The 57,671-nt window shown below is 53.1% G+C and carries 51 protein-coding genes, 1 tRNA gene and 1 pseudogene (1 of these 53 only partly in view); 14 read left to right on the top strand and 39 right to left on the bottom strand.

The features are described from left to right. Positions 1-857, top strand: partial view of a bifunctional protein-serine/threonine kinase/phosphatase gene (locus METMA_RS0117825; protein ID WP_020160471.1) — the final stretch only. The gene continues 877 nt to the left of window position 1, outside the view; only the last 857 of its 1,734 coding nucleotides appear in the window; the start codon falls outside the window, past its left edge; it ends in the stop codon at positions 855-857. Positions 858-1,020: 163 nt separating this feature from the next. On the opposite strand, the gene METMA_RS28140 is transcribed toward METMA_RS0117825, so the two are convergent. After that, positions 1,021-1,092: a DUF6868 family protein gene (locus METMA_RS28140; RefSeq protein WP_332248889.1), complete on the bottom strand. Its 72-nt coding sequence runs from the start codon at positions 1,090-1,092 to the stop codon at positions 1,021-1,023. Between METMA_RS28140 and METMA_RS0117820 the strand changes: the two genes are divergently transcribed. Continuing rightward, the gene (locus tag METMA_RS0117820; RefSeq protein ID WP_020160470.1) at positions 1,091-1,348 is read left to right on the top strand and encodes a class I SAM-dependent methyltransferase; all 258 of its coding nucleotides are present in this window, start codon (positions 1,091-1,093) and stop codon (positions 1,346-1,348) included. The genes METMA_RS28140 and METMA_RS0117820 overlap by 2 nt on opposite strands. A 226-nt stretch (positions 1,349-1,574) precedes the next feature. Here the strand turns inward: METMA_RS0117820 and METMA_RS0117815 are convergent, their stop codons facing one another. From METMA_RS0117815 to METMA_RS0117800, 4 genes are all read right to left on the bottom strand, one after another. Next, positions 1,575-2,570, bottom strand: coding sequence for a hypothetical protein (locus METMA_RS0117815; RefSeq protein ID WP_020160469.1), 996 nt, complete (start codon positions 2,568-2,570; stop codon positions 1,575-1,577). An 89-nt stretch (positions 2,571-2,659) separates the two neighbouring features. Continuing rightward, positions 2,660-3,286 carry a hypothetical protein gene (locus tag METMA_RS0117810; RefSeq protein WP_040590660.1) on the bottom strand — a complete coding sequence of 209 codons (627 nt, stop codon included), beginning with the start codon at positions 3,284-3,286 and terminating at the stop codon, positions 2,660-2,662. 556 nt (positions 3,287-3,842) lie between these two features. After that, complete coding sequence (locus tag METMA_RS0117805; protein WP_020160466.1) at positions 3,843-4,049, bottom strand: DUF3565 domain-containing protein; 207 nt, start codon at positions 4,047-4,049, stop codon at positions 3,843-3,845. Between the two features lie 63 nt (positions 4,050-4,112). After that, positions 4,113-4,556, bottom strand: coding sequence for a CopD family protein (locus tag METMA_RS0117800; RefSeq protein WP_020160465.1), 444 nt, complete (start codon positions 4,554-4,556; stop codon positions 4,113-4,115). A gap of 233 nt (positions 4,557-4,789) precedes the next feature. Between METMA_RS0117800 and METMA_RS0117795 the strand changes: the two genes are divergently transcribed. Both METMA_RS0117795 and METMA_RS0117790 read left to right on the top strand, forming a co-directional pair. Then, a complete protein-coding gene (locus tag METMA_RS0117795) occupies positions 4,790-5,599 on the top strand; it encodes a L,D-transpeptidase family protein (protein ID WP_232216381.1) in 810 nt (269 codons plus the stop codon). Between the two features lie 235 nt (positions 5,600-5,834). Next, the gene (locus METMA_RS0117790; RefSeq protein ID WP_020160463.1) at positions 5,835-6,164 is read left to right on the top strand and encodes a hypothetical protein; all 330 of its coding nucleotides are present in this window, start codon (positions 5,835-5,837) and stop codon (positions 6,162-6,164) included. 293 nt (positions 6,165-6,457) lie between these two features. On the opposite strand, the gene METMA_RS0117785 is transcribed toward METMA_RS0117790, so the two are convergent. The 4 genes from METMA_RS0117785 to METMA_RS0117770 form a co-directional block, all read right to left on the bottom strand. Then, entirely contained in the window at positions 6,458-6,673 is a 216-nt protein-coding gene (locus METMA_RS0117785; protein WP_020160462.1) for a helix-turn-helix domain-containing protein, read from the bottom strand. A 101-nt stretch (positions 6,674-6,774) separates the two neighbouring features. After that, the gene (locus METMA_RS0117780; protein WP_020160461.1) at positions 6,775-7,278 is read right to left on the bottom strand and encodes a siphovirus Gp157 family protein; all 504 of its coding nucleotides are present in this window, start codon (positions 7,276-7,278) and stop codon (positions 6,775-6,777) included. Continuing rightward, complete coding sequence (locus METMA_RS0117775) at positions 7,275-8,102, bottom strand: hypothetical protein (RefSeq protein ID WP_020160460.1); 828 nt, start codon at positions 8,100-8,102, stop codon at positions 7,275-7,277. Before METMA_RS0117775 ends, METMA_RS0117780 begins: the two co-directional genes overlap by 4 nt. A 377-nt stretch (positions 8,103-8,479) precedes the next feature. Beyond that, positions 8,480-8,785 (bottom strand): hypothetical protein, encoded by a 306-nt coding sequence (locus METMA_RS0117770; protein WP_020160459.1) that lies wholly within the window; start codon positions 8,783-8,785, stop codon positions 8,480-8,482. 708 nt (positions 8,786-9,493) lie between these two features. Between METMA_RS0117770 and METMA_RS0117765 the strand changes: the two genes are divergently transcribed. The 7 genes from METMA_RS0117765 (at position 9,494) to METMA_RS0117735 (ending at position 16,631) form a co-directional block, all read left to right on the top strand. Beyond that, the gene (locus tag METMA_RS0117765) at positions 9,494-9,880 is read left to right on the top strand and encodes a VOC family protein (RefSeq protein ID WP_020160458.1); all 387 of its coding nucleotides are present in this window, start codon (positions 9,494-9,496) and stop codon (positions 9,878-9,880) included. A 63-nt stretch (positions 9,881-9,943) separates the two neighbouring features. Then, on the top strand, positions 9,944-11,044 hold the full coding sequence (locus tag METMA_RS0117760; protein WP_020160457.1) for an alpha/beta fold hydrolase: 1,101 nt from the start codon (positions 9,944-9,946) through the stop codon (positions 11,042-11,044). 300 nt (positions 11,045-11,344) lie between these two features. Further along, positions 11,345-12,283 carry an amidoligase family protein gene (locus METMA_RS0117755; RefSeq protein WP_020160456.1) on the top strand — a complete coding sequence of 313 codons (939 nt, stop codon included), beginning with the start codon at positions 11,345-11,347 and terminating at the stop codon, positions 12,281-12,283. Continuing rightward, on the top strand, positions 12,256-12,939 hold the full coding sequence (locus tag METMA_RS0117750) for a gamma-glutamyl-gamma-aminobutyrate hydrolase family protein (RefSeq protein ID WP_020160455.1): 684 nt from the start codon (positions 12,256-12,258) through the stop codon (positions 12,937-12,939). The genes METMA_RS0117755 and METMA_RS0117750 overlap by 28 nt, the downstream gene beginning before the upstream one ends. Positions 12,940-12,970: 31 nt before the next feature. Beyond that, a complete protein-coding gene (locus METMA_RS0117745) occupies positions 12,971-13,369 on the top strand; it encodes a YqaA family protein (protein WP_232216380.1) in 399 nt (132 codons plus the stop codon). Between the two features lie 135 nt (positions 13,370-13,504). Continuing rightward, positions 13,505-15,445 carry an aconitate hydratase gene (locus tag METMA_RS0117740; protein ID WP_020160453.1) on the top strand — a complete coding sequence of 647 codons (1,941 nt, stop codon included), beginning with the start codon at positions 13,505-13,507 and terminating at the stop codon, positions 15,443-15,445. Positions 15,446-15,506: 61 nt separating this feature from the next. Further along, the gene (locus METMA_RS0117735) at positions 15,507-16,631 is read left to right on the top strand and encodes an AI-2E family transporter (RefSeq protein WP_020160452.1); all 1,125 of its coding nucleotides are present in this window, start codon (positions 15,507-15,509) and stop codon (positions 16,629-16,631) included. Positions 16,632-16,905: 274 nt separating this feature from the next. Here METMA_RS0117735 and hemN read toward each other — a convergent pair whose 3' ends face one another. From hemN to rnr, 13 genes are all read right to left on the bottom strand, one after another. Then, entirely contained in the window at positions 16,906-18,285 is a 1,380-nt protein-coding gene (gene hemN / locus METMA_RS0117730) for an oxygen-independent coproporphyrinogen III oxidase (RefSeq protein WP_027147435.1), read from the bottom strand. Continuing rightward, the gene (ccmI, locus tag METMA_RS0117725) at positions 18,285-19,487 is read right to left on the bottom strand and encodes a c-type cytochrome biogenesis protein CcmI (RefSeq protein WP_020160450.1); all 1,203 of its coding nucleotides are present in this window, start codon (positions 19,485-19,487) and stop codon (positions 18,285-18,287) included. Before ccmI ends, hemN begins: the two co-directional genes overlap by 1 nt. Then, a complete protein-coding gene (locus METMA_RS0117720; protein WP_020160449.1) occupies positions 19,484-19,942 on the bottom strand; it encodes a cytochrome c-type biogenesis protein in 459 nt (152 codons plus the stop codon). The genes ccmI and METMA_RS0117720 overlap by 4 nt, the downstream gene beginning before the upstream one ends. Further along, on the bottom strand, positions 19,939-20,472 hold the full coding sequence (locus METMA_RS0117715) for a DsbE family thiol:disulfide interchange protein (RefSeq protein WP_020160448.1): 534 nt from the start codon (positions 20,470-20,472) through the stop codon (positions 19,939-19,941). Before METMA_RS0117715 ends, METMA_RS0117720 begins: the two co-directional genes overlap by 4 nt. 35 nt (positions 20,473-20,507) lie before the next feature. Next, on the bottom strand, positions 20,508-22,451 hold the full coding sequence (locus METMA_RS0117710) for a heme lyase CcmF/NrfE family subunit (RefSeq protein WP_020160447.1): 1,944 nt from the start codon (positions 22,449-22,451) through the stop codon (positions 20,508-20,510). After that, entirely contained in the window at positions 22,451-22,897 is a 447-nt protein-coding gene (gene ccmE / locus METMA_RS0117705) for a cytochrome c maturation protein CcmE (RefSeq protein WP_020160446.1), read from the bottom strand. The genes METMA_RS0117710 and ccmE overlap by 1 nt, the downstream gene beginning before the upstream one ends. Further along, positions 22,894-23,061 carry a heme exporter protein CcmD gene (gene ccmD, locus METMA_RS0117700; protein WP_020160445.1) on the bottom strand — a complete coding sequence of 56 codons (168 nt, stop codon included), beginning with the start codon at positions 23,059-23,061 and terminating at the stop codon, positions 22,894-22,896. The genes ccmE and ccmD overlap by 4 nt, the downstream gene beginning before the upstream one ends. Beyond that, positions 23,058-23,825, bottom strand: a complete 768-nt coding sequence (locus METMA_RS0117695; RefSeq protein ID WP_027147434.1) for a heme ABC transporter permease — start codon at positions 23,823-23,825, stop codon at positions 23,058-23,060. The genes ccmD and METMA_RS0117695 overlap by 4 nt, the downstream gene beginning before the upstream one ends. An 83-nt stretch (positions 23,826-23,908) precedes the next feature. Then, positions 23,909-24,802, bottom strand: a complete 894-nt coding sequence (locus METMA_RS0117690; protein ID WP_027147433.1) for a hypothetical protein — start codon at positions 24,800-24,802, stop codon at positions 23,909-23,911. Between the two features lie 52 nt (positions 24,803-24,854). Continuing rightward, positions 24,855-25,529 (bottom strand): heme exporter protein CcmB, encoded by a 675-nt coding sequence (gene ccmB / locus METMA_RS0117685; protein ID WP_020160442.1) that lies wholly within the window; start codon positions 25,527-25,529, stop codon positions 24,855-24,857. Further along, positions 25,529-26,152 carry a cytochrome c biogenesis heme-transporting ATPase CcmA gene (gene ccmA / locus METMA_RS0117680; RefSeq protein ID WP_027147432.1) on the bottom strand — a complete coding sequence of 208 codons (624 nt, stop codon included), beginning with the start codon at positions 26,150-26,152 and terminating at the stop codon, positions 25,529-25,531. The genes ccmB and ccmA overlap by 1 nt, the downstream gene beginning before the upstream one ends. A 5-nt stretch (positions 26,153-26,157) precedes the next feature. Further along, positions 26,158-26,898 (bottom strand): 23S rRNA (guanosine(2251)-2'-O)-methyltransferase RlmB, encoded by a 741-nt coding sequence (rlmB, locus tag METMA_RS0117675; protein ID WP_020160440.1) that lies wholly within the window; start codon positions 26,896-26,898, stop codon positions 26,158-26,160. Beyond that, a complete protein-coding gene (rnr, locus tag METMA_RS0117670) occupies positions 26,895-29,138 on the bottom strand; it encodes a ribonuclease R (RefSeq protein ID WP_027147431.1) in 2,244 nt (747 codons plus the stop codon). Before rnr ends, rlmB begins: the two co-directional genes overlap by 4 nt. Positions 29,139-29,651: 513 nt before the next feature. Here rnr and METMA_RS0117665 point away from each other — a divergent pair. The 3 genes from METMA_RS0117665 (at position 29,652) to METMA_RS0117660 (ending at position 31,262) form a co-directional block, all read left to right on the top strand. Then, positions 29,652-30,800, top strand: coding sequence for an IS701 family transposase (locus METMA_RS0117665; RefSeq protein WP_040591051.1), 1,149 nt, complete (start codon positions 29,652-29,654; stop codon positions 30,798-30,800). After that, the gene (locus METMA_RS26620) at positions 30,757-31,002 is read left to right on the top strand and encodes a hypothetical protein (protein ID WP_036251846.1); all 246 of its coding nucleotides are present in this window, start codon (positions 30,757-30,759) and stop codon (positions 31,000-31,002) included. The genes METMA_RS0117665 and METMA_RS26620 overlap by 44 nt, the downstream gene beginning before the upstream one ends. A gap of 173 nt (positions 31,003-31,175) precedes the next feature. Beyond that, a tRNA-Leu gene (locus tag METMA_RS0117660) sits at positions 31,176-31,262 on the top strand. A 424-nt stretch (positions 31,263-31,686) separates the two neighbouring features. Here the strand turns inward: METMA_RS0117660 and METMA_RS0117655 are convergent. The 17 genes and pseudogenes from METMA_RS0117655 to METMA_RS27585 form a co-directional block, all read right to left on the bottom strand. Beyond that, positions 31,687-32,979 carry an adenylosuccinate synthase gene (locus METMA_RS0117655; protein WP_020160438.1) on the bottom strand — a complete coding sequence of 431 codons (1,293 nt, stop codon included), beginning with the start codon at positions 32,977-32,979 and terminating at the stop codon, positions 31,687-31,689. 13 nt (positions 32,980-32,992) lie between these two features. After that, entirely contained in the window at positions 32,993-34,183 is a 1,191-nt protein-coding gene (locus tag METMA_RS0117650) for an ATP phosphoribosyltransferase regulatory subunit (protein ID WP_020160437.1), read from the bottom strand. Between the two features lie 101 nt (positions 34,184-34,284). Then, a complete protein-coding gene (hflC, locus tag METMA_RS0117645; protein ID WP_020160436.1) occupies positions 34,285-35,142 on the bottom strand; it encodes a protease modulator HflC in 858 nt (285 codons plus the stop codon). Continuing rightward, the gene (hflK, locus tag METMA_RS0117640) at positions 35,142-36,335 is read right to left on the bottom strand and encodes an FtsH protease activity modulator HflK (protein WP_027147430.1); all 1,194 of its coding nucleotides are present in this window, start codon (positions 36,333-36,335) and stop codon (positions 35,142-35,144) included. The genes hflC and hflK overlap by 1 nt, the downstream gene beginning before the upstream one ends. 180 nt (positions 36,336-36,515) lie before the next feature. Next, on the bottom strand, positions 36,516-37,781 hold the full coding sequence (gene hflX / locus METMA_RS0117635) for a ribosome rescue GTPase HflX (RefSeq protein WP_020160433.1): 1,266 nt from the start codon (positions 37,779-37,781) through the stop codon (positions 36,516-36,518). Positions 37,782-37,871: 90 nt separating this feature from the next. After that, entirely contained in the window at positions 37,872-38,111 is a 240-nt protein-coding gene (gene hfq, locus METMA_RS0117630; protein WP_020160432.1) for an RNA chaperone Hfq, read from the bottom strand. Positions 38,112-38,493: 382 nt separating this feature from the next. Further along, positions 38,494-38,661: a hypothetical protein gene (locus METMA_RS27130; RefSeq protein ID WP_156830541.1), complete on the bottom strand. Its 168-nt coding sequence runs from the start codon at positions 38,659-38,661 to the stop codon at positions 38,494-38,496. Between the two features lie 365 nt (positions 38,662-39,026). Next, complete coding sequence (locus METMA_RS0117625; RefSeq protein ID WP_020160431.1) at positions 39,027-39,800, bottom strand: alpha/beta fold hydrolase; 774 nt, start codon at positions 39,798-39,800, stop codon at positions 39,027-39,029. Further along, on the bottom strand, positions 39,800-40,522 hold the full coding sequence (locus METMA_RS0117620) for a hypothetical protein (RefSeq protein WP_020160430.1): 723 nt from the start codon (positions 40,520-40,522) through the stop codon (positions 39,800-39,802). The genes METMA_RS0117625 and METMA_RS0117620 overlap by 1 nt, the downstream gene beginning before the upstream one ends. Positions 40,523-41,063: 541 nt before the next feature. Beyond that, a pseudogene (locus METMA_RS28320) lies at positions 41,064-41,158 on the bottom strand (IS982 family transposase); the annotation flags it as partial. Between the two features lie 453 nt (positions 41,159-41,611). Continuing rightward, positions 41,612-42,988, bottom strand: a complete 1,377-nt coding sequence (locus tag METMA_RS0117615) for a TolC family outer membrane protein (protein ID WP_020160429.1) — start codon at positions 42,986-42,988, stop codon at positions 41,612-41,614. A 202-nt stretch (positions 42,989-43,190) separates the two neighbouring features. Continuing rightward, positions 43,191-44,300, bottom strand: coding sequence for an efflux RND transporter periplasmic adaptor subunit (locus METMA_RS24985; RefSeq protein ID WP_020160428.1), 1,110 nt, complete (start codon positions 44,298-44,300; stop codon positions 43,191-43,193). Further along, on the bottom strand, positions 44,293-45,519 hold the full coding sequence (locus tag METMA_RS0117605; protein WP_020160427.1) for an ABC transporter permease: 1,227 nt from the start codon (positions 45,517-45,519) through the stop codon (positions 44,293-44,295). The genes METMA_RS24985 and METMA_RS0117605 overlap by 8 nt, the downstream gene beginning before the upstream one ends. An 18-nt stretch (positions 45,520-45,537) precedes the next feature. Further along, positions 45,538-46,314 carry an ABC transporter ATP-binding protein gene (locus METMA_RS0117600; RefSeq protein WP_020160426.1) on the bottom strand — a complete coding sequence of 259 codons (777 nt, stop codon included), beginning with the start codon at positions 46,312-46,314 and terminating at the stop codon, positions 45,538-45,540. Beyond that, positions 46,304-47,731 (bottom strand): diaminobutyrate--2-oxoglutarate transaminase family protein, encoded by a 1,428-nt coding sequence (locus tag METMA_RS0117595; RefSeq protein ID WP_232216379.1) that lies wholly within the window; start codon positions 47,729-47,731, stop codon positions 46,304-46,306. The genes METMA_RS0117600 and METMA_RS0117595 overlap by 11 nt, the downstream gene beginning before the upstream one ends. Continuing rightward, positions 47,706-49,070: an MFS transporter gene (locus METMA_RS24980; protein WP_020160424.1), complete on the bottom strand. Its 1,365-nt coding sequence runs from the start codon at positions 49,068-49,070 to the stop codon at positions 47,706-47,708. The genes METMA_RS0117595 and METMA_RS24980 overlap by 26 nt, the downstream gene beginning before the upstream one ends. A 136-nt stretch (positions 49,071-49,206) precedes the next feature. Then, complete coding sequence (locus METMA_RS27585; protein WP_232216378.1) at positions 49,207-57,660, bottom strand: non-ribosomal peptide synthetase; 8,454 nt, start codon at positions 57,658-57,660, stop codon at positions 49,207-49,209. Between the last annotated feature and the right edge of the window lie 11 nt (positions 57,661-57,671).

Raw genomic sequence — 57,671 nt, 5'->3', positions numbered from 1 at the left:
GCACGCGGGTCGTGCTCAAAACCCCGTCCATTCTTTATGACGACGACACTCGCTACATAGAACACTTTCTGCACGAGGAATGGGCGGGCAAACGGATCAATAACGACCATGTCCTGAAAACCCTTGGCAGCGACCGCGAAAAAAGCGGCATTTACTACGTGACCGAATACCTCGAAGGCCCGACGCTCAGGCAGTGGATGGATGCCCATCCGAAAGCCGACATCAAGGAGACGCGCACTGTCATAGAACAGATCGCCAAAGGGCTGCGCGCCTTTCACCGCATGGAAATGCTGCACCAGGACCTGAAACCCGAAAACATCATGTTCGATAAAAACGGCACCGCCAGGATCATCGACTTCGGCTCCGTCAAAATCGCCGGCATCGAGGAAATGACGCCGCTGGAACATGCCGATCCTGCCGATGTGCAGGGCACTCTGAATTACACCGCGCCCGAATACCACCTGGGCCTGCGCGGCAGCGTCAAGTCCGATTTGTACTCGCTGGGCGTCATCGCCTATGAAATGCTGAACGGCGCCCTGCCCTACGGCCCGGACATGCCGGAACACCCGGACCCGCCGAGCCTGGCGAAACTGGACTATGTGCCCAGCATTTATCACAACATTATGGTGCCGGCCTGGATAGACGGCGCCCTGAAAAAAGCCACGGCCATCAACCCGCAAATGCGCTATGACGACCTGTCGGAATTCCTGTTCGACCTGTCTCTGCCCAACCCGAAATTCCTGAAGCCGGAAGAGCGGCTGCCGCTCATGCAGCGCAATCCGGTCTCGTTCTGGAAAGGCCTGGCGGCGCTGTTGCTGTTTGCCAATCTGACTTTGTTGTATTTACTGGCGGGTTAACGAACGGTATTAGAGCGTTTATTCATTAGTCGGAAACATTACCTTCAATCATGCGTCGCCATGAAAAATCAGCAGCTGTACGCATCCACACACTAAGCCCGAACCGGCGGCGCCATTCATGGACAGGGCGGGCTTGTAAAGCCGTCCCGCTTGAGCCGCGGGCTTATCCGACGATATGCAATGCAACATAGGGAACGAGATTGAAAACCAGGATGGCGATTTTATAAACCGCCATGCCCCAAGCGCAAGACAGAACCCGGGATAAGGCCGCCAGGCTGAATTTCCAGTGCGCCGACCTGATTCGGGACGATCTGCCCGGCGACGGCTACGATGTCATTCTGGCCATCGATTCGATTTACTTCATGGGTGACTACAACAAGACGCTGGCCAAGCTCAACACCAAGCTGCGGCCCGGCGGCCGTAGAACAGAAGGGTCAGGTCTATGTAGAACAGAAGGGTCAGGTCTAGATTCACAGCTTTTTTGGAAATGAGAAATAAATGAGCCGGGTTTATTTTATAATTCAACCCGCTCCTTTTTTTCAAAGCGAAGAGTTTTGAAACGCCCAGCACGGTAATTCCGCACGCCGGGATTTGTCAGGGGGGGACTGGCTGTTCAACCTTGATGATTAGTAAACAACACTACTAATCTAGACCTGACCCCACTAGCCCCCTAATCTAGACCTGACCCCACTAGCCCCTCCGTTCTGTCGTGCGCTATTACAAAAAATAGTGGCCACCTTTCTTGATAAGCGAGTCAATGAATAAAGGAAAACTTTGCAAGTAATTTATGTTATTCAATCCATTATCAGAGCAAAATGAAAGGTATAAGTCGTTATATAGATTAAATGATTTTTTAAACACGAATCCAATCATGTCTTCAGCAGAAAATTTGTGATTTTGATGTAACTGCAATCCTAACGAAAAGCTGTTTCTATACTGCCAAGGATTTATGTATGGGCTGAACTTTTCTCGGTGGCAACTTTTGTGCAAGTGCCCTAGGTTGTTAACGACGACTGCATCAATAATCTTGAAATCATTTACATCTAAATTTCCGTCGTTGTTTTCTCTAAAAGATTCATTCTTACCAAAAGAGATACCAAAGTCGCCTGCTATGCAAGTTATTACATCTATGTAATCATATATATTGTAACAACTAATCATTAATACATTGTATTCGCCATTTTCTTGCTCTATAAATTTATCTTTTGCGCTTTGAAAAAAGTCGCGAATATTTAGAAGTCTGCTACGTTCTAGTTTTAAGTCTTGATTATTGGCGGCAATCCGTTGATAGACACTCGCATTTAGTTGCGGTAAAAGCAGCGTTACAGTAGGATTTTCATTCGGAAGTTCCTTATAGTTAAAGCATTTTATTTCAACATTAAATCTAATGTTTTCGGTCACGAAAGAAAAATCTACATCTTTGTTCTTGCTCTGCTTTCGTTCGTATAGATAGCTCTGGGGAAATTCAGCATAAATACTTGATGCTGCGCTTATCTCACAAGCACTTTGGAGAAATTGATTTTCGTTAAAAATCGGTTGGTTAATTTTAAATTTGCCATCCAATAGGTCACGAAATTCTTGCTCATTTAATGCAGACTTGAACTGTTCGATACACGCAACCGCGTCTTGCTTATACTGTTCATTGCTTATATTAAAATAGTGGTTTTCCGATACGGCAGAAAACATTTTAGGATGAGTAAATTTGATTGGCATAGTTCTGATTCACCTTGAAGCTCGTAGGATGCGCTGAACGCAGTGATGCGCATCGATCGCGAACGATGCGGTTCGTACCTCACCGCATCCTACCGCGCTGAATTTGCCTTGTTAGTGCTTTGAAGGACACCCTTTTTGCCTTTGTAGTTAACTCTTGACTCATATTGCTTGACGTAGGTTACAGATTGCCGTGCTGACTTTATTAATTGAATTAATTCATTAACAGATACATCTTGGTAATCGGTATTCCATTTGTAATGGACAAAGGCATTTCTTTCAGATGCAACTTTTAAAATAATATCGGAATGCTTCTTATTAAATGGCGGTAAATTTAGCACCTCCAACAACCAAGTGTATTTTCCGGAATTATCCACGTTTCTTAATACTGCTACCTTCGTTTTTTTACATAATTCATTCCTTGTTAAGGCCGCATCAATAATCGAGTTAATTGCATGCTCAAAATATAATGCATAAAACATAATTGCTAATTCATATTCTTTTGCCTCAAACTTTATCTTTGCTTCCGAAATTAACGAATCCCGATGATCAACGACAACCTTGTAATCAATGCTTCTCGCAAGCGTAATTAGTCGATTGAATAATTTTTCTCTATCCTCAATGTCATCCTCTGTAATTAATCCAGATTCAAACATGCTATTGGTAAAAGACTTAGCCAGTTCCCTATACGCTTTTCTATTTCTACTAGGCTTTTTCAATCGGACTCCATTATTTCTTGGCGCTAACGGGTCTAATAAGGAGCGCGTAAGCGTCTGTCTTGATTCGATTGATGGCGATGAGTTAATAGTAATATTGAGTTTATCAATCTGTACGCTCCTTATTCGACCCGATGGCTCCGCGAAGCGGAGCCATCAAGTTAATATCCAGGTCGGTATATTTACGCCGAAACTGAGTCATACGCAAGCACAAGCTTAAAAAATAGCTTGAAACGCTTAAACACTAGGCGGGATAGCGCTTTTTTTGACGCGATAAACAGATCGGGATAATTTCAAAAGCCACATATCGAATGACCGAAATATTAGCCTGAATGGACATTTGAAAGACACAATGCATAGACCGGTTTGGGTCGAACCAAGACAATCAAGCAGTGCCATTTTCGCCGTTGCCAAAGAGGCTATCTTTCGGCACATTTAACTTAATGGCACTTGCGGACGCTCAACGTATGAGTTCAATTCGCGCCCAGTCAAAGCCGTCGCACCTGTAGTGAATTGTCGGGCCCTGCAACGACAGGACCGACAGCCGAAGTATGACGAACTATTGATGATCCGGCGGCGCTCCGGCATCGCACTTCTTGCACTGAAGCTTATCGCCAATGACTGACGCACGGCCTTCCGGCGTAATGACCCAAGGGCGATTAACCCAGGGCGGATCGTGGCGTGTGTGCTGAAAGTGCCCGCACTCAAGCTCAGCCACCCAGTGATTTTCCGCGTCCTGGTGGAAGCCGACGATGCTACGCTTCATAAGCGCCCAATGTTCCCTTCGCCAGTCTGTTCTCGAGGTTTAAACTCGCGCTATGGGCATGAATCATGCGAGGAGTCCCCCTCGAAATGAAACTCCAACAATGACGAACGCCACTGAGGCAATGGTGACCAGAACGATTCTGCGCGCCATTGCGGGAAGGGTTGACGCGCTGAGGTTCGGAATGAGGCGAAACCGTGCTTCTAGCGCGGTGAGGACGGTAACTGCCAGCAATATGAGCTTAAGCATGATGAGCTTGCCCTGAAGCGTGTTCGCGGAAAGCCAGGTGGAGAAGTCGGGCGCCAACAGGTGAGCCATCCAAAGACCGGAGACCACTTGAATGGCCAAGGCTGGCATGCCGATGCGTTCGAACCCTGATTCGAACTCGATCAATATCCTGGGATCTTGCGCTGCCAGCGCGCGAGGAAGAACGGTAGAAGCCAGCACTAAATGCCCGCCGGTCCATACGGTCGCGGCCAGGACGTGACCCAAGAATACGTAGCTGTACATGTGTGCGGCCTAACAAATCAGTTATTTAAACCGGTCCAACATACGTCTTTTCCAGTTTAGCTGTCAAGAACGTAACTCACCGCCAAATTTTCTAAACGGATGCTTTGCACATGCCGCCAGGATGTCTTGCAAGGCCGGCTGTTTTACTCCCGCTTCGATGGGCAAATCCTGAGCTTGCGGACAGATTGAGGGTTGCCTACACTATGCCGATCGCCACTTCATTTCCAGCGCTTATGATGAAATCAACCGCCAAAATCATGGCCGGCCTGACCGTGGCAGGAGCCCTCGGCGCCTGCTCCGGCCACAAGCCCTCCGCCCCTCCCGCCAGCGCCATGGCCGCCAAACCGCAGGTCCAGGCAGGTGCGCGGAAAACCCATGGCATCCCGCCCGGCAAACTGCCCGGCGAACGGACCGTGGAGGATGTCCTGCAAATGTATGGCCCCTACGCAACGAGCAAAGTCAAATCCTATTTCGACAAGGCGAAGGTGGGTTATCCTCCCCGGGAAGTCACCTTCGTCGCCTTGAAACAGGAAATGAAGCTGGAGCTCTGGGCCAGGGACAGCGGCGAGTTCCGCTTCATCCGCGATTATCGCATCCGTGCCGCCAGCGGCGTGTCCGGCCCCAAATTGCGTGAAGGCGACATGCAGGTGCCGGAAGGCGTTTACCGGATCGCGGGACTGAATCCGAACAGCCATTTCCACTTGTCGATGAAATTAAATTACCCCAACGAATTCGATCTCTTCCATGCGTGGCGGGAGGGGCGCGCCGATCCGGGGACGGATATTTTTATCCATGGCAAGGCCAAATCCCTCGGCTGTCTGGCCATGGACGATGAAACGATTGAGGAACTTTTCGTCCTGGCCGCACACGCGGGCGCCGAAAATGTGAAAGTTGTGATTGCCCCGCACGATCCCAGAACTTTCCCTCTGAAAGCTGACATCGAAGGGCTCCCGGCATGGACCTCGGAGCTTTATTCGCGGATCTCCCGCGAAATAAAGGCCTTGTCGCCCGGGTCGAAGCCGGTGGCTGCCGCGGGGCTATGATCGCCTGGCTTGGCGTCGCAAGTCGCGATGTAGGCATCGCTCCCACAAGTGCCGCCCGGATTTGAAACTGATTGTCGAGTCGCCCCTACAGCGTCTGTCTCTTCCACTCCTAAAGCACCCCGACGAACGGTTCACTCGCCGCGGCAATCCGGATAAATACCGCCCGTGCGTAATATCAGCTAATAAGCGAATATAATGCCCCTTCCATATTGATAATCGATAATTAAGGAATGAAATGAATAATACATTTTTGATGGTTATAGCGTCTTTATGCATCGTCCTAACCGCGTGCAGTAACGGGAAAAGTGATGAAGACAAGATCAAGTCGGCTTTCCTCGATAGCTGCACAAAACAGCAGAGTTCCACACGCCCGGCGGAACAGGCTAAATCCTACTGTAATTGCGTGGCCGATTCGGTTTTTAGCAACAGTGATATTTCCAATGAAACCCAAAAGCTGATGACCACGATGAGTGACAAGGACAGTAAACTGTATCAACAAAGTGATGCCAAATTGGTCAGGGGCGCGCTTATGTCTTGCTATACTGCTAAATTTTACAAAAAATAAAAATTAACATCATCTAATCCGCTAAATACCTCGTTAGATTCATGACGCCCTTCGACTTGACAGTGATGAGCCTAGTACTCAGTCAACCTTGTTCTGACGAGTAAAATTTGCGGAGTATCCATAGCATGCGAATAGTGCGAATACCCTGAAGGGCACAAGTGAATTCGCACCTACAGTTTATCCGCCATAATTAAATTGACTGAGTACTAGGATAAATCGGGGCATTGCAGGTACGGATATCCACGGTAGATGCTCCAGGCGCGGCGCCTGCTGTGGGTATCCGCACCGGGGAATCAGCTTCCCTTCTTGTCAGTATCGGGAAGCAAGTCGATCAGCGGGCAGTTTAAGGCTTTGGCCAGTCTCCTGAGCACATCGATGGAGACATTTTCGGCGCTGCCGCCTTCCACTTTGCTGATCATCGACTGGGTCACGCCTGAGCGATTTTCAAGTTCTTTTTGGACCAAGCCGCGTTCAAGCCGCTTGCGTTTTATTCTGTCGCCTATTTGCATCGGAGATCCTGCCCTGAGTGAAACGCGGCATTATATGAATTTATTCATAATCAAGGCAAAAAAAAGCCGCCGAAGCGGCTCTGATGCTGACCGGACCCGGATTATTTGATGGCCAGGCGGGTGCCGTTGACCAGCTCGGCGCCGGGCACCTCCTTGCCCGCCTTGATCGCCTCCTTGATCGCGGTCTTGTCGATTCTCCAGGTGACGACCTGTTCCTTGAACTGATCCGGAATCGCTTCTTCATCCACAATGTGAATAGCGGCCGGGTTATCCTGGATGGAAAGCTTGAAATACGGACATTCAATGGTGCTGATACCGGTATGTTCCATATTGTTTTTCAGGTAGCTTTTCAGCCATGTAACCCGGTTTTCCAGGGTTTTCCGGCGTTTACTCATGCCCGCTTCGGCGTTTTTGATCGCTTCGGCGGCCGCTTCCATGTTGCGCAGGAACTTGGCTACATTGATCGCCTTGTCTTCCAGTTCGCCGCTCAACGCCTCGAGCGTGCCGTTGATTGCTTCCATCGGCAGATCGGCCTCCGGATCGGTCAAGACGTCCAGCGCTTCAAGGTAGTTGGCGCTCAATTGGTAGAGCGTTAGATGCTTCATTCCGTCACCCTTGCGAACTGGTCAAGCTTGCGGTAAAGAATCTGGTAGAAGTCCGTATCCAGTTCCGCAAAGCTGTTAAAACGGTTCTTTGACGCCTTGGTCATCCAGTTCTTAACCCGGTCCGGATCCAGGCCAAGTTCTTCAATCCGGGCTTCAAGCTGCTGAAGCTGGGTTTCGTTAATGCGATGAGGATCGCTGTCTGGCTCGGCTTCGACCGGCTGGGCGCTTTCGATGTCCCGACGCTGTACCATGTCCTCGAGATCCTGGGTGAAGACTTCGGAAAGCCCCGCCATTCTCAGCGTGGCGTCGATGTGAGCGGATTTTTCAGCCATTTTCAAGGCTTTGTTAATGTCGCCGTTATCCTGAGACAACAAGCGCGCCCCTACCCCGTCGGCTACCGTCCGGCCGGATGCGTCCACGATCTCGCAGCGGATAATGATCTGGCTCAGCTTTGCGCCGGTGAGCGCCGCCTGTTCATAATCCGGCAAGGTCGGGTAACGCACCGTCAGGCCCAGCATGCCGCAAATTTTCTCGGCGCCGGGCTTGAACAGGCTGGGTTTGCTGAAGTGGGCCGGGTTTCTGCAATCCTTTCCGGCGTGACACTTGCTCCGGTGGACGATATGCACCCTGCCGTAATCGATACCTTCCACCAGGGCGTCGCGCACCCAGGCCATGAGCACGGCACGGTTGGTCTTGCGGCGGTCCAGACCCTCTTTGAATGTGGTTGCGGGAAGATCCAGCGGATTCGCGGAAATCACCGGCAATTGGGTATTTTGGTTGTCGGCCGGTTTTCCCCGGTCAATTATCTGTGTTGATGAATACATAAATACAATACCTGAATTGTGCGAATGAAATACAAGGTGGGACAGGCGGCTACCGGCCCCGCCAGTTTGCTTAATACTCTCCGGCAAGAAGAGAAAGGTTGTCGTCTACCGGCCGGTTTCGGCATTCTCCCGAAACCGTACCGCCTCTGTTGCCTGTCAGGTTGAAAAAATATTCGCTCATCCGGCAAAAGTCTGGCCGTTGATTTGCCTGTCCTCTGCGCCCGGACCGCCCCGATGGCGGCCCGTGACATCTAAAGCAAAACGCGGCTTAACTTGATTTCTCGGTTGGGTTGTCATAATCTTTTTAGCGCCTAATGTGCGAATTTAGGAAAACGTGAGCCAGGGCGGCTACCCTGACCCACATAGGAAACACCTGGTTAGAACGGCGCTGATTCGCACACCTGCGGTTTAGCGCCGTTCGCCCTGCCCTTGATTGAATCGATCATATTTTTTACAGCCTCCACAATGGTTTTACCTGTTACAAAATACGGTTCGACATCCACCCCAGTCGGGGCGGAAACGAACACGCCAACATTGGCGTTATCGCCGCTATAGCAGCTATAGCCAAACGCCCATTTATCGACACTCACGCAGACCGAACGCCCGCTGATGCCAACACCCAGCAAAGCGGTTTCCACGACGCTGACCGCCCGCCGTTGTTTATCCGCTAATTCAACCGGCATGAAACTCTCCAGAAAAATTTAGACACTTTAATTCATGAATATATTCATATTCTGAACCGGTTTCTTGTCTGTCCGTCGATCTTAGTTTGTCTCCAAATATCGCTCCCGTTTTTCGCCATTTTTCAGCTCCCCGGCGACAGTGGAATATAAGCTTATAGTTATACTCATCTATATGAATATATTCATATTTTAACAGAAAAACGTTCTCGCTTTAATCATCAATTATCGAAATAGTTCTGTTGGTTTCCTGCCTTAAAGCGATCTGTTCATGCCCGGAAACGATCCGAATGACGTGCCCCCGAAATGCTGATACAGACTTCACAGGAATGCCTTGATTGCAGCCGCTGCCGGGCGCTCCAGCGCCGGTTGCCGGCGGAGCGGTAAAGCGTGCATGTCCTGCAAAAAACACTTGTCCTGAATATTAATGCAGTGCTAGAGTCCATTCCCGTTTCCGTATCGTCATCAATGCAATGCATGACGCCTTGTCAGGCCGCTAATGATGATCACCAGGGACTTACAATGCTTCGCCTCGATACGTCCGGGAAAGGGACGAGGCATTACCCATCGCTAGTGCCGAAGAAGTTAAAGATACTTGTTGTGCCGGGAAAAAGTAGCTGGACATGACTATCAACTTAACGGCGCGACAGTCGCCGCTGAACTTTAACACTATGCCTACAATTGAATGACATGACACAACGCGCATCTCTCATGAAAATCGACAGCCTTGATCATCTGGTTCTGACCGTCAAAAACATTGAAACGACCTGCGCTTTCTATTCGAAAGCATTGGGCATGGAGGTCATTACCTTCGGCGGCGGGCGCAAGGCCTTGTCATTCGGTTCGCAGAAAATCAACCTGCACGTTCATGGCAGCGAATTTGAGCCCAAAGCCCAATGGCCAACTCCGGGTTCCGCCGACTTATGCTTGATCACTTCGGTGCCGCTGCATGACGTGATCAGCCATCTCGATTCATGCGCGGTGACGATCATGGAAGGCCCGGTGCCGCGCACAGGCGCTACGGGACCGATTCTGTCGATTTATTTTCGGGATCCGGACATGAATCTGATTGAAGTGTCTAATCCTGTATCCACCTGACAGAGACCAGCCCTTCCTGGGCGACCGTTTCCCGCTGACTTTGCCTATTGGACGGCTCATGCCATGACTCATCATCACGAAAGCGGTCATCGAAAGCTGGCTGGCGTTACCTTGCTCTGCCGCGTTACGGTCCTGACGCTGCTCCTTCTGAGTACCGGCTGCATACATACCGCCCCGTTCAAGGACGCGGCAGGCCGGGTTATCCCCGGCAGCATTGCGGCCATGGAAACGGTGTCCATCGGCGGCGTTCCTCAGAGTATCTGGTTTCGCGGCGTCTCCCGGCACAATCCGGCACTGATTCTCCTGCATGGAGGGCCCGGCGCCAGCGAATCGGCGCTGTTCCGCCATTACAATGCCGACCTCGAACAACATTTTCTGGTCGTGTATTGGGAGCAACGTGGCGCCGGGCGCTCGTTCCAAGCCGATATTCTGCCCGAATCCATGACCATCGACCAGTTCGTGCAAGACCTCGATGAAGTGGTGGACCTGGTCAGACGGCGTTTCGGCAAGGACAAGGTCGTGCTGCTGGGCCAGTCCTGGGGCACGGTGCTGGGGACGCTGTACGCCTCCCGCCATCCGGAAAAGGTGGCGGCTTACGTGGGCGTGGCGCAAATGGCCGACACAGCCCAGGCGCGCCGTTTGTCCTATGCGTTCGCGCTTTCCGAAGCCCAAAAGCGCGAAAATGCCAAAGCCCTCTCGGAATTGCAGGAGATCGGCCCGCCGCCCTATGCCTCGGTCGACGACATGCTGACCGTCGGCACCTGGGTCGAGCGGTTCGGCGGCATGTTCCATGGCAATCTTTCCACGGGCAAACTGATCTGGGCGGCGCTCGGCACCGATGAGGCAAATCTGGTCGACCTCGTCAAATTCGGCCAAGGCAACCGCTTTTCCCTGGAACAGCTTGAAGACGAGATTTCACAGCTCAATCTGAGCAAGTGTTGCCGGACCTTCGAGGTGCCGCTATTTTTTCTGCTCGGACGCTACGACCGGCATGTGCCCGCCATCCTGGCCGAGCGCTATTTCAAGACGATTCGGGCGCCCTGTAAACGGCTGGTCTGGTTTGAACATTCGGCGCATAACCCGCCTTTTGAAGAGCCCGAAGCATTTAACCGGTTGTTGATTGAAACGGTACGGCCTTTGGCTACCGGAACCTACAGCGAATGAGCCTGGAATAAACCGGAAAATAAATTCGCACCGCACGGAAAAAACGGCACATGCGTAACCTCCATTAAGTATTTTGACTTATTGATCTTTATCGACCCGACGGGATAATGAAGAAAAACACTTACGGCAACAGTTCGGATTTATCGGTTTGTATTCTCGATAACGATTAGTGCATCCTGACCAGGCGCCATACCGGTTCCGGCTCCGCCGCACCGCCATAAACGACAGGCTTTTATGCATCAGGCCCCCATACTTCCTCTTCCCCCTAACTGTGCCACGGCATCGGGAGCAATGAGGCGAGTGGGCGTAGAGCTGGAATTCGCGGGCTTATCCCTGGAACACATCGCCCGGCTGATCCACCAACAGTTCGGCGGCACCATACAGGTCAATAGCGCTTATGAGAACACCATCGCCGACACCTGTCTGGGCGATTTCAAAGTCGAGCTGGATTTTCAATACCTGAAGAAAAAAGGCCGCTACAAGATAGATCCCGAGGATCCTTTCGCCCTGCTCGACGAATGGTCCGAACAGATCGTGCGCCTGGCGGCCGAACAGATCGTGCCTTTTGAAGTCATTTCACCGCCGATTCCGATGGACCGTCTAGGCGAGTTGGCGCTTTTGATCCCGATTCTGCGAGCCTCGGGCGCCCAAGGCACGGACAGCGGCACGCTGAATGCTTTCGGCCTGCATTTCAACCCGGAACTGCCCAGCCTGGAACCGGAAACCATCGTTGCTTACCTCAAGGCTTTCCTTTGCCTGTATGACTGGCTGGTTTACCGCAGCGAGATCGATCTGACCCGATCCATGACCGGTTACATCGCCCCTTTTCCCACCGACTATATCCGACAGGTCATCGACCTGGGTTACCACCCCGACCAGAACGACTTGATCGACGATTACCTGTTGGCCAACCCTACCCGCAACCGGGCGCTTGATATGCTGCCGCTGTTCGCTTATCTGGACAAAGCGCGGGCGCTGTCGGTCATTGAAGACGATCGCATTCATCCCCGCCCCACACTGCACTACCGGCTGCCCAACTGCCGGATCGACCAGCCGGACTGGAGCATAGACGGAGATTGGCGTAACTGGCTGGTGGTCGAAAACCTGGCCTGCGATGCCGGCCATCTGAATAGCCTGTGCCAAACTTATTCGCGTTTTTTGGACAGGCCCTTGGCCGATCTGTTCAAGGACTGGAAAGATACTGTCGAGATATGGCTGCATCGTTCATACACCCTGTAATTGGCGTAACAGGGCCCAGCAAGGGCGGGGATCGCGCCTGGCACTTCACGCGTTATGCCATTCTCGCCGCCGGCGGCAAGCCCCTGAGGCTCACTCCCCGTCGTTCGCATCTGCATGAGGTGCTGGACGGCATTGTGATCGGCGGCGGCGATGATATTTATCCCACGCTTTACGAATCGGAGGAACTGCCCAATACCCGTTATGACAAGGAGCGGGATCTGTTCGAATTGATGTATATCGAAAAATCCCTGCGGCAGCATATTCCCATGTTGGCCATCTGCCGCGGAGAGCAGTTGCTCAACACCTACCTGGGCGGCAATCTGCATCAGAACCTGCGCGAACTGCGCCGCCATACGCGCAATCGTTTCACGGTACTGCCGCTGAAAACCCTGCTGGTGGAACCGGACAGCCGGATGCAGGAACTGCTGGGAACAACGCGCTGTCGGATTAATAGTCTTCATACGCAGGCCATTAACGAGTTGGGCAGCGGTCTGAGAGTCGCCGGCCGTGATTTGGATAATATCGTGCAAGCCGTGGAAGACCCGTCGAAACCATTTTTATTGGGGGTTCAATGGCATCCCGAATACCTGATCTACCTCTCGCGCCAGCGTAATCTGTTTCGCGCGCTGGTTACCACTGCCCGACAACAACTATAAAAGTATGACCGCCTATTTCAGTTTATTTGGAGTGAGTTTTTTGGCCGCCACGCTGATTCCGTTTTATTCGGAAGTGGCGCTGGTCGGCCTGCTGGCTACCGGCCACGATCCCTGGCTGCTGTGGCTGTTTGCCTCGTCTGGCAACACGCTGGGCGCGGTCGTAAACTGGCTTTTAGGCCGTTATCTGCTGCATTTCGAATACAAACGCTGGTTTCCGTTCAAGATTTCGCAATTGCACCGCTACCAGCACTGGTACCAGCGTTTCGGCGTCTGGTCCTTATTGTTGTCCTGGCTGCCGGCCGGCGGCGATGCCTTGACGTTTATCGCCGGCATCATGCGGGTGCGCCTTTGGGTATTCCTGATTCTGGTCGGATTGGGCAAAAGCTTGCGTTACGCGTTGATTATCGCCTTGTCGGAGCAAATCCTGTAATGTCCCATGAAGGCATTGAATCGACGACATCGGATTGCATGGAATTCGCTTAACCAGAGACGGATACACTGGAAAAACCGCAGGCGCGGCAACCGGCGCTGGCGTTCCTACTACTCCATCCGCAGGAGAAAACCCATGCCTAAAAATGTGACGCAAAAATTGATTGAAAGCCATCTGCTCGAAGGCGACATGACGCCGGGGCAAGAAATTGCCCTGAAAATAGACCAGACCCTGACCCAGGATGCGACCGGCACGATGGTGATGCTGGAGCTTGAGGCCATGGAACTGGACCGTGCCCAAACCGAAGTCTCGGTCCAGTATGTCGACCACAATCTGCTGGAGACCGACTTCAAGAATGCCGACGATCACCTGTTTCTGCAGAGCGCCTGCCGTAGATTCGGCCTCTGGTTCAGCCGTCCCGGCAACGGCGTCAGCCATCCGGTGCATATGGAGCGCTTCGGCAAGCCGGGCAAGACGTTGCTCGGTTCCGACAGCCATACCTGCGCCGCCGGCTCCATGGGCATGCTGGCGATCGGCGCCGGCGGCCTCGAGGTCGCCTTGACGATAGCCGGCCAGCCGTTTCATGTGAAGATGCCGAAAGTCGTCGGCGTCAAGCTGACCGGCCAACTGCCGGACTGGGTCAGCGCCAAGGATATCATCCTGGAACTGCTGCGCCGTCTCGACGTGCCGGGCGGCATCGGCAAGATCATGGAATATTACGGACCGGGCCTGGACCAGCTCAGCGCGATGGACAGGCACGTGATCGCCAACATGGGCGCCGAACTCGGCGCGACGACCAGCGTGTTCCCATCGGACCAGGCCGTGAAAAGCTTTCTGGACTCGCAGGCGCGCGCCGGCGACTGGATCGAACTGCTGGCCGATCCGGGCGCGGCCTACGATGAGCATATCGAGGTCAACCTCTCGGAGCTCGTGCCCCTGATCGCCTGCCCCAGCAGCCCCGGCAACGTCGTGCCGGTCAGCGAAGTCGCGGGGCGAAAAGTCTATCAGTGCATGATCGGTTCATCGGCAAATCCGGGGCTTCGGGATTTCGCGATCGTGGCGATGATCCTGAAGGATCACCCGGTGCATGAAGACGTATCGCTCGATGTCAATCCGACCTCGCGGCAGATCCTTGAAAACATGACCCGGCTGGGCTATCTCGGCACCTTGATTCATCAGGGCGCGCGCATCCATCAGGCCGGCTGCGACGGCTGCATCGGCATGGGCCAGGCGCCGGCCACTCACCGGATCAGCCTCAGAACCGTGCCGCGCAACTTCCCCGGACGTTCGGGCACGAAGGAAGATCTGGTCTATCTTTGCAGCCCCGAGACGGCCGCCGCCTCCGCCATTACCGGCGTTATCACCGATCCGCGTAACTTGTCCATGCCCTATCCGAAATTTGAGGAGCCGAAGACCTATATCCTCAATACCGAGGCGCTGACGCCGCCGCCCGAGGACGGCTCGACCGTGGAACTGGTGAAGGGACCGAACATCGCCTCGCTGCCGGCATTTGAGCCTCTGCCGCAAAGCCTGGCAGGGCCGGTGCTGATGAAAGTGGGCGACAATGTCTCGACCGATGAGATCATGCCGGCCGGCGCCAAGGTGCTGCCGTATCGCAGCAATATTCCCGAGATCAGCAAATTTACCTTTTCCCAGCTCGACGAGTCGTACTACGACCGGGCCATGCCGTATCAGCTGACCGGCTCGTTGATCGTCGGCGGCATCAACTACGGCCAGGGTTCAAGCCGCGAGCATGCGGCATTGGCGCCGCGCCATCTCGGCGTCAGGGCCGTCATCGCCAAAAGCTTTGCCCGCATTCACTGGCAGAATCTGTGCAATTTCGGCATCCTGCCGCTGGTCTTCGCCGACGAGGCCGATTACGACATAATCGATCTGAACGATAGCCTTGAACTGCCCAATGCCAAGGAAGAGATTCAGCAGGGCAATACCGTCACGGTCGTCAACAAAACCCGGAACGCAACTTTTTTCACCCGGCACACGATGACGCCGCGGCAGGTCCGGATGGTCCTGGCAGGCAGCGTGATTAATTTGTATAAAACCGGCGGTTCACGGTAAAACAGGCATGACAAAATAGGATACCCGGCTATCCATTTGAGCAGATGACTTTTTCAGGTTTATGAATGATTTTTTAAGCAAGCCCTTTTACCGGGACATCATTCCCGGCATTCTTTTGGTCAGTCTCCTGTTATTAAGTTATATGGTGCTGCGCGAATTCCTGCTGTCGCTGATCTGGGCCTTCATCATCGCCTATGTCACCTGGCCGGCCTATCGATGGCTGCGCCGCCGGCTTAAAGGCAAAAAATCATTTAGCGCGCTGCTCATGACGCTGATTATTGCCACGTTCCTCTTTCTGGTGATTTTTTGGCTGCTCGCGTTGCTGCAGGAAGAATTAAAAGCGGCCTATCAAACCTTGAGCATTCATCTCGCTGAAGATACCCTTCGGCTACCGGGTTTCATCGAGCACATACCGGGACTGGGCGATTATCTGCAGGACGGCATCACGCGCTTCAACACCGACAGGGCCAGCATTACCGAACAATTCGCCAGCACGGCGCAACACTGGCTGGGAGACGTTACCGCGTTTCTGGGCAATCTCGGCAACAACCTCATGAAACTGGCCATTGTTCTGGTCACCTTGTTTTTCTGTTTCCGCGATGGCGAGGAAGCGGTCCGGCAGTTGCATCAAGGACTGATCCGTTTTCTGGGCAAACACCAGCATATCTATCTACAGGCGGCTGGACATACCACGAAAGCGGTCGTATTCGGCATGGTGCTCGCCGCACTCGGCCAAGGTCTTCTGTCCGGCCTTGCTTTTGCGGTGGCCGGCGTACAGGCGCCGGTATTGTTTGGCGTGCTTGCCGCCCTGTTCTCCCTGATGCCCCTGGGCGCGTCACTGGTGTGGCTGCCCATCGCCATCGCGCTCATTTTCATGGATGAGTTATTGGCCGGCATAGGGCTGATAATCTGGGGGGTTCTGGTCGTCAGCACGGTGGACAATGTGATCCGGCCGTTGGCGATCAGCGGCGCCAGTCAAGTGCCTTTCCTGATCGTCTTGTTTGGCGTTCTGGGAGGACTGACGGCTTTCGGCGTGGTGGGCATTTTTCTGGGGCCGGTCATACTGGCCGTATTGCAGGCCGTCTGGCAGGAATGGCTGGAACAGCAGAAAGAGGAGGAATCCCTGCTGGTTGGCGATGTATCCATCAAGCCGCCCTTGCCTGAGCAAGATCAGACTACAGATTGACGGCTTCGGAAACAGGATAATGGTATCTGATGTTACGCATTGGTTGAATTGAGACAGGTTTGACAAAGTGCCTCCAGTGTGAATAGTGCGAATGAATTCGCACCTACGCGTGCATGACCATTCAGGCGATGAGGTCACTGTCAGTTGAATAAAGATCGGTTTAACAACCTATCGCCAGCGCGGCAAGCAGGATAAAAAACGGCCCATGCGTAACATCAGATGGTATGCGATGCATACCCTACAAACTGACGTTTTGTAATTTGCATAAAATCAGTTAAATCACTTTCGAAAACTGCTGCTGTTTTTGCGCGAGGTAGCGGTCGAATACCATGCAGATATTGCGGATCAATAACCGGCCCGCCGGCAATACATGGATGGCCTGTTCCGAGACGGTCAGCAGGCCGTCGTCCTGCATCGGCGCCAGGGCTTTCAGTTCATCGGCGAAGTAATCATGAAAACCGACGTCGAATGCCTGCTCGATCGCTGCAAACGTCAGGTCGAAATGGCAGATCAGCTGCGTGATGACGGCGCGGCGCAGCTTGTCGTCATCGTTGAGCTCAACCCCTTTAAAAACCGGCAGCCGGCCCTGGCCGATCAGCTTATCGTATTCGGCCAGTTCTTTGGCATTCTGGACATAGGCATCCCCTACCCGGCCGATGGAGGTAATGCCTAGCCCCACCAGGTCACAGTCGGAATGCGTCGAATAGCCCTGGAAATTCCGGTACAGCTTGCCTTCGCGCTGCGCGATGGCGAGTTCATCATCGGGCTTGGCGAAATGGTCCATGCCGATATAGACATAACCCGCTTCCGTCAGCCGCTGCCCGACCATTTGCAGAATGTCGAGCTTGACGTCGGCTGTCGGCAGGTCGGCATCGTTGATCTGGCGCTGTGTTTTAAAGCGCGCCGGCATGTGAGCGTAATTGAAGATCGAAAACCGGTCCGGCACGGCGGCCAGTATCTTGTCCAGCGTTCTGGAAAATGTGGCGACCGTCTGCAATGGCAGGCCGTAAATCAGGTCGATATTGGTCGAGCGGAACCCCGCGGCCCGGGCCGCGGCCAGAACCGCGAAGGTCTGCTCCTCGCTTTGCAGGCGATTGACGGCCTTTTGCACGGCCGGATCAAAATCCTGAACCCCCAGGCTGATGCGGTTGAATCCCAGTTCGCGCAACTGATGAATGGTGCGATCGTCAGTCTCGCGCGGATCGATTTCGATCGAGTATTCGCCCTGATCGTCGTCCCTTAGCGAGAAATGCGCGCGCGTCACCTGCATCAGCTTTTGCATTTGCTCGAAACTCAGGAAAGTCGGCGTGCCGCCGCCCCAGTGCAGCTGGTTGACGACCCGGTTGCGGTCGAACAAATCGCCCTGCATGGCGATTTCCTTATACAGGTTGTCCAGGTACGGCTGCGCATGGTTGCGGTTTTTCGTGACGATTTTGTTGCAGGCACAGTAAAAACAGACCGTATCGCAAAACGGAATATGGAAATACAACGATAAAGGTCCGCCCGCCGCATTGGACTTGGCAATATGTTCGCGGTAGGCCTCGTCGCCGAAGCCTTCATGCAGTTCCAGAGCGGTCGGGTAAGAGGTATAACGCGGACCGGCCTTGTCATAACGATTAATCAGGGCCAGATCGAATTTTATAGATTGATCCATCATTTTACTTCGCTATCAATCCTGATTTTATTGACGCTGCGGTCGGCCAGGGCCACGGGCTCGATCACTCCGATCAGATCGCCGGGCTCTTGCGTCGCTTTGCCGGATTTTGAAATCCGCGCGATCAGTTTAACCTGCTCGAAGCGCGATAATTTCATCGCCGGCATCATGGCCATGCTGTCGTTCAGATTCACGGTCAACGGCAGATCCGAGACCTGCTTGCGAACGATCGCCAACGGCATTTGCGGGCCGGACAGCGCCTGGGCATAAATGAAAACGGTATGCTCGGGGCGGGTTGCCGCCTGAAGTTCGGGCGACAGGCTCACCTCCACATCGATGCCTGGCGCCACCGCTTCGGCCTGCCTATCGGCCCCGGGCATCCGGCTCTCGACATTGGCCATTAAGGTCTGGATTTCCTTCTGCGCCTCAGAGCCCGGCGGCAACAAGGCCTCCAGCTTGCGCCACATCTGCAGCGCCGACGCCACATCGCCCGCTTCCGCCTTGGCCATGCCGCCCAGCCACAGGCCGGTCATGTTTTCCGGCTCCAGTTCCAGCGCCTTGAACACCAGTTCGGCCGGTTTTCCTGAAAGCCGCCCGTCACTGGCCATGGCCAGTGCATCGGCATAGGACAGCAGCACGTCCGGCTGATCGCCCAGCAAGCGGTGGGCCTGTGCAAAGGCCTCGGCCGCCTCGGGGTAGCGCTGCAGGTATTTATACGACCGGCCCAGCATCAGCCAACCCTGCGCGTCGTCGGGATTGCTCTTCATGCGCTCCGCCAGGCCCGCCACCATGCGGTCGATTTCCTCCGGCCCGGGCATGGCCGACGTCGCGGCGGACTGGCTTAAAGACGGATAATTGCCCAGCCCCGCATACAGGGTCAGCGCCGCCAGCGGCAGCAGCGGAACCAGCACGAAAACCATCCACCGGCCCTGGGCGCCGGAGGCTTTCACATGGCTCTGGATCTCGAGATCATCGCTTAATGCGGCTTCAAGCTCGGCGCGCTGTTCCTCATACTGCGTCCGGGTCAATGCCCCTGATTGCAGTTGCTCTTGCAGTTCGTCCAGTCGCTGCCTCGCGATGACGATATTGCGCTGATCCAGATCGGCCGCCGCCGCTTCGCGTTTGCGCCATAACGGCGGCAGGATAATCAAAAAAGCCGTCAGCACCAGCAGGCTGACCAGCGTCCAAAATATCGTAGTCAAGAGTTATCACCTTTTTCCAGCAAGCTTTGTATTTTTTGCTGCCTCTCGGCACTGATCGGGGCCGCCGCCCGGGTTTTATTGCGCCGGACGAATACGAATACGGCTATCAGGCCGATAGCCAGGAACATGAACGGCCCTATCCACAACAGGCCGGTCTTGGCCTTGAAAGGCGGATTATACAGAACGAAATCGCCATAACGCTGGGTCATGAAATCGGCGATATCCTGTTTGCTTTTGCCTTGCTGCAGCATTTCATAGACCTGCCGACGCAGATCCTTGGCCAGATCGGCATTGGAATCGGCAATGGTCTGGTTTTGACAGACCAGGCAGCGCAACTCCGATATCAAATCGTCATAGGCCTGCTGCTGCTCGGCATTGGCAAATTCCTTATATTCAACACGGGCGCCGGCAAAACCGGACAAGGTCAGCAACAAGACCAGCATTAAAATTCTCATGTTTTCTCGGCCTGTAATTTAGCGATCAAGGGAAGAAAAATGGTCTGGACGTCCTGGGAAGTCACAGGTCCCGTGTGCTTGTAGCGGATCACGCCTTTTTTGTCGATGACAAAGGTTTCCGGCACGCCATAAACGCCCCAATCGATGCCGATACGGCCATCCTGGTCCATGATGCTCACGTCGTAAGGGTTGCCCAGTTGAGCCAGCCAGTTATTCGCCGCATCCGATTCATCCTTGTAATTCAGGCCGACGATGACGGCCGCTTTCTGCTTTGCCAGCTGATTCAGAACCGGATGCTCGGCCCTGCATGACACGCACCAGGACGCCCAGACATTGAACAGCCAGACTTTACCTTTCAGATCGGTCTGGCTTAATGTTTCCGACGGCGCGCCGAGTTTGGGCGCCGAAAACGCCGGCGCCGGCTTATCGATCAATGGCGAAGGAATATCGCGCGGATTCAGGTTCAGACCCACGGCCAGAAACACGGCCATGACGATAAAAATGACTAACGGGATAATGTATTTAAGCATGTCTCATCCATAAAGGTTATGGCGTGCAAGGCTTTTTACCCTGCCTCTTTGATCTTGTACCGGTAGCGCCTGTCGAAGGCCGCCCACAAGCCGCCTGCCGCCATGAACACGGCGCCCAGCCAGATCCAGCGAATGAACGATTTATAGTAAATGCGAAGGCTCCAGGCGCCCTTATCACCCAGCGGCTCGCCGATCGCCACAAACAGGTCTCGGAACAGGCCGGCATCGATCGCCGCCTCGGTCATCGGCATGGTCTGCACGCGGTAAACGCGTTTCTGCGGCTCCAGTCGGGCGACCTGCGCTCCGTTATGGCTGACCGTAACGAGCCCCTGCTCGGCGCGGTAGTTCGGCCCTTCGGATTGGCGCACGCCATGAAACTCAAACAAATAGCCCGACATGTCCAGCGTCTCGCCGGGCGTCATGCGCACGTCTCTCTCGACGCTGTAAACGGTGGTGAAGGTAATGCCGATCACAAAAACCGCGATGCCCAGATGCGCGACGGTCATGCCGTAAAAGCCGGCCGGCACGCTCCGTAGCCGCTGCCATGAATAGCCCCGGGCACCGGCCCGCTCCATAAAGGCCAGGACCGTGATCGCCGCGGTCCACAACGCCAGCGTGGTACCCAGCACCGCCGCCCAGGAATAAAACGGCATGGCGAGAGGAACCACTAGTCCGCCGGCAATGCAAGCCATGACCGCCCAGCGCACGCGCAAGGCAATCGCGCCGATATCGTCCCTTTTCCAGCGCAACAATACGCCCAGCCCTACGGCAATCGACAGCGGCGCCATCAGGGGAATAAACACGGCATTGAAATAAGGCGGGCCGACCGAAATCTTGCCCAGCCCCAGGGCGTCGATAATCAAGGGATACAAAGTGCCGAGCAGGATACTGGCCGCCGTCACCACGAGCAGGACGTTGTTCAATAAAATCACCGACTCTTTGGACACCAGTTCAAAAGTCGCGCTGCTCTTGACGGAAGGCGCCCTGACTGCATACAGCAACAGCGAGCCGCCCACGACGATAGCCAGGAATATCAGGATGAACAGGCCTCTGGCCGGATCGCTGGCAAACGCATGCACGGACGTCAACACGCCGGACCGCACCAGGAACGTCCCCAGCAAGCTCAAGGAAAACGCGAAAATCGCCAGCAATACCGTCCAGGTCTTGAAGACGCCGCGTTTTTCGGTCGCCGCCAGGGAATGAATCAGCGCGGTCCCGACCAGCCAGGGCATGAACGAGGCATTTTCCACCGGATCCCAGAACCACCAGCCGCCCCAGCCCAGCTCGTAATAAGCCCACCAACTGCCCAGGGCAATGCCCAGCGTCAGGAACATCCAGGCGATATTGGTCCAGGGCCTGGACCAGCGCGCCCAGGCCGCATCCAGGCGGCCTTCCAGCAGAGCCGCGATGGCGAATGCGAAGGCGACCGAAAAACCGACATAGCCCATATACAGCATGGGCGGGTGTATCGCCAGCCCCGGGTCCTGTAACAGCGGATTCAGGTCGCGCCCTTCCGCGGGCGCGGGAAACAGGCGCTCGAACGGGTTGGAGGTCAGCAGCAAAAACAGAATGAAGCCGATGGCGACCAGTCCCATGACGCCCAGCACTCTGGCCACGGTCGTATCGGGAATCGTGCGGCTGAACAGCGCAACCAGACCGGTCCAGCACGACAACACCAGCGCCCACAGCAATAACGAGCCCTCATGCGCGCCCCAGACCCCGGAAATCAGATACAGGACCGGTAATGCCGTGTTGGAATTGGAGGCGACATAGGCGATCGAGAAATCATGCGTCAGGAAGCCGTAAGTCAGACAACCGTATGCAATCGCCATAAATAAAGCCAGCGCGTAGGCCGCGGGCCTGGCCACGGCAATCCAGCCGGCGACGGCGCGCGAGGCGCCGATAATCGGCAGCGTGCCTAAAATGACGGCCATGCACAACGCCAGGATCAAAGAGAAATGCCCGAGTTCCGCAATCATTATTCTTGTCCTGTCGCCTGATTCATGCCGGTTTTCAAACTGCCGGCCACTTCCGGCGGCATGTAGTTTTCATCATGTTTGGCCAGGACTTCCTCGGCGACAAAGATACCCTGGGCATTGAGCCGGCCGTGCGCCACGATACCCTGGCCTTCCCGGAACAGATCCGGCAGTATGCCCGTATATTCAACCGGCACCTCTTTACTGAAATCGGTCAGCTTGAAATGCACCGTCAGTCCGTCGCCGGGACGCTCGACACTGCCTTTGACGACCATGCCGCCCAGGCGGAACAAGGCATTCTCAGGTGCTTTGCCTTCGACCACATCGGTCGTGGAGAAGAAATACATGAGATTTTCATTGAATGATTTCAACGCAAAACCGGCGGCAAAACCGGCGCCGATCAGCATCAGGACGATCAGCATCAAACGTTGTTTTCTGGCTGGTTTCATAGCGTACCTTGTCGTTTCTGCTTTAAAGCTTGCTGGCGCAAGAACTGTTTGCGCCGCACAATGGGAATGATGACATTGGCCAGCAATACAATGAAAGTGACCGCGTAAGAGGTCCAGACATAGAAGGCGTAACCGCCCATCGCGAAAAATTCCTGCCAGTTCACCGTTCTGCTCCCAATGAAATCATGGATTTGACCCAATACGCATTGCGCTCGCGTGAAAGCAGTTCGATACGGGCGCGTTGCAGCATTGCAATCAAATAATAAAATTTAAAGGCCAGCGCCATCAGCAGCAGCGGTATCAGCATGCTGACATGAATGGAAGGCTTGTCCATTTTGGTCACGGTCGGGCCTTGATGCAAGGTATTCCACCACTCCACGGAGTAATGAATAATGGGTATGTTGACCACGCCGACCAGCGCCAGAATCGCCACGGCTTTCGATGCCGTGCGTTTGTCGTCTATCGCGCCGTAAAGACCGATAACGCCAAGATACAAAAACAGCAGAATCAGTTCGGAGGTCAAGCGCGCATCCCAGACCCACCAGGTTCCCCACATCGGTTTGCCCCACAGCGAGCCAGTCACCAGCGCGATAAAGGTAAAACCGGCGCCGACCGGCGCACTGCTGACGGCCACAATCTCCGCCAGCTTGATTCGCCAGACCAGGCCTATGCCGCCTGCAACCGCCATAACGACATAAATAAACAGTGACATCCAGGCGCTGGGCACGTGAATATAAATAATGCGGTAGCTATCGCCCTGCTGGTAATCCGGCGGCGCCAGATACAATCCGCCATAGAGGCCCGCCGCCAGCAACAACAGGAAAATAACCACCAGCCACGGCATCAAGCGCTCGGTAAGGGCATAAAAATGCGGCGGAGAAGCCATGCGATGAAAGAATCTAACGATCGGATCTGGAATTAAAAACATAATGAACAAGCAAAAAACGAAACAAGGTTCGAGACAAAAGTGAAAGACCACGGAGCCGCTTTAACAGCCCTGCAGCCCGGTTTTCATGCCTTGCAATAAGTCGGTATCCAACTACGCTCAATCATATATTCAGGCAATTCATTGAAATCAAAGCCAATGCCGTCCTGAATCATCTCGTCAACATCAAGCAATTGGCTCACTTCGGGAATATCCTTAAAGAACAATGTATAAAAGGGTTTGACTAGTAACTTTGAAGCCTCCATGCCTATCGGCCCGATAAAGTTTCTTCTTTGTCCGACATGCGCGACTTCATCAATGGTAATTTCATCCAGCAGTTCTTTTAAGCGATCACACACTTCCGGTTCGTCAGCCAGAATATCATCAAACAGCTGATACAAATGGCAGTAGAAAGTCACGCCCATCAGTTCGGTAACAAATGCCGGTGCATTCATCAAAAAGGCCGGAAGTTTGGGAAACTGCTCATAAATTTTTTCTTTAACCGGACTTAAGGGCACCCATTCCACTTGATCAAGACCGCAAGTACACAGCATTTCATGAAACAGGCGCACATGGCAGAACTCCTCGGCTAAATGCACGCGGCTGATCCTGTCTTCGACCGTCTGTAAATTTGCCATGTCCGGCATGGCATCCCATGCGCCTTTAATGCCGACCCATTCATGGCGGGCAAATTTATAAATGCTCGTCAGCATTAACGTCATGCGATCGAGCGACTTCGGATCATCCCGCATATCGACATAATTACGATAAAAAGCATCCGGATCGGCAAGCGGCCGGCGCAATTTGACAGGATTATCCTGAAAATGCTTGAGTATGTCCCGCTTTTTGGCTAAATCCTTTTCCTCTTCGAATAACTCGCCGCTGTGCTGCTGGGTAAACTGCCAGTAATGCTCAAAGTTTTCTTTTCGCTCTTGCCGGCTCGCAGGCGAAAAAACCGAGCGGTATTTAGCTGAGCCCATATCGCATTCCTCCTGATCCATAAACGGACCGGCTATATTCTACGAAATATCATCAGTTAATACTCATTTTTAGTGCCGCGGCCACCGGCAGAGGCGCCAGGACCAAAGCCAGCAATAAAATCGATATCAAGATACTGATCTGTGCATCCACGGGCAGCCCGCTACCGGCCATCTCCACCGCATTACCGGCAAAAATCAGCACCGGCACATACAGAGGCAGAACCAATAAAGACAACAGCATGCCGCCCCGACGCAGACCTATCGTTAACGCGACGCCGATCGCGCCGATCAAGCTCAGTACCGGCGTTCCCAACAGCAATGTCAGCAATAAGACGCTTAATGCCGAATCAGGCATGCCCAAAAAAACGGCCAGCAACGGCGCTACAAGCAGCAGTGGCAAGCCTGTCACTAGCCAATGCGCGATTATTTTGCCCAGGACCAAAACCGAGGTCGGGTGCGGGCTCAATAAAATCTGCTCCAGGGAGCCGTCGTCGAAATCCGAGCGGAACAGACTATCCAGCGACAGCATGGCTGCCAATAATGCCGAAACCCAGATAATGCCCGGGGCAATGGCTTCTAATAAGTTCGGTTGCGCGCCAATCCCCAAAGGGAACAGGGTAATCACCAGAACAAAAAACAACAGCGGATTGGCCATTTCCGAGCGACGCCGTAGCGCCAGAACCAGATCGCGCCGGATAATGGCATAAAATGCACGAGATAAAGACATCAGGATAAATTAATACGTTGCACATCCACATCATGCAGATCAAGATCATGATGCGAAGTCAGAATGATCATGCCGCCTTTGACAACATGTTCGACCATTAAAGTTTCAATAAGGGCAATCCCTTGTTTATCGAGCGAGGTAAAAGGTTCGTCAAGAATCCATAAGTGGTTGTCGGTGATCAGCAGCCGGGCCAATGAAAGTCTTCTTTTCTGGCCTGCCGACAGGGTCTGCACCAGCGCATCATCGAAACCGGCCAGATGCACTTTGTCCAGGGCCGCCTCAATCGAATACAACCCGGGCTTGCTCAAGGCCAATGCCATCTTTAAATTTTCCAGCACGGTCAATTCTTTTTTGATGCCGTCCAAATGACCGACATAAGCCATCTGCGCGTAAAACTGACTATCGTTTACCGCTTCGCCGCACCAGCGAACTTCACCGGCATCCGGCTCGCGAAACCCGCATAAGATGCGTAGCAGCGACGTCTTACCGCTGCCGTTTTTGCCTTCCAGCAATAGAACCTGACCTGAAAATAAGGCGAAATTCAATCTTTCAAAAAGAGTTTTGTCATCGCGAACGCACCTCAAATCGGTGCCTTCAAGACATAATCGTTGCTTTGTTGCCATCATGTTTATATCGAGCGCTGCCGCATAGCCTCATAAAGCAATACGCCGGTAGCGACCGACAAATTAAGGCTTTCCACCTGTCCCAGCATGGGCAGTTTAACCAGAAAATCACATTGTTCCTGCGTCAGTCGCCTTAGGCCCTTGCCTTCGGCACCGACTACCATAGCCAGCGGCATAGTCAAATCGGTCTGATAAACGGTCTGCGTCGCGGCGCCTGTAGCTCCCATGATCCATATGCCTTGTTCCTTCAGCCAACGCAAGGTTCTGGATAGATTGGTCACCTGATAGACAGGTACCGTTTCGGCCGCGCCGCTGGCGACTTTGCAAACCGTCGGCGTAATGCCGGTAGCGTTGTCCTTGGTGATGATCACGCCCTGTACACCGGTGGCATCGGCCGTTCGCAGGCAGGCGCCGAGGTTGTGCGGATCCTGAACGTTATCCAACACCAGCAATAAGGGTGTGCCTGAGGATGTTTCCACAGCTTGCTTCAAGTCGCTTTCCGACAGCTCGGCCGGCATTTCCACTGCGATCACGATACCTTGATGATTCTTGCCTTCGGCAAACCGGTCGAGTTTCTTGCGGTCGGTTTTTTCCGGTTCTATACCCAATGACAACAAATTATCAATCACCTGCATCAAACGCTTGTCTTGCCGTTGCGTGTCCACCCAGGCTTTGTTGATTTTTTTCGGTGAATAATCCAGAGCGGCTTGCACCGCATGAATACCGAATAATTTGGTTAACTTCATTTTTTACTTCTACGCCGCTTTTTTTTAGGTTTGCTCAACGCCGCCTGCTTATGCACCAGTTCAAAGTCAATCTTCTTTTCATCCAGATCGACGCGGACCACCTTGACCGTGACACTATCGCCCAACCGATAGCGGATACCGGTTTTTTCGCCAAGCAACTGATGGCTGGTCGGATCAAAATGAAAATAATCCTGCGCCAGATTGCTGATATGGACCAGACCTTCGACATAAATCTCAGTTAATTCAATAAATAAACCGAATGAGGTAACTGATGAAATAATGCCGGGGAATTCCTCGCCGACCTTATCCATCATATATTCGCATTTCAACCAGTTGACCACATCGCGCGTCGCGTCATCGGCGCGCCGCTCATTGGCGGAGCAATGTTCGCCCAGCGTCACCATATCGGGAATGCCATAGTGAAAATTCTGCGCGGTTTTGCCCTGCAGACAATGTCTGATGGCGCGATGCACCAGCAGATCGGGATAACGCCGGATAGGCGAGGTAAAGTGGGCGTAGGCTTCCAGCGCGAGGCCGAAATGGCCTTTTAGTTCAGGACTGTAGACCGCCTGGGACATAGAGCGCAATAGAACGGTCTGTATTAAATGCGCATCCGGCCGGTCTTTAACCGAATCGAGCAAATGCATATAATCCAGCGGGGTCGGTTTGGCGCCTCCTCCCAAACTTAGGCCCAGCTCGCCAAGAAAACTTCTCAAACTCAGCAATTTATCAGGGCTCGGACCATCGTGTATCCGCAACAACTTGGGCATCTTGTTACGATTTAAAAAACGTGCCGCGGCCATGTTCGCGGTAATCATGAATTCTTCAATCAGCTTGTGCGCGTCATTGCGCACGACAGGCACTATTTTTTCGATTTTACGGTCCGGACCGAAAACGATACGTGTTTCCTGCGTATCGAAATCCATCGCGCCGCGTTGTTCGCGGCTTATGCGCAAGACTTTGTATAGCGCGTATAAATTCTGCAAGTGCGGCATCAAGGCTTGGTATTGCTTGGCTAATGCCTTGTCGCCCTCGACAAGCATATTGGCCACTTTGGTATAAGTCAATCTGGCATGCGAGCGCATTACCCCCTCAAAAAAACGCGACCTGATGACTTTGCCTTGCTGGTTTATGTAGAGCTCGCAGACCATGCATAACCGGTCTACATCGGGATTGAGAGAACATAATCCGTTGGACAGGATCTCCGGCAGCATGGGAATGACTTTTTCCGGAAAATACACCGATGTACTGCGGTTCTGAGCTTCCGCATCCAAAGCCGAATGAATTTGCACATAATGAGAAACATCGGCAATCGCCACCAGTAATTTCCAGCCGGTTGGCGTCTTTTGGCAATAAACCGCATCGTCAAAATCGCGGGCATCCTCGCCGTCAATAGTGACTAATGGAATTGACCGCAAATCGACCCGATTCTGTTTTGCCGATTCCGGCACTTCATCCTTCAGGAATTTGATTTCTTCCAGCAGATTGTCAGGCCATGTGTCCGGCAATTCGTAAGATCGAATGGCCATTTCAATCTCCATGCCCGGCGCCATATGGTCACCCAGCACTTCGATGACCTTGCCGATAGGCTGACGCAGTTTAGTCGGTTGCTCAAGGATTTCGGCAACGACAATCTGCCCCATTTTTGCTTTTCCGGCATTGCCTTTTTCAATCAGAATTGTCTGGGAGATATTCTTATTGTCCGGAACGACATAGGTGAAGCCTCTTTCCTTGTAGAGTCGCCCTACCACTTGGTGCGTATTCCTTTCAAGCACTTCAACGACGGCGCCTTCCCTGCGGCCTTTTTTGTCTACCCCAGAAACGCGTACAACCGCCCTGTCGTTATGCATCAGCTGGTCCATTTCCCGCGGCGACAGAAACAGATCATCGGACCCATCATCCGGCTTGATGAAACCGAAACCGTCGGCATGGCCGATAACGCGGCCGGCAATCAAATCCCTGCTATTGACCAGACAATACTGCTGCGCCCGGTTAAAGATCAATTGCCCATCCCTTTCCATGGCTCTCAAACGGCGGCGCAGGGCTTCCAACTGGTCATCCTCCACCAGCGAAAATGCCTTCGCAATTTCTTTGCGCCGCATAGGCCGACCTGTCTGTTCGATAAGTTGCAGTATCAGTTCACGGCTGGGAATGGGGTTCTCATACTTTTCAGCTTCACGCTGAGCATATGGATCGGTTGTTGAACTAAAATCAACTTCTTTTTTCGACTTCGCTGTCATTTATTTAATGGAATGTAAGATGATGGATACTGTAAGTAATGCTCATATAATACATTACATTAGTATATCGATTAGCATGGAAAGAAAAAACTTTTGAATTTATACAAGGAATTTCTCCCTTTATGTGGGCTACTGATGAAATCGAACCCGGAATTATTTCGGAAAACCTGATTCATTGTCCCCTCACTTTTTTCATAGATGATTATGAAATTGCCACTCTCCTGCTTTGGAGAGACTCAGTCATTTAGTGGTTCCTTAAACCTACAAAATAAACCCTATTAATTGATTTCAGGCATGGACGGTTTTCATCCCTTTTGCCGTACCCAAGCACCGGCTCTTGAGCATCCTTTACCGAAAGCGGCGCTGCTGCTCGCGTAGGTGCGAATAAATTCTCATTCAACAAAGCCATACTGCCTTTTAGTACTACAGTTGTAATTTCAGGGATATTGATGTTGCCCGCACAGTCTAATGTGTTTTTGATCGTAAGCATTGGCGAGGTGAATGATGAATGCGATGGCAAAGCAGTTCGTGACCCAGGCGGCGAACTGGCAATCGGAGCTGCAGACCTGGTTTGTCAGAATAGGCCGGCACTTTGGCCGGCAGGCCATGCGGCAACGGGCACTGGATTACGTGACGGGCTTGCTCAGCCCGGTTGAGCGCAAAACCAGCTGGCAATTGTCGGAAGCGGTCAAACGACAGACGCCCTATAGCCTGCAGCATTTGCTGGACCGGGCACGCTGGGATGTCGATGCGGTGCGTGATGACGTGCGGACGTATATGATTGAGCATCTGGGCGAGCCCGATGCCGTGCTGGCGGTCGACGAAACCGGCTTTATCAAGAAAGGCCGACATTCGGTCGGCGTGCAGCGCCAGTACAGTGGCACGGCCGGGCGCATTGAGAACTGCCAGATTGGCGTGTTTCTGGCCTATGCCAGTACGCGGGGGCGTGCGTTGATGGACCGCGAACTGTATTTGCCCAAGGAGTGGGCTGACGACATGGTCCGACGGGCTGCCGCGAAAGTGCCTGAAGCAGTCGACTTTGCCACCAAGCCGCAGTTGGCGCAGCGCATGATCGAGCGAGCCGTTGCCGCGCAGGTACCGTTTGCCTGGGTCACTGGCGATGCCGTGTATGGTGACAACCGCAGCCTGCGCGCATGGCTGGAACAGCAGGACCTGCACTTCGTGCTGGCGGTGGCGAGCAACCAATACGTGTGGCCGGACTCGACCGGCCAAAAGACCGTGGCCCAGCTGGCGGCCACGGTCCAGCCGCAAGACTGGACCAGGCTGTCGGCGGGCGATGGCGCCAAGGGGCCGCGTTGGTATGACTGGCTGAGGCTACCTTTGCTGTCCTGGCAGATGCCGGGGGAACGCTGGCTGCTGCTACGGCGCCGGTTGACTGATGGGGAGCTGGCTTATTACGTATGCTATGTACCGCCTGGCACGGACCTGCAGACAATGGTGCGGGTAGCAGGCACGCGCTGGACGGTGGAAGAGTGCTTTGCGGCGGCCAAGGGCGAAATCGGGCTGGATCACTATGAAGTGCGCAGTTGGCACGGCTGGTACCGACACATGACCCTGGCAATGGCCGCGTTGGCGTATTTGGCGGTGTTGTGCCGCCATGAAAAAGACGCGTCATCGGCAAAAAAAACCGGAAACTGCTGAGCAAGCAAGCCTGGAAGCAGCGGCAGCTCTGATCCCGTTGACGGTACCGGAAGTGCGCAAGCTGTTGTGGCAATGGCTGTGGCGGCATCCGCCGAGAATCATGCATATCGTCAACTGGTCGCTATGGCGAAGACGCCATCAAGCCGTTGCCCGTGCCTGCCATTACCGACGACGCAGGGAGAAAAATAATCTACAACTGTAGTATTAGAAAGCTGGAGGCATATCAGGCCGGATTAAATTCGATCCTGCAACCCATTTGACGAGTGAACAATTGCCTGCGTAGCATCAGCTATTAAATAATTTAATAAATTATTTGACAGAGTCATAATGAGGCAGTATAGTACGCGTCTCACTTAGCTTACACAGCTTTCCTCAGCCGAGGTGGTGAAATTGGTAGACACGCTAGCTTCAGGTGCTAGTTGGGGCAACCCAGTGGAGGTTCAAGTCCTCTCCTCGGCACCATCACTTGCTTTTCCTTAAGTTCAATAACTTAACCTTCAAATTACTTTCTGATACTGCCTCGTTTTACCCTCCAGAACCACTTCATAATCCAGTACTCAGTCAGTCTTGTTCTGATGAGTTAAATTTTAGAGTATTCATAGAGTGCGAATACCCTGAAGGGCACAAGTACCCATAGGGCATAAATGAATTTGCACCTACAATTTAACCATCAAAATTAAATTGACTAAGCACCAGTGGGGAAAACACTTGAAGATGAAGATACTATTCCACCTGCCCTATTCTGGCGGCAACGTTCGCCACTGCCGCTTCCCGATGAGCGATACGGCATTACAATATAAAGGATAAAAGCGATTGGAAATTTCGCAGGGGCGACCAGAACGCCGCCCCATGCTCATTTCAACCCCTCGCCTTCGGACCTGCCGGCTTATGCGAACGGATGTTCCAGAATAATTGTTTCGTCCCTGTCAGGGCCCGTTGACAAAATAGCCACCTTAACCCCTACAAGTTCCTCAATCCTTTTGATATAAGCCTTGGCATTCTCAGGCAACGCATTAAAATCAGTTACGCCCGCGGTAGTTTCGCTCCAACCGGGCATCTCTTCGATAATGGCGTGGCACTCTTCGTATTGATCCGCACCTAAAGGGGCTGTTTCTGTCACATTGCCGTTAAGTTTGTAGGCCGTACAAATACCCACTTTTTCCAGACCATCAAGTACATCCAGCTTGGTTAAGCAAATACCGCTTAAACTATTCATTTTCGCGGATTTTCGCATGGAAACCGCATCAAACCAGCCGGTGCGGCGTTTACGTCCTGTCGTGGCGCCAAATTCATGACCTTTCTCGCCCAGATGATCACCATTGCCATCATGCAATTCGGTCGGGAATGGCCCATTTCCTACCCGGGTGGAATAAGCTTTGGTGATACCCAGGACATAATGGAGGTCCAGAGGCCCGATACCGGTTCCGGTAGAGGCGCCGCCCGCTGTGGTATTGGATGAAGTCACATAAGGAAAAGTACCATGATCAATATCCAGCAGGGCGCCTTGAGCACCTTCAAACAAGAGGTTCTTGCCTTCGGCCTGATATTTATAGAGCGCTTCTCCCACATCAGTCAGCATGGGTTTGATTTGCTCACCCAGTTTTAGCGCTTCATCAAGCATTGACTGATAATCTACCGCGTCGGCATGATAGTAGTTAGTCAACATAAAATTATGATATTCGACCAGCTCTTTCAATTTCTCCGCAAAACGCTTTGGATTCAGCAAATCGCCGGCACGCAATCCTCTTCGAGCGGCCTTATCCTCATAAGCCGGTCCTATACCGCGCCCTGTAGTACCGATCGCTTTACTGCCGCGGGCTTTTTCACGCGCCTGATCTATGGCCACATGCACCGGCAAGATTAAGGTACAGGCCTCACTAATCAGCAAACGATTTCTGACCGGGATACCGGCTTTTTCCAACAGTTCTATTTCTTCCATCAAGGCATTCGGCGACAGCACCACGCCATTGCCGATCATGCACTGCACATCATCCCGCAGGATGCCGGAAGGAATTAAATGTAAAACGGTTTTCTCCCCTCGTATAACCAATGTATGACCGGCATTATGCCCGCCCTGAAACCGAACGACCGCTTCCGCCTGATCTGTCAGCAGATCAACCAGCTTACCTTTACCTTCGTCACCCCATTGAGTACCGATGACAACGACGTTTTTTCCCATAATTATTCCAAACTTAAGCTAAGGCCCTTACGACCCAGTTTTGATTATCTTTTTCTAAAATAGATGTACAACCCAGATCTTTTGCATTTCCAGTTGGACCTGACAACTGCTGAATAACAACCTGACCTTGAGCACGTAATTCTCTGATTTTTTCACTCAATGCTAAATCATCAGAACACGGGGCGAAAATGCGTGCCCGTTGCTCTCTTTGATTGATTTCCTTGCTTAATACCGACAATAATTTCAAGTCGGCGCTAAAGCCTGTTGCGGGACGCGCACGTCCAAAAATAGCGCCAATATTGTCATAGCGGCCACCTCGGGCAATTTCCCTTCCCACAGATGGAATGAAAGCCGCGAATACAACCCCGGTATGATAATGATAGCCGCGCAATTCCGATAAATCGAAGCTAATCGGCAACGACGGGTATTTGGTAGTCAAATTTTCAGCGATAGCTTCAAGATCGGCCAATGCCTGCTTTACGTTATCGTCGGCATTTGAAAGTACTGCACGCGCTTTATCAAGAGTTTCTTTGCCACCATTCAGTTCCGGCAACTTCAAGAACATTGCTTTCAGCATGTCGCCGATAGCGAGGTCTGCCACCAGTTCCTGCAGTTCAGGCTTGGCCTTGCGCTGCAAGGCATCAAACAGCGCGGTTTCCTGGGCCTCGGTCAATCCCGCCTGCCTCGATAAGGCCCGGTATATGCCTACATGCCCCAAATCAAGGTGAACGTTTTGCAAGCCGGTTATTGCCAGTGTCTCCAGCATCAAGCGAATGACTTCCACATCGCTTTCCTTGCCGGCATGACCATAAAGTTCAGCCCCAATTTGCATCGGGCTTCTGGTCTTTTCCAGAGCATCCCCGCGAGTATGCAAAATGGTGCCAACATAACAAAGGCGCGTGGGCCATTCGTATTTAAGGTTATGCGCATCGATCCGGGCAACCTGCGGTGTCATATCAGCCCTTACGCCAAGCATTTCACCGCTAAGCTGGTCCGTTAGCTTAAAAGTTTGCAATTCCAGATCGTGCCCTGAACCTGTAAGCAACGAGTCCAGATAATCGATAAAAGGAGGAATGACCAATTCATAACCCCAGCAAGCAAACATGTCCAGGATTTTACGGCGCAGGCATTCAAGATGCTTAGCATCTTCCGGCAAAATCTCATCAATGCCGTCTGGCAACAGCCAAGAGTCTTTTTGTTGCATATTTTGTGTGTCCACTCAAACAAAACGCCCCGCACAGGCGGAGCGTTTTTATATTTTAAAATAATGAAGTGAATGAACCTACTTCACTAAAATCACCATGGCTATTTCTGCTTCTTAAAATATTGAAAGAAATCAGAATCCGGATCCAGCACCATCATATCCGAGCTTGAAAAAGTCTTTTTATAGGCGCCTAAACTGCGTTGAAAAGCAAAGAACTCTGGATCTTCCCCATATGCCCTAGCATAAATCTCGGCCGATTTTGCATCGCCTTCACCGCGCAGCTTTTCCGCCTCCCGGTAAGCATTAGCCAGCGTAACAACCTGTTGCCTGTCCGCATCGGCACGGATTCTTTCCGCGGCTTCTGAACCTTGTGAGCGGAACTCGCGGGCAACTCTCTCACGTTCGGCTTCCATTCTGCGAAAAACGGAACTGCTAACTTCGCTTGGTAAATCAATGCGTTTCACTTGTACATCGACAATCTCCATACCTAAATTAGCCGCAAAATCCTTGGATTTTTCGATTAAAATTTCACGGATTTCCCAGCGGTCAGTTGAAACCAGCTGCCTGATATCCCGCTTACTGAACTCACTTCTGAAAGCATCTTTAATAATCTGATCCAGACGCAGGTTAGCCTGATCTATATCACCGGCCACTACCGTATAGAAAGTAGTGACATCGCCAATACGCCATTTCACAAAGGAATCAACGATTACGTTCTTTTTTTCCGCCGTTAAAAAGCGTTCAGGTTTTGAATCCATGGTTTGGATTCGCGCGTCAAACTTCTTTACATTATTGATAAAAGGTATTTTGAAATGCAGTCCAGGTTCATAATCTGACTTTACGATTTCCCCCAAACGGAATTTAATTGCTCTTTCAGTTTCATTAACGGTAAAGATACTCATCATGCCGATAAGCAACAACGCAGCAATACCCAGTAATATTTTATTATTTTGTGTCATTAGCGTCCCCTTCCGTCACGACCGCGAGTTGAAGTTCGCAAAGCAGGCTGTTCTACCTCTGCTGTCCGCCCGGAGTGATTGACGGCGCTTTGAGGAACTTGAGTTTGTTGACTTGAAGACGGTTGTTGAATCATTTTGTCTATTGGCAAATAAAGCACATTATTACCATCTTTAACATCGACCATGACCGTATTAGTATCGCCTAGCACCGCTTCCATCGATTCCAGATAAAGCCGTTGTCTCGTTACCTCGGGCGCCTTCCTGTATTCTGCCAGCAATCTGGAAAAACGATCAGCCTCACCTTCGGCCTGAGCGATAACCTGTTCCTTATAGCCCTCAGCCTCCTGAATTCTCCTTGCTGCCGCGCCACGCGCTTTCGGGACTACGTCATTAGAATAGGCTTCCGCTTCGTTAATCAACCGCTGCTGATCTTCGCGCGCTTTAATGGCATCTTCAAATGCGCTTTGAACCTGCTCAGGTGGCTGAGCATCCTGCAGGTTTACACTGGTAACCTGAATACCGGCCTGATAGTTATCCAGGATATCCTGGATTTCCTTTTTAACCTGAGCCACGATTTCGCTTCGGCCTTCGGTCAGAACAAAGTCCATCTTACTGCTGCCGACAACGCCGCGTTCAGCGCTTTCGGTGACTTGTTTCAGAGTAGCTGTAGGATTAACGACATTAAAGAGAAACTGCTTGGCATCTTTAACCTGATATTGAACAGCCAGCCGTACATCGACAATATTTTCATCCTTAGTCAGCATCAATGCTTCTTTCGGTACAGACCCGAGAGCCTGGTCACTGCCAGCACTCCGGTAACCGACTTCGATATAACGCTGCTGCCTGACATTGACGATTTCTACCTGCTCAATGGGCACAGGAAAATGCCAATTCAAGCCGGCTTGAGTAGTCGCGGTATATTTGCCAAACCGCGTTTCAACGCCATGATTACCTTCATCCACAATATAAAAACCGCTTAAGCCCCACAAAACCAATGCGGCAACCGCTAAAAGTCCTAGACCTTTCATAGAACCGCCGGAAGATCCTTCTCCACCGCCTCTGCCGCCGCCAAAAATTCCGCCCAACTTTTCTTGTAATGAACGTATCGCTTCATCAAGGTCAGGTGGCCCCTTTTGGTCACCTCGACCGCTCCAGGGGTCTTTTTTATCGCCGCCAGGCTCATTCCAGGACATACATATGCTCCATATGGGATTATTTGTAATTTATTTAAGATTAGAAGGACGTTCAATCATCGGCATGAAGGTTCAGCTCTACCCCGTTCATCCCAACTCTATAATTTTATAGTAAATATCCAATTCTGATTATTTAACTGGGGAATTATCCTAAAAAAACACACTTTATACAAACCTAAGCTAAAGTATTTCTTCAATTTCTACTGATTTGAGCAAACCTAAATGCTTTGTGTCAATTTCAACAATCAATTCATAACCACCGAAATCATCTACTTGTTCTTCAAGAATTTTAGCCACAGAAAATAATTTGGCTCTCACATACCCTTGATCGGGCTTCAAATGGCATCTTTTCGTGATTTTGGCACTGGAAAATATTTCAGCTAATGCTTGATAGAGCAATTCAATGCCGACACCGGTTTCAGCGGATAACCATACACGCACTGGGGCTCCCGTCTCATCGCGATCAATACGGGGCTTGATATCATCCAACAAGTCAATTTTATTAAAAATTTCCAGCTGCCTGATTTCATTAGCCTCTATATCTTCCAGAACCTGGTTGACCTGAAATATGGTCTCGTCCCTGTCCTCGGCATTGGCGTCAATCACATGCAACAGCAGATCGGCTTCGCTGGCTTCCTGCAGGGTGGACTTGAATGCCGCTACTAATTCATGAGGTAAATGACGAATAAACCCAACCGTGTCTGCAAGCACTATTTCCGAGTTGTTGGGCAATTGGCAGTTGCGTAATGTTGGATCTAAAGTAGCAAAAAGTTGATCTGCCGCGTAAATACCGGCTCCAGTCAACTTATTAAATAATGTCGATTTCCCGGCGTTGGTGTATCCCACCAATGACACAGACGGAATCTCGGCTTTTCTTCTTTTACTTCGCCCCTGATACCTTTGTTTATCAACTTTTTCCAAACGCCGCTGAATCTGCTTGATACGTAATCCCAATAGTCGACGATCTGTTTCCAGCTGGGTTTCACCTGGACCACGCAGACCGATACCGCCTTTTTGACGTTCCAAATGTGTCCAGCCTCTGACCAGTCGGGTTGATAGGTGGCGTAACTGAGCCAACTCAACCTGCAGTTTGCCTTCAAATGTCTGAGCGCGTTGAGCGAAGATATCAAGAATCAATCCGTTTCTGTCGACTACCCGAACACCCAGCGCATTCTCAAGGTTTCTTTCCTGACTAGGTGAAAGCGGGTGATTGAATAAAACAATATTCGCGGAATAGCTTTCTACAACATTTTTAAGCTCATCAAGCTTACCTGTTCCGACAAAATATTTCGGATCAGGGCTGCGTCGACTGCCGGTAACTACATAAACAGGATCAGTGCCGGCCGATTTAGCCAACTCTTTTAGTTCTAAAAGATCTTCCTGTCCGGAATGAAGTGTTAGATGAACCAGGACCGCTCGCTCACCTGAGTCGGGACGCTCAAACAATTAAGCACTCCATTACTCTGCTGATAAAAAGGCTATTATTTTTCTGTGTTTTAACGTTTTTCAGTAACAAGATTTACTCACAATAAAAAATTATTCTTCGTTGGATTCGTTTTCACGTGTCAGCTTTACAGCTTTACTCGGCACAATCGTTGAAATGGCATGCTTGTATACCATTTGACTGACTGTATTCTTGAGCATAATCACATATTGATCAAATGAATCCACCTTCCCTTGTAATTTAATCCCATTAACAAGGAAAATTGAAACAGGCGTATGTTCTTTTCTAAGGGTATTTAGAAAATTATCCTGCAAATTCTGACCTTTTGACATCCGGTTTCTCCTTATTATTTTTTATAAAAAAGCTGCTTAAGATAGTTGCGATTACAAGTCATGATCAAGACTTATCGAATAACCTAAAAAAGATTGATTATGAATATTTTAACGCCATTCAGATTGAATTTTCATATATTCCTACTTTCTCATGTATAAAAATGGCGATAGCTTTGCATCATCATTAAAAAAACTCACCCGACCGGTTCGACTCCCGCCCGCCTATGTTGTATCCGTGCGGCAAATAATCAACGCCTAGGCCGACTTTTTCCGCATAATTTTTTATCGGTAAATTTGTAGCCGATACACATTGACTTTCCAGACAATATCTATAATTTCACCGCTCTTTTGAGCACCGTCGCCTGATTACCGTTTTTTTTAATCATGCCTGACTTTCAAAACAGCCAACCGCATCAACCAACTTCGACAATAATATTGTCGATTTGTGCAAACCATTTTTATCCGTGCTTCCTGTCAAATTCCTACGAGCTTTAATTTTATGCATATCATCCGCAATTTTGCTGACATCAAGCTTTACAAATCGTTTCATGGCTAATACCACGGCACAAAAACACACTGGGATTTATTATTTTTAGCCGTGCGGCGTACCGCATATTCATAAAAAAATTTATCCGCTACAACACAGACAGCAAATTTTCGTCTCAGTTTAAGAATTTTTTATAGCTCGTGCCAAAGTGGCCAAAAATGTAATATCAAGCACCTCTTCATTATTGATCTGATGCGGGCAAAGCCGGACACGCCCCACTTTTAGTTTACTGCTTCTCATGCACTGGCCGGCCATATAAAGATTGGGGAAAAACGTTAAAAGAACACAGTTACTGAAAAAGATAAAATAGTAAAAATCATCCAGTCAGAGCCCTATTTTGCTGTTATGCCGTCGAGCAGTCTCTTGCTTTAATCCAATAAGAAGCTCTCAACCCGCTCTATAAATATATCCGGCTGCTGCACATGCAGCCAATGGCCGGCATTATCAATGATGCTGAGATCAGCTTCGGGGAATAATACAGTAATATCATCAAGTTTGACATAATCCGAGTCCGCACCGGCGATAAATAGCGCGCTTCCAGCAAAAGGCTCTAACTGCTCCGTCTCAGGAAAGGCGATGATATTCGGCGCCATCCGGTAAAAAATATCCAGATCGATTCGCCAGCGATATTCACCATGACTCAGAACAAGATTTTGCAATAAAAACTGGCGATAACCTAGTTCCGGTATTTCAGCGGCAAGTTCGGCTTCAGCTTGTTTGCGATTGCTGATTTCACTAAGCGGCAAGACCTTCAATGCCTGAATGAGATGGTCAAAACTGTGTTTATAACTCACCGGGGCAATGTCGACGACAATCAGCTTATCCACATACTCGGGATAATTAAGCGCGAACCACATGGCAACCTTGCCACCCATGCTATGCCCCAAAAAGTGGGCCGCCTTTATTCCCCTCTGATCGAGAAACAGCTTAAGATCCGCCGCCATGGAAGGATAATCCATCACTGATACATGAGGCGATGAGCCATGATTGCGCATATCCGGCACATAAACATGAAATCCAGCCGAAAGCCTCTCCGCCACCTGACGCCAATTACGCGAGGAAGCGAAAAAACCATGCAAGATAATTAGCGGACAAGCATCCGAATTACCCAGTTCTTCAAACGCTAATTCGATCGGTTCCATTAGGCAAAACTGAATATGGCACCCAGCAAACCGCCGAAAATACCGCCCCAAACAACCAGCCACCCCAAGTGCTCGCGAATTATCGCTTGAACCATCTCCTTAACTAATTGAGGCGTTAGCTCACTCAACCGCTTATCGATCACTGTTTCAATTTTACCGACAATGTCCTCACCGATTTTATGCGCATTCAAACCTTGCTGCAGCGCTGCTTTAAAACTTTCTGATTCAACCGTTTCGGCCAACGTGAGTTTCATTTTTTCAGTAAATGGGGACTTTAAGGGTGTTAACGCTTCCGGACCGCCCATCATCATTAACATGCCGCCAAAGGAAGACCCCATGATCGATGCGACCAATCCCTCATACACTTTGTCATAATCGACCGCATTCAATAACGGCTCCAGATTCAGCACTTTGCCTCCCTGCTGTTCCTCAGCCTCAATAAAATGCTCTACATTGTCGATAGTAAAGAACTGCTGCATCATGAGTTTTTTGATCGACCCCTTAAACTCTTCAAAGCGATTCGGTATCACGCCTGAACCATATAAAAAAGGAACTTTCTCAAATAGCATATAAACAGCCAGCCAGTTAGTTATTGCTCCCGACAACGCAAAATAACCAATTGCTTTCATCAGTTCCTGCTGTACGGGGCAGACATAGCCAGTGATAATAACCGCAACAGCAATCAGATTAGTAAGAAAACTTTTATTTATTATTTTTTTCATTGTTTATTAAGATATAGCATTAAGCGTTTTCAATTTTTATTTCCGGAGCCAGAGGACTTCAGGCTTTAATCACATCTTTGTTTTTACGATATTGAAATTTCATCGACACCCGTAAAACCAATAATTATAAAACAATATTACCCCATACTTTTTGACAATTTTATCATCTATCTCTTATATAGAAGCCATAAAGCTTGTTCATTAAAAGCTGTAGTTCGGTTTAAGTATTCTGTAAAAGAGGTAGTAAATCAGCCGCACTTAATTGAAGAGCCGACCATTTATCCTGATTAGGAATAAACGACTAAGGAACGTGAGTTTTATAATTCCCGTTCCTAAACTCGCGATGGTATTGGACATATAATTGGTCAGTGAGCGATGCCGCGAATGCTCGAGATCGACAATTTCTTGGACTAGTACTCAGTCAGCCTTGTTCTGACGAGTAAAATTTGCAGCGTATTCATGGCGTGCGAATAGTGCGAATAAATTCGCACCTACAATTTAACCGCCATAATTAAATTGACTGACTACTAGTCATTGAGATTTTGATGATGCTTCGTTTACGCAGCAGTAATTTACCACAGACTCAATGGCTTGAGCTTTCATGTTCCTTTTCAAGGTGGTAATTAAAGTAACTGAATGTTACGAAGACAATTGATTCAGGCACCTGAGAATTCGGCTAAAAATAACATCCGGCTAGTCGCGATGCCTTTATACCCTAAAGGGCATAAAGGCATCGCTCCTAGCATTACGGTAACCCGTATTGAAAATCAGGTCATTTTTCAATGCCCAATTCTGAACGGACGGCTTTGAAAGGCCAGAGTGAACAATGTCCCTGCCCGGCGCGGCGGACGGCATAACCATTTGTCCGTGCGTAATGTCAGTTATTCAGAAAGAAGCTTACGCAGACATGAGGCCAAGGCTGGTGTCGGGATGCTGCACCGGCTGCATTCCTTTATTGCCAGCATACGGGCTCTTTGTTATGCAAAGCGGCTGAACTCAATTACGACAAAGATTCAAGTGATGTTTCCAGTCATAAGATAACTACTCTAGCTGAACCATGCTTGACAAAAGAAACTAACTCAACAATGGTCAAGGCTGAACTGCCGAGGCAGAGCCAGTCATGAATGTGTTGATCTTCGCCAAATCATCATACTCGAGAATACCAGCGGAGCGCTTGAGTCGCAGGGTGTTCAGCAAATAGTCATATCTGGCTTTGGCGTAGTCCCGCTGAGCCCGGTACCAATCGCGCGTCGCCACAACAAGATCAAGGGCAGTGCGACTCCCGACTTGAATACCGGACTCAATCTCTTTCAACGACAATTCTTGCGACTTAAGCGTTTTCCGTAATGCCTGCACACGACTGACACCGGTTACTACACCATAAAAGGCGTCGCGGGATTGCCTTTCCGCGCTGCGCTGTTCTTGCTTCAGTGTCGCCAAGGCCTCTTCATGCCGGTGCACCGCCTCCCGTGATCGGGAAGTAACCTGGCCGCCTTCGTATAACGACATATTCATCTCCAACCCGATGCTGTTATAAAAGATATCGGCATTGCCAAACTGACCGCCGGTTTCCATCCAGCCATTGTTTGCCTTGAGATCGAGACTGGGCAGATGCTCCGAGTCAAGCCGATTAATCTCATTACTGGCGATTCTAGAGGCTATGCTGGCCGCTATAATGCGTGGATTCTGTACCAACGCCTGATCAGTCCAGTTCTTTTCATTCAAAGGCTCTGGTTTGATCAAAGGAATATCCTGAGCAAGCGCTGAGAGACGGTCATAGTATTCGCCGGTAATCTCCCTTAATGCCGCTTGGGCGTCATTCAGCTGTTGTTGAGCTTCGATTTCATCGGCGACGGCACGATCATAACCCGCTTCGGCTTCTGACACATCGATGATGGCAATTTCGCCATACTTGAAACGCTGCTGCATCTGTTCGCGCTGCCGGGCCAGACTGTCCTTCTGAGCCTGGGAATACCGCAGGTTGTCCAGCGCGCTCAATAAGCCAAAATATCGCTCTGCTACTCGTAAAACCAAATCCTGATGGATAGCATTCAACTCCATTTCGGACTGTTCCACTCGTTGACCAGCCTGATCCAGGGCTATCAGCCTGTCATAGTGAAACACCGGCTGAGTAAGAGTGATGTCGTAACCATCGCTGATAAACTCATCCTGTCCGCCGACGCCGATTGCCTGCGGATCCTTTAAGTTGATGTTCTGAAGATTGCCGGTGATATTGGCGGAAAGATCTACTTTAGGCAGCCAGGCCTGGGCCATTGCCTGATTTTGCAGTTCTTCATTAACTTCGCGGGTTGCCTTTCCTTTCATCAATTGCGGGTCTTCCTCTATTGCCTTGCGATAGATATCCAGCAGATTACTGGACAGCGGCTCGGCCGCCAGTACCGGATCTGAAGTCCCTTCCAGCAAAATCAGCAAAACCAAGCCTCCAAAGCGAAAAATGGACGACATTAAGCGAGAAACACTCTTTTGCGGTATCATAACTTTCCCTTCATCAGTTGTTATTCTTCCTCTGTTGTCTTGTAACATATATCCAGCAGATCACTGGACAGCGACTCGGCAGCCAATATCAAACAAGAAGTCCATTCCAGCAAAACCGAGCCTCCAAAGCGAAAAATGGGCGGCATTAAGCGAAAATCTATCTTCTACGGCATCATAACGACTTTTCCACCGCTCGTGATGACACGACGCTGTCTTGCTCTTCAAGACCTGAAATCACCTCAATATTAAGCCCGTTGGAGAGACCGGTGACAAGCTTCTTCTCGACGATCTCGCCAGTCGGTAACTCGACTTTGGCATAGGGCTCATCCCCACGAAATATCAGGCTTCCCTCGGGAATTGTCATGACTTGTTCATGCCGGGAAAATACGATTTTAGCTGTAGCGCTATAGCCAGCCCTGAGAAACACGCCCAGTTTGGGCCGAATGGCTGCGCGGATTTCAAATACTTTCCGACCTTGATCGGTTTTTCTGGCTTCTGCCGCTATAAAATCCAGTGTGGCATCAAAATGTTCATCCGGAAGCGCGCCGACACTCAGGGTAATGGGCATGCCCTCTTGCAGACGCCCGGTGTCCGCCTCTTCCACTTCGCCCTTGAAAATCAAACTATGCATGTCGGCAATGGAAAAAACCGTCGTGCCTTCGGATAGATCATTGGCTTTAATGATGAAATCACCAATTTCCACTGGCTGATCCAGCACCATGCCGTCCATGGTCGCGGTAATCAGGGTCGAGGTGGTTTTGAATTGATGTGAAGCGCCTTTGAGGCGCAGCTCCAATTCGCGTTCGGCCTGTTCCAAGGTCGCCTTTGTGACATCGTATTTCAACTTGTCGTCCTGATACGCCGCGTCGGAAATCAGATTTTGGTCGTGAAGATGACTGCGCCGTTCCAGTTCGGCAGCCGCCCGCTGGTGCTCAAGGCGGGCTTTTTTGATTTGCGACTGAACCGCGCTGACTTCCACCGGGTCAGCACGCAGTCGTATGCGGGCAAGCAAATCCCCACGCTTCACCCATTGCCCTTGCTTAACAAGAACTTCTTCGAGCACACCGTTTGCTTGAGATTTGATCTTGACTCGCCGATTGGGAACAATCTGCCCGGTGGCGATGGTATATTGTTCAATGGTCATGCGAGATGGTTTTTCTGTCCGCACGGAAGGCACGCTAGCGCCGGCTGAAAAAAACAGCCAAAAACCACTGCCAAACACGATGGCAAAGACCACCAAAATCCAACCGGTACGAACCGCAATTCGACGAAAATTATTCATGTCTGAGCGCCTCAATAGGCGATACACGAACCGCCTGACGAGCCGGCAGATAGCCTGCGATAAGGCCTGCAAGCACTAAAACCCCAAGTGCCGAGACCGCGACGGAGAGATCGACTTGAGGATCGCGAAAGTAATCTGATTCGATGCCGGCCCGGCTAATCAACTCGATAAGCCCTACCCCGGCAACTAATCCCACATAGCCTGCGGCTAGAGTGATAACCAGTGTCTCGTGCAATACCATGAAAAGTATGTCGGCCGAGGAAGCGCCGATGGCTTTGCGAATACCGAATTCACGCGTGCGCTCCTTGACCGTAACCAGCATCGTATTGCTGACCCCGACGCAGCCCGCCATCAATGTACCGGTTCCAACAATAATCATGAATAGCCTGATACCGCTCATTAGCGACTCCACTTTTTTTACTTCATCACTGATATCGTAGATTTCCAGTGCGGAGGAATCATTTGGGTCAAAACGATGCCGTCGGGATAAAAGTCGAATGGCATCCGGCTTGATATCCGTCCACCTATAACCCGATGATACAGTCAAGGCAATCATATTGACTGTCGGTGCAGGGTCAAACACTTGTCTCAACGTGGCGTATGGAATATAGACGCGATTGGGCGACTGTTCCCCCAACGCTTTATTGTAGACCCCAATAACAGTGAACGGTGTTTCGCCCACGAAAATCGTTTTTCCTACCGGATTGAGTTGGTTTTTCATCAGCACATCATTAACCCTGGCGCCGATTATGGCGACTTTACGTGATTCACGCTCATCCAATTGATTAATCTGCCGACCGCTCAGCAAAGATAATTTTTGAATGTCGGCATTGACGGCGCTAATGCCATTTATTTGGAATGCACCGGTATTTTTTCCATATCTCATAACATAGCCTTTATCCAATAATTTGGTAGGTCCGACGGACTCCACCCCTGGTAAGTTTCCGAGCCAGGCAACGTCATCAATCTCCAGGCTCACTGTACGGCCCGGGGTTAAACCTTTATATGACAGGGAGGTTTTACCGCCATTGATCCATACGCTATTTAGCGCCGTGTCCTGGAATAGCGCCATTGTGCCGCGCTCCAGCCCTTTCCCCATTCCTAACAGTAGAACCAGCATAAAAATGCCCCAACTGACTCCAAAAGCAGTCAAGCCTGTGCGCAATTTGTGCTTGCTAAGGGATTGGCCGAGCTCGGTCCAGCGTTCAATATCAAACATGAGTTGTATGGCCCGTGGTTAGAAGTTTCTGATTTGCCCATCCTGCAAATGGATAACTCGACGAGTTCGTGCAGCAATTTCTTCATCATGCGTGATGACGACAAGGGTCTTGCCTTCATGGTTTATTTCGGTGAACAATTCCATCACTTCCTCTGAAGTTTTAGTGTCTAGATTGCCGGTTGGTTCGTCCGCTAGAATCAGAGGCGGATCGGTAACCAATGCGCGTGCGATGGCTACCCGCTGCCGCTGCCCGCCCGACAACTCCGAAGGCATGTGATCCATGCGATGGTCCATCCCCATACGCTCTAACAGCTTCCGCGCCCTCGCCTCTCGTTGCTTGCGAGGAACCTTTCGGTAATAAAGCGGCATGGCCACGTTTTCGAGAGCACTCTTGAAAGGCAACAGATTGAACGACTGGAATACGAAGCCGATTAATTGATTGCGATGCCGGGCAGCCTCCGTTTCAGAAAGCGGCTTTATCAAAGTCCCGTTCAAAATGTACTCGCCGTCGTCGTAACGATCCAGAATTCCCAGCACATTAAGCAAAGTCGATTTGCCCGAGCCCGATGGCCCCATGATCGATACAAACTCCCCCACTTTGACAGACAGGTCGATCCCCTTCAATACTGGAACTTTCATTGATCCAAGATTATAGGCTTTCGTGAGAGTCTTTACATCTATCATTGGTTTCTCAAAAACCCCTTCCAATGCATCGATAGCCAAGTGCTGTTTTTTCAATGGTTCAGTTTGCGTCTCTTGGAGAGACTTAGCACGTTCAGGATGTTTACCCAGCATGGAGTACCCCTACCTCCGCGCTCTCAACTGCCTGCTCAAAACGATCCAGTATTTCACCGGCGTCGGCCTCGGTCGCGATGAGAGGCGGCAGAAAACGAAGCACACAACCATTGCGCCCCCCGGTTTCAATGATCAGCCCGTTATTAAAACAATTACGCTTTATCACCCTGGCGAGTTCCCCGTCGGGATCCCCCGGACGGTCGTCGGCGCCCGGTCTCACAACTTCAATGCCGATCATCAACCCAAGCCCGCGCACATCGCCCAGAACCGGATAGTGCTGCGCGATTTCGATCAGGCCTTTTTTCAAAATATCGCCAATCTTATTAGCATTGTCAACAAGTCCATCTCTATCGATCACTCGCATCGCGGTACTTCCGGCGACCATTGCCAACTGGTTACCTCTGAACGTGCCCGCATGCATGCCGGGCGTCCAGACATCCAGTCGTTTATCGTACACCACGACTGACAGCGGGTAACCGCCGCCGATGGCCTTGGATAAAACAAGTATATCCGGCGTTATACCGGCGCGCTCAATGGCAAATAGGGTGCCGGTCCGTCCAAGTCCTGTCTGAACCTCGTCGATGATCAGAGGCACATCAAATTCAAGCGTCAATTTTCTCAGTGCTTGCAACCAGTAAATGGAAGCGGGTATCGCGCCGCCCTCACCCTGCACAACTTCGACGATGATGGCGGCCGGCTTCGGCACCCCGCTTTCAGGATCCGATAAAAGCGTGCGCAGGTAATTGATCGACAGCTGGTCGGTTTGAGTGCCATTGGTTCCGAATGGGCATCGGAAGCGGTAAGGGAAAGGTGCGAATTGCACATCGCCCGTGGTCAGGCCCACACCGGTTTTAGGGTGTAAATTACCCATGAGGCCGAGAGCACCTGAAGTCATGCCATGATAGCTGCCGTGAAACGCTATGACACCCTGTCGTTTAGTATAAAATTTCGCCAGTTTGAGCGCGGCCTCGACCGCGTCAGATCCGGTCGGCCCACAGAACTGTATCCGTCCTTCGTCGCGCAACTTCGGCGGCAGCCGCGAGAATAGATCATTGACAAATTGAATCTTGGCCGGGGTGGAAAAATCAAGTGCCTGTTGAATGCCATCCGATGAAATATACTCAACAACCGCCTGTTTAATTTCAGGATGATTATGTCCCAGCGGCAAAGCCCCGGCAACAGCCAGACAATCTATGTACTCGTTTCCCTGGGAATCCCGAACACGAATCCCATGACCCGTTGAAAATACTCTGTTAAAGAATCTGGCGTAAGTTCTCGCATTTGACTCCAGGAGTTTAAGATGATCGTATGGCATGCTGTTTCTCCTTAATTTAGTTTTTGATTGCATTTTCTGCCGAGAAGCCCCGACATTAATGATTTTTTTCAAGCGTTTAGCGCTCATTTGCGCCAGGCGCATCCGGCACGACCAGATCCAACCGGCGCAGTCTTGTTAAAAATCCGACCAGTGAAATAAGTACCCCTATAAAGCCGCTGATAACGAACATCAGTCCAATGCCACGCCCTTTTCCTGTGCCAATCCAAGGGCCCAACGTCTGTTCCAGCACACCGCCTTCAGAAAGAGCGGGTTCAAGAATCTGTTCGGCGGAAAACCCACCCGCCATGGTGACAATGCTTATAGTCAGCAAAGCGGCGACATTGATAATCGAAAAGATTCTGCCCTGATACTCATTCGGAATTTTTCTCATCCACAGCGAGTGATTGCAGCCTTGAGCGAAGCCTGCCACCAATAAGGCGGTAAACACCGACGCACAGTAAAGTTTGAATGAGGTATTGACGCCAACCAGCAATATGCAAATAGCCAGTACCACATCAGCCGCCAGGGCCCAAAGCATCAAGCGCTTAAGTTCTCCCATCGCCGCCAGTATGATTGAGCCAATCAAGCCTCCCACGCCGCCGACCGTGAGAATGATGCCCAAGTCGTCTTCGGAGTAATGGGAAAGCACCAGAGGCATGATCATCGTCGACGCGAGAGTCACCAGACCTTGCTGAAGAACGGTGTATACCAGCAACCATCGCATCATTGGCTCTTTCTTGAAATACGCCAGCGCCAGGGTGACGCTGCCGCTTGTCGTTCCGGTATGATCGGCCCTGATGTTGTTGATGTTGCGGCTGACTCTGCTGGCGTAAAAAAAAGCGTTTAAAATCAATATAGAGCCCGTAGTAAATGCAATGATGTCGATAAAGACTATGCCCTGCAGCCCTATCTGAGCCATCAGGCTGCCCGCGACCAACGGCGCAAACATAGTTAACATATTGGTGCTCACTCCCATCAAGCCGCTGGCCTGCGTATATTTTTCCTTGGGTAGAAGCTTGCTGACAGAAGCCGTATAGGCGGGCGTCCTGAATGCCCCGATCAGTGACACCGCGATATTAAAGGCATAAAGATGCTCGACCTCAAGGCTATTGCGCCAAAGAAACCATGCCAGCGTCAGTAATAAAACGACAGCAGTCAGATCGGCCACAACCATCACATAGCGCCGATCGAAGCGGTCAGCGATGCTGCCGGCAATCGGCATGACAAGCACGGCCGGTAAAATAGCCGCCACCAACACGCCGGAAAAATCCAGGGCCGAGCCGGTTTTTTGATATACCCATACGCCTAATGCGAACTCCATCAGCGAGGTGCCGATCAACGCGACAGTCTCGCCGCACCAGAGCAGATAGAATGGCCTCCCCAATACCGTCAAACTTGTACTTTGATAGGTCTCTTTTTCCAATTCTTTTGCCGTGTTCATAGGATGTGATTTGTTAATTTAGGGTTAAAAAACCGAAATAAATAGTGTCCTTTGCCCGAACCCGGCCCGACATAAAGCGTGTTTGAGCGGCCAAGCCGGTTCGCTGCGGGCGGGGATATCCGGCTCGGCGCCTCAATCATTTATGCTTCCCCAATTCCAGCCAATCCACCAGGGCATTGACATAAGGCTGCTTGATAACAGTCATATGATTTCCTTCGCTTTGCCAATAGTTGAGATCGTTAACCCAATACCGCCATTTTGCGACAACGGCTTCCTGGTCAGAGTGATCAGTGTTGGCCAACACCAGCCGCAGTGGTCCGGCATAGTGATGTTCCGGACAATAGCGGGTTCTTAATGCCGTGCCGAATGTACGGAATGTGCCGAGCAGCATTTCGGGTTGGGATTGTTTAGGCATCAGTCCGACGCCTACCAGCCGTTGATGCAGCAGTTTCAGCTGCGCATCGCCTTCAAGCCCGTCCAGATCGGCCGATTGTATTTCCAGAGAAGCACCGCTCGATTGCTCATAGATCTCGACCAATTTCATCAGCACTTCGGATTCCGTATATTCCCGCATCATGCTGTCCGACTCATGCGGAGCTTCAGTATCGACCAGGGTCAGAGAGGCTACACGACGCCCGCTCCCGGCCAGTTGCAGCGCCATTTCGAAAACGATCCATCCGCCAAAGGAATGGCCGATCAGATGCAACGGACCTTCCGGATATAACGACTGGATCGCCCGCAGGTAGGCTTTGGCAGCGGCGGGTACGGCCGCATGCGGCACAGTTTCGCCGTCCAGTCCGCGCGGCTGGAAGCCATAAACCGGTCTTGAAGATCCCAGCGCCAGGGTCAAGTCGGTGAACGCGCTCACACTGCCTCCCGCGCCCGGCACGCAGAACAAAGGCGTGCTGGCGAAACTGCCGGACTGAAGCGCCACTAGCGGATCATAGTCGACGTCGCAATCAGTCGGCTCTGCGGCGCTAGCCTCCCGGATTGAGGTGGAAAGCGCCGCCCCCAGCGATTCAATATGAGGAAGTTCCATCATGGTTTGATGCGAACCCGTCACCGGTATCAGCCGTATTTGCTGTTCCGGCAATACCGAGTCCCAATTCCGGAAGAGACTTTCTCCGGCATGTTCGCTGGTGGCATATAAATGGATCGGGATCGGCAACTTGCGGGCGCAGTATTGCGCATCGGCTATTCTATGGCTGTGCCAGCGAAGCAAAAACTTCCGAAATTCATCGACAGTCAGATGAGCCGGCAGCATAGACAAGGCCTGGAATTTGCTCACCAATTCCGCAAAGTCCATTGAAGAAGCTGCCGATGTTATTTCATCGGCCATCGCCGGAGGCATATCTTCTGCCAACATGAAATCCAGCAATAAGGCCGTGTCATCGACGTTCGTCACGATGTCTTTTGCATTCGCGCAGTTATAGTATGAATCCAGCAACCCCAGAAACTCTACCGTCTCATCCTCGCCAATCAGTTGCGCGGCGACTTCATAAGCAATCGTCCCGCCGAGCGACCAGCCGGCGAGGCGGTAAGGCCCATGCGGCTGTACCGCACGTATCATCCGCACTAATCTGGAGGCCATTGCTTGCATGCTGCGGTAAGGCACTTCGCTTAGCGGTTGTCCCGCCAAACCGTAAACCGGTATGTCACTATCGATATATTGCACGAGATTAGGACCATAGAGCATTTCGCCCGTGACCTCGTGAACCAAAAACAGCGGGGGCTGATTGCCGGTTTTCCTCAGCGGTATTGCGTGTGCTTCCGTTATCCGGGTGTCTTCACGAATCGCCCAGGCCAGCGATTCGATAGTCGGCTTTTCAAATAACAACGCTATGGAGATCTCGATACCTTCCTGCTTCAACAGGCTCAACAATTGAACCGCCGATAAAGAGTGTCCGCCCATCTCGAAGAAATTAGCCGTCACGCTGACAGAGTCGACCTGGAATAACCGGCGCCAAACCGCGGCAATTTTCGCTTCATCGGTTGATCGCGGCGGCACAAAGTCCGGATAGGCATTCGGCATGAAGTCCGTCGCGCATAACGCCTTGCGGTCCAGCTTGCCGTTGGCGGTCAGCGGCAGCGCCTCCAGATGCACGAAGGCGACAGGCACCATGTACTCGGGCAGCGTCTCGGCCAGATGCGCGCGCAGACTGTCCACGGTCACGTCGGCATCGCCGGTGTAGTAGGCCACCAGCCGCTTGCCGCCTGGCCCGTCCTCGCGGGCCAGCACGGCCGTTTCCCGGACCTGCGGATGTTCGGCCAGCCGAGCCTCGATCTCGCCCAGTTCGATGCGGAAGCCGCGCACCTTGACTTGGAAATCGTTGCGGCCCAGGAATTCGATGCTGCCGTCTTCCCGCCAGCGGCCCAGGTCGCCGGTCTTGTACAGCCGGGCTTCGGGATCGTTGTTGAATGGATCGGCGATAAAGCGTTCGGCGGTCAGCTCGGGCCGATTCAGGTAACCTCGCGCCAGCCCGGCGCCGCCTACATACAGCTCGCCCATGACGCCGACCGGAACGGGTTCGAGATGAGAGTCCAGCAGGTAGACGTGGGTGTTGGCGATGGGCTTGCCGATCGGCGGCAGGCCCTCATTTCCGGCCGGCACCGGGCAGGAGGTCGAAACCACGCTGTTCTCGGTAGGGCCGTAGTTGTTGACCAGTTCGAACGAGAATCCGGCCGGCGGATAGCCGTGCAGCCGGTCGCCGCCGGCCAGCAGGCAGCGCAGGGCCAAGTTTTCGGGTTGGGGTGTCGTCAGCATCAGTTCCGCCAGCGGCGTCGGCATGAACGCCACCGTGATGCGATCGTCGGTCAGCCGTTGCCACAGCGCCTCCGGCTGGCCCAGCAGTTCGGGCCGGACCAGGTGCAGGCTGGCGCCGGCCAGCAGGTACGGCCAGGTTTCCCAGGCGCTGGCGTCGAAAGCGAGGCCCGCCAGCTGCGTGGCCCGGTCGGCGGCGCTCACCTGGAACTGCCGGTTGTGCCAGCTGACCAGGTTCATCACGCCGGCGTGCGGCACCATGACGCCCTTGGGCTGGCCGGTGGAGCCGGAGGTGTAGATGACATAGGCCAGATGCGCCGGGGTCAGGCCGACTGCCGCCAGGTCCGGATTATCGGAGGGCTGATGAGCCCACTGCGCCGCATCGGCAAAAAGGTCAATCAGCCTGAAGCCGCCTGAGCGATCGGCCAACCGGGCTTTCAGGCTGCTATCGGTCAACAGTGCCAGCGGGGCGCAGTCCTCAAGCATGTAGGCCAGCCGCTCCTCGGGATACGCCGGGTCCAGCGGCACGTAGGCCGCTCCCGCCTTGAGCACGGCAAGCAGGCTGATCACCAGCTCGAAGCCGCGTTCCAGGCAGATCGCCACTCGGTCGTCGGGCTTCACGCCCAGGCTGCGCAGGTAATGCGCCAGGCGGTTGGCCCGGGCATTCAGTTCTGCGTAGCTCAGTTCCTGGTCATCGAACACCAGCGCCGCCGCTTCCGGCGTATCCCGCACTTGCGCCTCGAACAGTTCGTGGATGCAGCAAGCATGAGGATAATCGGCCTGGGTGGCGTTCCAGTCGTACAGCACCTGACGGCGCTCGGCCTCCGGCAGCACGCCGACCTGGCGCATGGCGGTGTCCGGTGCGCTTTCCAGGGCGTCGAGCAGGTTTTCCAGCGCCGTGTACATCAGGGCGCACAGCCGTTCCGGCGCCACCGACGGCAAGGTTTGCGCGGTCAGCGAGAAGCCTTCGCCCAGGTCGTCCACGGATAACACGATCGGGTAGTTGGTGCGCTCTTCGCCCGACAGAAGTTCGATGCCCTGCCATTCGGGCGTGCTTTCCGCCGGCGCGTCGGCCTGGCTGTGCCGGTAGTTGAGCAGTGCGCTGAAAAGCGGCGCCGGGGCCTGCACGCCGCTGCAGCGCTGCGCCAGACTCAGCGGCGCATGTTCATGGCGCAGCAGGCTGGCTAGCCGGCTCTGCACTTCACGGATTTGTTCCAGGACACTGCCCTGGGTCAGCTGCACTCTCAGCGGCAGCGTATTGATGAACATCCCCAGCACCCGGTCAGCACCCTCGCCGCCCTGCATGCGCCCGAATAGCACCGTGCCGAACACCACGTCGTCGCGCCCGGAGGTCCGCGCCAATACCGCGGCCCAAGCCAGATGGAACAGGCTGGCGGCGCTGATGCCCAGGGTCCGCGCTTGTTCCCGCAGGCGCCGGGCAAGTTCGAGGTCGAGGTCTTGCTTCGCTTCCTCGACCCCCGAACCGTCGCCCTGCACATCGAGCAGACCGAACGGTGCCGTCGGCTCATCGATATCCGCCAGCATGCCGCGGAAAAAGGCCTCGTGCTCTTCCCGGCTGATTCCGAGACGAGCCTGCGCGACGAAGTTGCGGAACGGCAGCGGCGCCGGCAGTTGGTCGCCCTGCCCCAGCTGGTGCATCCGGACATCGCCAAACAGGATATCCAGCGCGGTGTGATCAAGCGCCAGATGATGCGTCAACAGCAACAGCAACCAGCGCTTTTCCCTGGGATCATAGGCGGTAAAGCCGCCGATCAACGGCGCGACTCGGACATCGACGCGATAATGTCTCGGATCGTAACGTTCCTGCAACTGTTCGGCCGTATCGCCCGCTTCAGGGTCGATGACGATCTCCTCGATCGCCAGTTCCGCTTCGCGCCAGACCACCTGCACCGGTTCCGGCAGGCCTTCCCAGGCCACGGCCGTGCGCAGGATGTCGTGGCGTGTTACCGCCGCCTGCAGGGCGCTCAGGAAACTGTCGAGGCGTTCGCGCGTGTCGAACGCCATCAGAGCCGGCAGCAGGTAGGCATCCCCTTCGGACTCCATCAAATGGTGGAACAGGATGCCTTCCTGCAGCGGCGCCAGCGGATAGATATCCTGCACGTTGGCCGCCCCGCCCGGCACGGCCGCCGTGATGCGGTCGATATCGGCCTGTTCCAGACTGACCAGCGGCAGCAGGTCCGGGGTGATGGCCGTCGCATCGGCCGGAATGCGGTTGGCCGGGATGACCAGTTGCTCGGCGTGGCTACCGTTGTCGGCCAGCGCCGCCAGCCCGGACAGCGTCGGCGCGGCGAACAATGACCGCACGTCGACATTCAGCCCGGCCTGGCGCATGCGTGCGATTAAGGTCACCGCCAGCAGCGAATGCCCGCCCAGTTCGAAGAAATTATCGTGGCGGCCGACCCGGTCGACCTTGAGCAGTTCGGCCCAGAGGGCGGCCAAGGCCTGTTCGGTCTCGCCTTGAGGCGCTTCGTACTGCCGCGATTGCAGGGCGCCGACATCCGGCGCCGGCAAAGCTTTGCGGTCCAGTTTGCCGTTCGGGGTCAGCGGCAGCGCGTCCAGGATCATAAAGGCGCTGGGCACCATATACTCGGGCAACACGGCCTTGAGCTGGGCGCGCAGTTCATCAATGCTCAGCTCGGCGGAAGCCGTCAGGTAGGCCACCAGGCGCTTGTCGCCGGGATGGTCTTCGCGGGCAATGACGGCGGCCTCGAGCACACCGTCGCAAGCGGCCAGCTGCGCCTCGATCTCGCCCAACTCGATGCGGAAGCCGCGCACCTTGACCTGAAAATCATTGCGGCCCAGGAATTCGATACTGCCGTCTTCCCGCCAGCGGCCCAGGTCGCCGGTCTTGTACAGCCGGGCTTCGGGATCGTTGCTGAACGGATCGGCGATAAAGCGTTCGGCGGTCAGCTCGGGCCGGTTCAGGTAGCCTCTCGCCAGCCCGTCGCCGGCCACATGGATTTCGCCGGCGACACCGACCGGAACCGGTTCACCCAGGGCATCGAGCAGGTAGATGCGGGTGTTGGCGATGGGCTTGCCAATAGGGGGCAGCCCTTCGCCTCCGGCCGGTACCGGGCAGGAGGTCGAAACCACGCTGTTCTCGGTGGGGCCGTAGTTGTTGACCAGTTCGAACGGCAATCCGGCCGGCGGATAACCGTGCAGCCGGTCGCCGCCGGCCAGCAGGCAGCGCAGGGCCAGATGCTCGGGCCGGGGGGTCGTCAGCATCAGCTCCGCCAGCGGCGTCGGCATGAACGCCACCGTGATGCGGTCGTCGGCCAGCCGTTGCCACAGCGCCTCCGGCTGGCCCAGCAGTTCGGGCCGGACCAGGTGCAGGCTGGCGCCGGCCAGCAGGTACGGCCAGGTTTCCCAGGCGCTGGCATCGAAAGCGAGCCCCGCCAGTTGCGTGGCCCGGTCGGCGGCGCTCACCAGGAACTGCCGGTTGTGCCAGCTGACCAGGTTCATCACGCCGGCGTGCGGCACCATGACGCCCTTGGGCTGGCCGGTGGAGCCGGAGGTGTAGATCACATAGGCCAGATGCCGTGGGGTCAGGCCCAGGCGGGTCGAGTCGATATTGGCGTCAGGCTGGTGAGCCCATTGCCGCGCATCGGCAAAAAGATCGATCAGCCTGACGCCGCCTGAGCGCTCGGCCAGCCGGGCCTTGAGATCGCTATCGGTCAACAGCGCCAGCGGGGTGCTGTCCTCAAGCATGAACGCCAGCCGCTCCTCGGGATACGCCGGGTCCAGCGGCACATAGGCCGCCCCGGCCTTGAGCACGGCCAGCAGCCCCACGACCAGCTCCGGCGAGCGTTCCAGGCACAGCGCCACCCGCGCTTCCGGTCCGACTCCCAGACTGAGCAGGTAATGAGCCAGCCGGTTGGCGCGCGTGTTCAGTTCGGCGTAAGTTAAAGTCCGGCCGTCGTGAACAAGCGCCGGTGCGTCCGGCTGCGTTGCAACCTGATTCTCGAACAGTTCGTGAAGGCAGCGGTCCTTGGGATAGTCGGCCCGGGTGGCGTTCCAGTCGTAAAGCACCTGACGGCGCTCGGCCTCCGGCAGCACGCCGATCCGGCGCATGGCGGTGTCCGGCGCGCTTTCCAAGGTGTCGAGCAGGTTTTCCAGCGCCGTGCGCATCAGGGTGCACAGCCGTTCCGGCGCTACTGGCGACAGGGTTTGCGCCGACAGTAAAAAGCCTTCACCCAGGTCGTCCACGGACAACACGATCGGGTAATTGCTGCGCTCTTCGCCCGACAGGACTTCGATGCCCTGCCAGGCGGCGGCGCTATCCGCCGGGGCATCAGCCTGGCTGTACCGGTAGTTGAGCAGCGCGCTGAACAATGGCGCCGGCGCCTGCACGCCGCTGCAGCGTTGCGCCAGGCTCAGCGGCGCATGTTCGTGGCGCAGCAGGCCGGCCAGCCGGCTCTGCACGTCACGGACCTGTTCCAGAACAGTGCCCTGAGCCAGCCGCACTCGCAGCGGCAGGGTATTGATGAACAAGCCCAGCACCCGGTCGGCGTCATCGCCGCCCTGCATGCGCCCGAACAGCACGGTGCCGAACACCACGTCGTCGCGCCCGGAGGTCCGTGACACCACCGCGGCCCAGGCCAGATGGAACAGGCTGGCGGCGCTGATGCCCAAGGTTTTGGCCTGTTTCCGCAGGCGGTGCGCCAGGTCCGCGTCGACAGTCTGGTTGGCTTCCTGAATCCGGCTGCCGTCGCCCAGGACGTCGAGCAGACCGAACGGCGCCGTCGGCTCGTCGACATCGGCCAGCATGCCGCGGAAAAAGGCTTCGTGCTCTTCCCGGCTGATTCCGAGGCGCGCCTGCGCGACGAAGTTGCGAAACGGCAGCGGCGCCGGCAGTTGGTCTTCCTGGCCCAATTGATACATCTGGATCTCCTCCAGCAGGAGGTCCAGCGCGGTGTGATCGAGCACCAAATGATGACTCAACAACAGCAACAGCCAACGGTCGCCGGCCTTATCATAGGCAGTATAAACCTGCATCATCGGCGCGGCTCGCACGTCGAGGCGATACTGTCTCGGATCGTAGCGTTCCGCCAACTGTTCGGCCGCATCATTGGCTTCAGGGGCGATGACGACGTCCTCAATCGCCAGTTTCGCTGCGCGCCAGACCACCTGCACCGGTTCCGGCAGGCCTTCCCAGGCCACGGCCGTGCGCAGGATGTCGTGACGGTCGATCACCGCCTGCAAAGAATCCAGAAAACCGTCCCGGCGTTCCTGCGTGTCGAACGCCATCAGGTACGGTTCCAGGTAGGCATCCCCTTCAGACTCCATCAAATGGTGGAACAGAATGCCTTCCTGCAGCGGCGCCAGCGGATAGATGTCCTGCACGTTGGCCGCCCCGCCCGGCACGGCGGCCGTGATGCGGTCGATATCGGCCTGTTCCAGGCTGACCAGCGGCAGCAGGTCCGGGGTAATGGCCGTGCAGCCGACCGGAATACGGTTGGGAGGGATAACCAGTTGCTCGGAGGCGTTGCCGCTATCGGCCAGTGCCGCCAGTCCGGCCAGCGTCGGCGCGGCGAACAGTTCCCGCACGTCGGTATTCAGCCCGGCCTGGCGCATGCGCGCGATCAAGGTCACCGCCAGCAAGGAATGCCCGCCCAGTTCGAAGAAGTTGTCGTGCCGGCCGACCTGATCGACCTTGAGCAGCTCGGCCCAGATCGCCGCCAGGGTTTGTTCGGCCTCGCCTTGCGGCGCTTCGTACTGCCGCGTTTGCAGGGCGTCGGCATCCGGTTCCGGCAGCGCCTTGCGGTCCAGCTTGCCGTTGACGGTCAGCGGCAGCGCTTCCAGCGGCACGAAAGCGGCCG

This window comes from Methylobacter marinus A45 (genome assembly GCF_000383855.1).
In the GTDB taxonomy this organism is placed as follows: Bacteria; Pseudomonadota; Gammaproteobacteria; order Methylococcales; family Methylomonadaceae; genus Methylobacter; species Methylobacter marinus.
The sequence above is the reverse complement of the archived record's forward strand: the minus strand, read 5'-3'. Positions and strand labels throughout refer to the sequence as shown.

What these genes read in the sequence shown, in the direction of transcription:
- ccmA (WP_027147432.1), bottom strand. Translation starts at nt 26,152, where the DNA reads ATGGCAACAAAGCAACGATTATGTCTTGAAGGCACCGATTTGAGGTGC.
- hfq (WP_020160432.1), bottom strand. Translation starts at nt 38,111, where the DNA reads ATGTCAAAAGGTCAGAATTTGCAGGATAATTTTCTAAATACCCTTAGA.
- METMA_RS0117605 (WP_020160427.1), bottom strand. Translation starts at nt 45,519, where the DNA reads ATGTTTGATATTGAACGCTGGACCGAGCTCGGCCAATCCCTTAGCAAG.
- METMA_RS0117765 (WP_020160458.1), top strand. Translation starts at nt 9,494, where the DNA reads ATGAAAATCGACAGCCTTGATCATCTGGTTCTGACCGTCAAAAACATT.
- METMA_RS0117820 (WP_020160470.1), top strand. Translation starts at nt 1,091, where the DNA reads ATGCCCCAAGCGCAAGACAGAACCCGGGATAAGGCCGCCAGGCTGAAT.
- METMA_RS0117720 (WP_020160449.1), bottom strand. Translation starts at nt 19,942, where the DNA reads ATGAGAATTTTAATGCTGGTCTTGTTGCTGACCTTGTCCGGTTTTGCC.
- METMA_RS0117615 (WP_020160429.1), bottom strand. Translation starts at nt 42,988, where the DNA reads ATGTCGTCCATTTTTCGCTTTGGAGGCTTGGTTTTGCTGATTTTGCTG.
- METMA_RS0117800 (WP_020160465.1), bottom strand. Translation starts at nt 4,556, where the DNA reads ATGTACAGCTACGTATTCTTGGGTCACGTCCTGGCCGCGACCGTATGG.
- METMA_RS0117750 (WP_020160455.1), top strand. Translation starts at nt 12,256, where the DNA reads ATGGCTGCATCGTTCATACACCCTGTAATTGGCGTAACAGGGCCCAGC.
- METMA_RS24985 (WP_020160428.1), bottom strand. Translation starts at nt 44,300, where the DNA reads ATGAATAATTTTCGTCGAATTGCGGTTCGTACCGGTTGGATTTTGGTG.
- ccmE (WP_020160446.1), bottom strand. Translation starts at nt 22,897, where the DNA reads ATGAAACCAGCCAGAAAACAACGTTTGATGCTGATCGTCCTGATGCTG.
- METMA_RS0117715 (WP_020160448.1), bottom strand. Translation starts at nt 20,472, where the DNA reads ATGCTTAAATACATTATCCCGTTAGTCATTTTTATCGTCATGGCCGTG.
- METMA_RS0117665 (WP_040591051.1), top strand. Translation starts at nt 29,652, where the DNA reads ATGGCAAAGCAGTTCGTGACCCAGGCGGCGAACTGGCAATCGGAGCTG.
- hemN (WP_027147435.1), bottom strand. Translation starts at nt 18,285, where the DNA reads ATGGATCAATCTATAAAATTCGATCTGGCCCTGATTAATCGTTATGAC.
- hflC (WP_020160436.1), bottom strand. Translation starts at nt 35,142, where the DNA reads ATGACACAAAATAATAAAATATTACTGGGTATTGCTGCGTTGTTGCTT.
- METMA_RS0117695 (WP_027147434.1), bottom strand. Translation starts at nt 23,825, where the DNA reads ATGTTTTTAATTCCAGATCCGATCGTTAGATTCTTTCATCGCATGGCT.
- METMA_RS0117600 (WP_020160426.1), bottom strand. Translation starts at nt 46,314, where the DNA reads ATGCTGGGTAAACATCCTGAACGTGCTAAGTCTCTCCAAGAGACGCAA.
- METMA_RS0117770 (WP_020160459.1), bottom strand. Translation starts at nt 8,785, where the DNA reads ATGCCGGTTGAATTAGCGGATAAACAACGGCGGGCGGTCAGCGTCGTG.
- METMA_RS0117655 (WP_020160438.1), bottom strand. Translation starts at nt 32,979, where the DNA reads ATGGGAAAAAACGTCGTTGTCATCGGTACTCAATGGGGTGACGAAGGT.
- hflK (WP_027147430.1), bottom strand. Translation starts at nt 36,335, where the DNA reads ATGTCCTGGAATGAGCCTGGCGGCGATAAAAAAGACCCCTGGAGCGGT.
- METMA_RS0117760 (WP_020160457.1), top strand. Translation starts at nt 9,944, where the DNA reads ATGACTCATCATCACGAAAGCGGTCATCGAAAGCTGGCTGGCGTTACC.
- METMA_RS0117735 (WP_020160452.1), top strand. Translation starts at nt 15,507, where the DNA reads ATGAATGATTTTTTAAGCAAGCCCTTTTACCGGGACATCATTCCCGGC.
- METMA_RS0117595 (WP_232216379.1), bottom strand. Translation starts at nt 47,731, where the DNA reads ATGCGCCTGGCGCAAATGAGCGCTAAACGCTTGAAAAAAATCATTAAT.
- METMA_RS0117740 (WP_020160453.1), top strand. Translation starts at nt 13,505, where the DNA reads ATGCCTAAAAATGTGACGCAAAAATTGATTGAAAGCCATCTGCTCGAA.
- ccmB (WP_020160442.1), bottom strand. Translation starts at nt 25,529, where the DNA reads ATGTCTTTATCTCGTGCATTTTATGCCATTATCCGGCGCGATCTGGTT.
- rlmB (WP_020160440.1), bottom strand. Translation starts at nt 26,898, where the DNA reads ATGAAGTTAACCAAATTATTCGGTATTCATGCGGTGCAAGCCGCTCTG.
- METMA_RS0117625 (WP_020160431.1), bottom strand. Translation starts at nt 39,800, where the DNA reads ATGGAACCGATCGAATTAGCGTTTGAAGAACTGGGTAATTCGGATGCT.
- METMA_RS0117620 (WP_020160430.1), bottom strand. Translation starts at nt 40,522, where the DNA reads ATGAAAAAAATAATAAATAAAAGTTTTCTTACTAATCTGATTGCTGTT.
- METMA_RS0117775 (WP_020160460.1), bottom strand. Translation starts at nt 8,102, where the DNA reads ATGTATTCATCAACACAGATAATTGACCGGGGAAAACCGGCCGACAAC.
- METMA_RS27130 (WP_156830541.1), bottom strand. Translation starts at nt 38,661, where the DNA reads ATGAAACGATTTGTAAAGCTTGATGTCAGCAAAATTGCGGATGATATG.
- METMA_RS0117805 (WP_020160466.1), bottom strand. Translation starts at nt 4,049, where the DNA reads ATGAAGCGTAGCATCGTCGGCTTCCACCAGGACGCGGAAAATCACTGG.
- METMA_RS0117790 (WP_020160463.1), top strand. Translation starts at nt 5,835, where the DNA reads ATGAATAATACATTTTTGATGGTTATAGCGTCTTTATGCATCGTCCTA.
- METMA_RS0117795 (WP_232216381.1), top strand. Translation starts at nt 4,790, where the DNA reads ATGATGAAATCAACCGCCAAAATCATGGCCGGCCTGACCGTGGCAGGA.
- METMA_RS0117690 (WP_027147433.1), bottom strand. Translation starts at nt 24,802, where the DNA reads ATGGGCTCAGCTAAATACCGCTCGGTTTTTTCGCCTGCGAGCCGGCAA.
- METMA_RS24980 (WP_020160424.1), bottom strand. Translation starts at nt 49,070, where the DNA reads ATGAACACGGCAAAAGAATTGGAAAAAGAGACCTATCAAAGTACAAGT.
- METMA_RS0117815 (WP_020160469.1), bottom strand. Translation starts at nt 2,570, where the DNA reads ATGCCAATCAAATTTACTCATCCTAAAATGTTTTCTGCCGTATCGGAA.
- METMA_RS0117780 (WP_020160461.1), bottom strand. Translation starts at nt 7,278, where the DNA reads ATGAAGCATCTAACGCTCTACCAATTGAGCGCCAACTACCTTGAAGCG.
- METMA_RS0117710 (WP_020160447.1), bottom strand. Translation starts at nt 22,451, where the DNA reads ATGATTGCGGAACTCGGGCATTTCTCTTTGATCCTGGCGTTGTGCATG.
- METMA_RS0117650 (WP_020160437.1), bottom strand. Translation starts at nt 34,183, where the DNA reads ATGCAACAAAAAGACTCTTGGCTGTTGCCAGACGGCATTGATGAGATT.
- METMA_RS0117785 (WP_020160462.1), bottom strand. Translation starts at nt 6,673, where the DNA reads ATGCAAATAGGCGACAGAATAAAACGCAAGCGGCTTGAACGCGGCTTG.
- METMA_RS26620 (WP_036251846.1), top strand. Translation starts at nt 30,757, where the DNA reads ATGAAAAAGACGCGTCATCGGCAAAAAAAACCGGAAACTGCTGAGCAA.
- rnr (WP_027147431.1), bottom strand. Translation starts at nt 29,138, where the DNA reads ATGACAGCGAAGTCGAAAAAAGAAGTTGATTTTAGTTCAACAACCGAT.